Source organism: Pseudomonas sp. EA_15y_Pfl1_P101 (assembly GCF_963970835.1).
GTDB lineage: Bacteria > Pseudomonadota > Gammaproteobacteria > Pseudomonadales > Pseudomonadaceae > Aquipseudomonas > Aquipseudomonas tritici.
In genome coordinates, this window is the sequence record NZ_CAXAPA010000004.1 from 338,456 (window position 1) to 391,462 (window position 53,007).

Sequence of the window (53,007 nt, forward strand, 5' to 3'; positions counted from 1 at the left end):
GAGGTCAAGGACAAGCTCAAGGTCAGCGGCCTGTCGCTCTCCGGCGGCCAGCAGCAACGCCTGTGTATCGCCCGCGCCATCGCCACCGAGCCGGAAGTATTGTTGCTGGATGAGCCGTGCTCGGCGCTTGACCCGATTGCCACTCGCCGGGTCGAGGAGCTGATGGTTGAGTTGAAGAAGGATTACACCATCGCCCTGGTGACGCACAACATGCAGCAGGCGATTCGTGTGGCAGATACCACCGCGTTTTTTTCGGTGGACATCTCCCAGGGCACCCGCACCGGCTATCTGGTGGAAATGGGCCCCACCGCGCAGATTTTCGAGAATCCGCGTGAACAAATGACCGGGGATTACATCAGCGGCAAGTTCAGCTGACCCATGCACCGTTTTTCAGGATTGCCAATGACTGCAACACGTCGTCTTGATTTGCCCGCGATCGAACGCGCACTGCGTAAGGTACAGAGCCGTTTTGCCCAGCTCAGCCAGGACTTTACCGAGCCACGCGACCCGCTGACAGACGAAGTGCTGCAGAATGTGCTTGATGGCTATGCCCTGATTGACGACTATGTGGCGCGGGGTGTCGACCTGTTCGACCTTCAGCAACTGAACCTGATGCTGGAGATCAATGCCACCGTGCTTTGTGGCAAAGACCCGCTACGCCGGCAGGAATACGCACAGCACCTGCTGGCTACCGAAGTGCATTTTTTCAACAATGTCGAGGGCGGCATCAAGGACTTGTATAACTGGTACTGCAAGCACCACAGTGAATCGGTGTGGAAGCGCGCAGCGGGTGTCTACGTGCGAGTCCTCAGCAAGCCGCAATTGTTCATTGAAGGCAATCACCGCAGTGGGTCGCTGATCGTCAGCTACCTGCTGATGCGCGAGGGGTTGCCGCCCTTCGTATTGACACTGGACAACGCCGAGGGCTACTTCAACCCGTCCTCGGTTATACGCAACTCCGCCAAGCATGGCGTCATGGCGCTGTATGAGTTGCCCAAGATCAAGAAAAAGTATGCCGCGTTCCTGGAAGATAAGGCCCCTGATCCAATGGAGTTTTTCCTGAGCGACACACCAGCGCCCGTCCATCAGGGGGGGCATTAATGGGAACGTATCCAGTGCTCGATACAATCAAGCATGTGTTCAAGCGCCAGCGCATCCGTATCTCGTTCGATATCGATGACACGCTGGCTTGCCAGCTTCACCACAGCGCGGCCGAACACAGCCGTTTGCCGGCGTGTGTGCACCGATGGCTGGGCGAGCCGCTGCGCAGCGGAACCCGCGCACTGACCCGGGAACTGCGTCGCCAAGGCTGCAGCGTCTGGGTCTACACCTCATCCGGTCGCACCCCGTCCTACATACGTCGCTGGTTGTTGCTGTATGGCATCCACGTCGACGGCGTGGTCAACAGCGTGCGGCACAACCAGGCTCTCACCGAGCGCGGACTGTTGAATACTCCGTCAAAATTGCCGTCGGCGTTCGACATCGACTTGCATGTCGATGATTCCGAGGGCGTTCAGCTTGAAGGTGTCGATCACGGTTTCCGCGTCGTGGTCGTGGACCCGGAAGACGAGCAATGGGCGCAACGCGTGCTGGATGCCGTCGCACACCTGCAGGCACAACTCGCCCGGCAACAACCGCAGAGGCACAAGCTGCCAGTGCCGGCTTATCGGGGGCTGACGTTAAACGGGTAAGTTGGAACGGCGGTGCATGCCGAGCGTTAAGCAAAGGGGGCGGCTGATTAATCAGTCGCCCCTTTTTTGCTTATTTGGCGCTCAACGCCCCGAGAAACGCGGTATGCCGCAATGCCTGCGAAAACATCGGCAACGTGAAGTTTTCAGCGGCCTTTTGTTGCTCATCGGTGAACGTCGCCGTGCAGTCGGTCAAGGTCACTACGTTGTAGCCCTTCTCATAACCTGATCGAACCGTGCCTTCGACACAGCAATTGGTTAGAAACCCCGCCACCACCAGGTTCTGGATGCCATTGTTGCGTAGCACAAGGTCCAGGCCGGTGGTGGCAAAGCCATCCAGTCCGCGCTTGCCTTCCACGAGAATATCGCCGGGCTCACGCGTCACGGCGTCGGTGATCTCTGCACCCCAACTGCCGGTGCGAAAGGCGCTGCCGTCGGCGACACCCTTGAGAATCCCGTAATCGCGTGTTGTCAGCTCCGGATAGCCCTCGGCGAACTGGATCGGCAGGTGGATGATCTTCACGCCCAGCTTGCGCGCTTGCTGCACGGTGGTTGCAGTGTTGGCAAGCATGTCTGACTGGTGCATCACCTCTTTGACTGCGTCATGGAACACGCCACCAGGGGTGGTGAAATCGTTCTGGAATTCGATCAAGACAAGGGCGGTGGCGTGTGGGTTCATGGTGAGTCTCCAAATAAGGGAGCGGCTGGTGTTCAACGCCAATGACTCACCACACGGTGAGTGGGGGACGTCGACGCATAAGATGATGCGTTGGGAGCGTAGAGCCATCTGAGCATATCTGCGTCCGTCGGAACAGATTTTTGAGTCACGCTGTCTTAGCGAAGTGATCCTTTTAAGCTGCGCTCGGTTAATAAAAAGGGCTGTTGGAGAATACGTGTGAAGTCTTACTGGCTCAGGCAGGACATGATGATGGCGGAAAAATGGACGCTTGGCGACGATCTAACTTCAAGAAGTTCGAACCCAATGACCCTGTAAGACCCGATCTGGCGGGTGAGTATCGAGCATTCACCCGGCTTGTGATTAACCCTGGAAAAATCGGCGATCAGCACATTTTCAGAGTGAAAAAATATTCGGGCGCGATAGTCGTCAGTGAAGAGGTCAAGCACCGGCTGGAGACGGTCGGTGCCGTGGGGATGCTCTTTGAGTCCGTGTCGGGTGACGACATAGGTGGGAATGCCTGAAGCACCTGGCCGCACAAGTGATGGTCTAAAACAGTGCGTGTAGGTAGCTGGAGCAATTCATTATCGAGGAACCTGACGTCACCGTTCGTCCAGGCCTTGGCACTCGCCGTGACCGGCCCACTCTTATGTTGACGCGCGGATGTTCCGAGCCTAGAACGGAGAGCCAGCATGGAAATCGACAGAAACGCCCCCGGGAACATTTCACAGCAGGACGTAACCCGCGGCACAGATAATGAAGCAGGGTACGACCCGAAGCGTGATGGGGACAACATCCCGCTGCCGCCGGACGACGAGGCACCTCTTGAAGAAGATATGTCTGACGTGGATGCTGCCGATTCGGTAGCGAGCGAGCATCCCGACAACTGATCGGCCTCTCAGAACAACAATCCCGACGTTTGCGTCGGGATTGTTGTTTGCACGTTGAGCGCTATGAAACCTCAGTGGAGCAAGGCTTCGACGGCGGCCTCGAATTCGAAGTGTGGATGTACCTGCCAAGTATCCACTAGCCACTGCGGCCAATACGCCAGAGAAGAGCAAATCAGCCAGGCCTTCTCCGGTCTTATCGGGTGTCACACATCTGGAGAGTATTTTCACCCAGGCAGGGGCGTTATTCATCAGCCATTACATCCTTGTTGCTCTGGGAGGCCAGAAGGCTGTGGCGATTGCGAGCCCTGCGTGAGTCCATTCTGCGTTGCTTGCATTTCGTTGCGAGGGCGTGAAGATAGCAGAGTGGGCAACGCATCGAGGCACGAAAATCTCAGTTTTTCCTTCGTTATCCTCATCTAGATCACTGATCTAACGAGCTTTTTCGCCTGTGTCGTGGTGTAAGAAAGCTGCCTTGCGACCTTGCGTCGACGCGACTGGATCTATATATTCCCAACCCTGCAACACGCGCTGCCGCCCGAATGGCGAAACTGGTAGACGCATGGGACTTAAAATCCCCCGCTCGTAAGGGCGTCCCGGTTCGATTCCGGGTTCGGGCACCATGAATATCAAGGGCTTGCATGACATACCTCATGCAAGCCCTTAGTTCTTTTTTCCGCAATCAAAAAATCTTTTCCGCCATTCGTGACCGTTAGTCACCTCGTAGGGGTGACCTTCATGCCCTCTCGCATACGGATGTACCGTTCTGTCATCCCTACGGTGGTGTGCTCAAGTTGGTCTCGAGCTTCTCTGATGTTCCCTGTTGACTCCTCTTTATCCGTGGCCGCTTTTGCTGGCTGACATGTTTCGGTTCGATTGCTTCTAGAGGGGCCGGTGGCTCGTTGAAGAATAGGAGAAGATTTTTCAGTTCGCGCGCGTTGTCCTTCTGGGTGGCATGGGCTTTCGTGGGAACCACCTCATTCATATAAAGCTCGGCCACGTATGCAAAGGTAAGTATGGTTTGTGTCAGAGCTTGTGAAACGCGGCTTTTTTCGAGCTTTGCGTACTCCAAGATGGCTAGGATCTCTCTGGCAAAGATCTCGTCCGGAAAATGATTACCTAGTACATGAAAGTGAGACCTTTTCATAATTCAAAGCCTTATTACGCTCTGGCAATAAGTAAGACGCCTCGCACCGATGGCCCTGCCAACTGATGATCAGGGTACCGGTGTCGGCTTCCACCAGCGCCAGTGCCTTGCCGCCCGGATCAGAGATTGCCAGTTGCTTGCCGGCGCTGTCTTCTAGCGAGGCGCCAAATGGGATCGGCTGGTTCTGCGCGTCGAACAAGGCGAACTGCACGCGGCGTCCGGTCTTGCTGGTGTAGCGCGCCAGCACCACGGCACCGCGGCGTGGCACCACTTGCCGGGTCGCATTGTCGATCTCGACATCGCCGCCCAGATCGCGGGTGTCGAGATTGATCCAGTTCACGCGATAGGGCTGCGCATTGGGCACCACGGCGAAGCCGTTACTGCCGGTCTTGGCCCCGGTGAAACTGCCGATTTTCACTCCTTCCACGCCTTCGACCTGGGCCAGTGCGAACGTCTCGCCCACGGTTTGTCCGAGGTTGATCCCGCCGGCATGGCCGACGATCGAACCTGCCAGGTTCAGGTTCTGCGAGTGGTAACCGCGGCCCTGACTGTAACCGGCACTGATATCCATCATCGAGGTGCGGGTGCTGAGGTTGACCGAACCGGAGCTGCCACCGGTGCTGCTGTTGCCGGCTTGTACCGAGTAATAGGTGTCGCTGTCTTCCGACAGATAGCCGTTGATGCCCATTTGCGTGGTGTCGCTGGATTTCTGCGTGCTGGCCGAGACAAACGCCCGAGGAGCGCGGGGCTTGGAACCCAGCGGGAACGACACCGACAGGTTGACCAGTGTGTCGTTGTTCGCCGGTCCGTAATTGCCGACATCCTTGGTATACGTCGCGCCGAGGTTGTAACTCACATCCCCCCAATAGTTGCTGTAACCGGCCGACAGACTTTGTGAACCTCCGCGCCCCCAGTAACGCTGGTCGCTGGCGTTCACGTAGACGCTGCCATATTCCTGGTTGCGCCCCAGGCTCTGATTGACGGTCAGGTCGGTACGGGTTTTCGAGTTGCCGGTACGTTGCTGGCCATCGCGGCTCAACTCCTCGACGTGCTCGGTGAGGGTGCGATAGCCCTCGGTCGAGTAGCGGTAGGCGGCGAGGGTGAAGTTGGTGTCGGTCCCAGTGAACGTCTTCGCATATAGGGCACGCAAGCTGTTGCCGGTGACCGTTTCGCCGAAGGTGTTGCTCATGGAGTGGGTCAAGTCCAGTGAGATCGCACCGATAGCGGTATTGCGGCCAGCGCCGACGGACAGCGCCTTGAAGTTGTCAGTGGCCTGCACCCCGACAATCCCGGACAAGTTGCTGCTGATGCCATACGCCAGTGTGCTGCTGACAAACTGCGGGGTCTTCTGATCTTCGCTGTTGCTGTTGTACTGGCCGGCCGAGACGCTGTACTTCAACTGGCCCTGGCGGACCATGATCGGCAGGCTGGAAAACGCTTGCACCGTCACTCGGCGCCGACCATCGGCTTCGATAATCGTCACTTCCAAGTCGCCGTTGGAGCCGCTGGGATAGATATCGCTGATCTCGAACGGCCCCGGCGGCACGTTTGCGCTGTAGAGAATGTAGTTGTTCTGGCGAATCTCCACGGTCGCGCTGGACTGCGCAATGCCGCGAATCACTGGCGCATAACCGCGCTCGCTGTCGGCACGCATGCCGTCGTCGGACGCCAGTTTCACGCCGCGGTAGTGCACGCTGTCGAACAGGTCGGCATCGGAGAAAATATCTCCGGCGCTGAACTGGCCTTTCACGGCGGTTACGTCATGTTGCAGGTAACTGCGGTTGCTTTTGAACGTGCTGGGGCGGCCGGTGCTGCTGTTGAAGTTCGATTCGTTGCGCAGGCGCCAGCCACCGAGGTTGATCCCGTTGCGCAAGCCGAGGTTGTTGGACACGGTATTGTCGGCCTGGGTGCTGTTGCGGCTGCTGCTCAACTGATAATTGATGAACGCAGCGGGTACGCCTTCGTCCCACAGCGCCGGGTCGACGTAACCCCGTCGGCCACGCTCCATGGCGCTTTGCGGGACACTGACCATCAGCCGCAGACGCGGCACGTCATAACGGACGGTAGCGTGATCGATCAACGCGGGCAGATCGACGCAGGCGTTCGGGTCATCGCCGAGCAGCTTGCCAGCGGCCTGCAGTTTGCCGATGTCGACACCCAGTTGCTGCACCATCTCCAGGGTCAGACAGGTCTCGACCTTGCCCGTACCGGGATGGCGACGGAAATCGATACCGCGTCGGCCAACCAATGTGTTGTTGCCGTAGAGGTCGACCCGGTAAATGCCGGGCAGCACGCGACTGCTGGCGAGCAGCGATTGCAGGTCGACAGAGGAGGAAGCACCTTGCAGAAACGATGTATTGAATTGTTCTTCGTCATCGGCAAGGCAGGTGCAACTGATAACCAGTGCGACTGAAAATGGCGCCCATCTGTCGCATTTGAGTAAAAACATTCAGGAACCCTATATCACCTCCGATACGAACTAACGGAGCGAAGAGAAATACAGTGAAAGTGTGGCCATGACAGCGGCGCGAAAGTTATGGTGCTTCTTTATTCAAACGGGCTCGAGTATCGGCGCTGCTGGAAAGTTGCGCGCTATAACGGTCTTGTGCGCCGTAGTCATTAATGCTGCTGAATAACAGGCGTGCTGTATTGGTGTTATGAAGTTGTTTTAGGCTGAACTCTTTCTGTTCGCCGGGCGCGATCATCATTGAATCAAAGGGCTGTTCGTTGATTGCGCCGGATTGCAGATTGATATCGGCAATCGACACGTGATACTGGCCGGGATTGTTCACCACCAATAGGCTCTTTCCGGCGCGTTCGGTCAGGCGCCAGGTCAGTTCACTTGGTGCCAGATACGCGTTGTTTTTCAGTGCCGGCGGGCGGAAGAACACCTTGATGCGCTGGCGCACAGCCAGCTGAAAAGTGTTGGCGGATTTCGCAGATTGGGGGATTTCCTGCACGTTGAGCCAGACCACCGACTCGCGGTCGGTCGGCATGCCAGCGCCTTCGTAGATCACACGCAAGATCTGCTGTTCGTCGCCGCTGACGCGCACCAGTGGTGGGGTGACGGCAAACGGTACGGCGGCGGTTTCGCTGGAATCGGTGTCGATCCATGACTGAATCAATACATCTGCACCGCTGTTACGCACGGTGATTCCGGATTCCTTGTGCTGGCCGTCGAAGACCAGGCGGGTACTGCTCAAGGAAATGCCGGCCATGGCCTGATTGGTCACGAGCAGGCCCAAAAGGCCCGCGCAAAGGGACAATGAGTGACGATAAAACATAAGGGCTACCGCGCTGTTGATTGAGGGTGCAGGGCCGGCCGGCCCTGCACCAGGTGTGAGTGTTCGCGCGGGTTATTCGTATTGCAGCGTGAACGGCAGGGTGGCGTCACCGCGACCGGCAACGGCGGTTTTCACGTCGCCAGTGGTAACGTAGGCGGCCGAGAATTTCAGCGTGGTGTTGCTGTCTTGCAGAGTATTTTCGATCTTCGCAGTGGACGGCGAGCTCAGGTCGATCAACGCGCCGTTGGAGTCGAGCAAGGCGATACCGATGTTCTTCGCAGCGCCAAGACCGTCGATCAGCTTCAGCACTTTGGTTCCAGCAACGATGCCCGAACCTGCGCCCTTGGTCGGTTCGAAGATCATTGCAACCTTGGTCCCGGCATTGCAGTTGATCTTCATGTCGAAGTTCTCGACGCTCAGGGTGCCGTTGCCTTTAGGCGCAGTGGCGGTGCCCATGTCCTTGATCGACACTTCGCCCATGTCGACCGAAATGGTTTTGTTTTTGCCGATGCCTTCAACCGAGCAGGCATCGTTGTTGATGTTGCCGGTGAAGTTGATCGTGCCGCTGCCAGCCTTGGTGGGTGTAACCGGATCGGCTGCCAGTGAATGACTGGAAGCGGCGATGAACGAAAGTGCGAGAAGTGCGCGAGTCAGCTTTTTCATGTTGTTTTCCAATGGTTGGGATTCAAGCAACAACACGATATAACGCGAACTTTTTCTGGAGCATCAGACGATTCCTAGAAGTCGTCTTTAACTGGCGAATGATTGCCAGTTAGTTGAACAAGTTGCGTTCTATGCAATAAACCAGCAAGTCCTGATCGCTGCTGACTTCAAGTTTGCGCATGGCCGATATTTTTTGCGTGCTGATGGTCTTGGCGCTTCTGTTCAAATTCCGGGCTATATCATTGACGCCCATTCCCGAAACGAACAAACGCAATATTTCATGTTCCTTGGGTGACAGTCGGGTAAAGCGTTCGTCGAGATCAGCGTTGTCGACGAGCACCGAAGTCGGCGGCGGGCCGTTGCTGCGCACCGGATTACCCCGGGCAATAGACTTTAGCGCTGTTTCGATTTCGTTGTGCAGCTGGTTTTTCTGAATGATCGCCAGCACCCCGAGTTCTTGCAGGCGCGTCAGGATCAGCGGGTTGGAAATCATCGTCAGCACCAGCACGCGGACGCCGGGGTAGTGCCGCGTCAGGTACTCCACCAGTTTCAGGCCGTCGCCGTAGGTCGAGTCGCCGGGCATGTTGAAATCGGTGATGACCAGATCCACCTGGCGGGTTTCGAGTAGGTTGATCAGTTCGCTGGAGCAAACGGCTTCGCCCACCACGCGAAAGCGTCGGTCACGCTCAACCAGCTCACGCACCCCCACAAGAACGATGGGATGGTCATCGGCAATGACAACGTTGAGCGTTTCCATGGGTGATTATCCAGAGTGAAATTATTCAAGGGTATCCAACAGATCGTTCAATCGAGCCAGATTCTGGCGGACTTCCAGGTCCAGGGCGCTGGTCACGGCCATGCCGTGCAAACGGCACTCCAGCTCGACAAAAATTGTGGCCATGGCTTCGATCTGCACTGCACCCAGCGCGCCAGCCATGCTGTGCAGTTGCTGCGCCACGCGATGGGCGTCGGCGCTGTCCAGTGCCGTCAGGGTGGTGTGAATGTCCTGACGCAGGGTGGTGACAAACAGTTCGCGCATTTTCGCCGACAGCTGGATCGGTGCCGTGGCTGCTTCCGGCAAGGCGATTTTGCAGTGTTTTTCCAGATGCGTGCGCAAGGTAGCCAGGTTCAGCGGTTTGACCATCCAGGCGTTCATGCCGACAGCGGCGCAGCGTTGACCTTCTTCGCGCAGGGCATTGGCGGTGACGCCGATGATCGGCAGGGTCTGGTCCAGTTGGCGTAGCGCCGTTGCCAATTGATAGCCGTTCATGATCGGCATATTGACGTCGGTCAGCAGCAGATCGAAGCGCCCCGGTGTCCATTGCGCCAGAGCCTGTTCGCCATTGGCCGCGACGACCACCGAGCAGCCCAGCACCTCCAGTTGCTCCTTGATGATGGCCGAGTTGATCACGTTGTCTTCTGCCACCAGCACGTGCAACTTCAATGGTCGGGGCTTTTCCGCCGCTGCAGGCTGACTGTCGCTGCTAGCGCCGTGTTGTGCCAGATAAACCACCCAGGCGATCGCGCGCACATCGTGGGCGTCGACGTGATGATCGATCCCGCGTAAGTGCGCTGGATTGGGGCCATCCGTGGTGGCGATGATCCTCGGCCCGGACCAGGCGCTGGTGCTGGCCAAAGGTGCGAGCTCGACCAGCAGCGCCGATGACGCTGAGGTATCGGGCGTCAGCGGCCGGCAATCGACGCCGAATCGGTTGAGCCAGGCGATCAGGTGTTGCGCCTGCTCAGCGACCTGCGCACGCACGTAGACAGCGGGGGAGGCGGGGCTGAACGGCGGGCAATCGGCCAGCTCGCCGGGCGCGTGTTCCAGCGCAAGTTGCAGAGTGAAACTGCTGCCGAGTCCCGGTTCGCTGACCACGTTCAACTGGCCTTCCATCAGCTCGCACAGCCATTTGCAAATGGCCAGACCCAGTCCGGCACCCGCCTGCTCGGTGGCGTCGTTGACCTGATAGAAGGGATCGAACAGCTGCTGTTGTTGCGTCTGAGAAATCCCCACACCCGAGTCGCTGACCTGCCACTGCACGCTGGCGCGGCCGTCGACACTTTCCAGCATCCGTACCCGCAGTAACACGCGACCGTTATCGGTGAACTTGATCGCGTTGCTCAGCAGGTTGTTGAGAATCTGCCGAATCCGTATCGGGTCACCGCGCAACCGATCCGGAAGCGTCGCGTCGATGCAGGCATACAGTTGCAGGCCTTTGGAACGGGCGAAGGCGCTGTAGGTGCGCACGCTGTCTTCGGTCAGTTCCAGCGGGCAGAATTCCTGCAGTTCGAGGGTCATCTGCCCGGCTTCGATTTTCGACACATCCAGCACATCGCTGATCAGTTGGAACAACGTCGCGGATGAGCGCTGGATTGTCTGCAGGTAGTTCTCCTGACGCGGGGTGAGCGGGGTCAGACCGAGCAGTTCCAGAGTGCCGAGTACACCATACAGCGGTGTGCGGATTTCATGGCTCATGGTGGCGAGGAAACGACTCTTGGCCTTATTCGCCGAGTCGGCGGCTTCGCGCGCGTCCTCCAGTGCTGCGGCATCTTCGACATGCCGGGTGACGTCATGCAACGCACATAACCAGGCATCCTGGCCCAGGTAGCGAGTGGGCACGAAGGCGACGTGCAGGTGGCGCCCGTGGAGCTCAAGGTCGGCGTGACCGGGGTCGGTGCGTGAGGTGAGCAGGCTCATCAACTGGCCGTTGTCATGCCACTGTCGGGCGCGCTGGTTTTGCAGCAGTACATGGTGATCGCTGCGGCGGATAACGCACAGGCCGGTTGGCGCCGTGTCGATTACTGCGCGGCTGAACGCCTCGCTTTCGGCGATGCTTGCGAGCGCACTTTGTGCGGGCATGATGACCCGCGTCTGGTACCAGCGATTGATCGCCCGGCTGCAACCGAGCAGTGCCAGAACCAGTGCAACCAGACATAGCATAGGCCACAGTGCGTAATCGAGGAAACTGCGCACACTGATAACGTAGATTGCCGTCCAGTGTTGCTCGCCGGGGCTGCTCAGTTTGAACACCAGGCCGTCACGCTTGAAGTTCACCCCTTCATCCAGCAAATCGTCGGGTTTCACGGCGCCGGTCAAGACTACGCCGCGTGGGCTGATCAAGGTGAAGTCGTCGTAGATCGACCATTGCATCAGCCGCTCGATGTTATTGACCTGAGATAGGTTCATCAGCGAGCCCAATACCACCCAGGTATCGGCACCTTCGACGGTCAGCGCGGTGCTGGCCAGATTGATATTCACGTAGGCCAGCAGGGGCGGCGCGCTCTTGTCATCCTCGGCAGAGACATAGGGTTCCCAGCGCACCTGAAGATCCGGCGGCGGCAAGTTCTGCCCGCGCAGACGCTTGTTCAGTTGGGTCATCACGTCGACCAGATGGCCGATCTGCGTCTGTCCGTTACCGCGCAAGCGCCCGGCAGAAGGTACGGCAAGATCAAAATTGTCGGGTCCATTGACCAGTAAGACCTGTGGCGACTGATAATGCGACGCTGACCAGAACGCGCTGTAGTAAGCGGCCAGGTGGGTGCCGAGTGCAAAGATTTTCCGGTATTGGCTGGGGGCTATCCTGTCCGGATTGATCTTCAGGCTGTAAGGCAGCGAAAACGGCAGGCCGCGGCCCTCATAAATGTTCCGCCCTTCATCAGGCAGAGGCTTTTGTGTGTAGGGCGGCAAGAGGGCCGCGGGCAGTCGCTCACCCTTGGCGCTTTCCCGGGCGATATCCTGCAGGAAAACTTCCTGTTCGCGGACATTCTCCATCAGTCGGGTAAAGTGAAACTGCACGGTATCGCGCCGCTCCTCAACCATGCGCTTGACCCCCACGTAACTGATGCCCAGCAACAGCAACAACAGGGCGCCGAGCACCAGCAACGTCTTGTTTAGGCGCGATGAGCTGTTGGCGAGCTTTTCCATGAAAGCATTGGGATGTGGCATCAGTGGACCTGGGCAGTAGAGATAAGCGGGCCTTTGAGCACAGTGACTTCGATAGCAAGTGACAGTTGTCAACACCCGCTTGCGGGTCAGTACGCGTTCGCCGGCCCGTCATGGGTCAGCAACTGCTGGAATTGATCCGAAGACACGGCGTGGGAGATCAGGAAACCCTGAACCTGAGTGCAGTCGATTTTACGCAGCATAGCAAGTTCTTGCGCGGTCTCGACGCCTTCGGCCACCACCGTCAGACCCAACTGCCGTCCTAGGCTGACAATGCTGGTCAGGGCCTGGGCCAGCTCCTCATTGGCGTTGCAGCCTTGCACCAACGTGCGGTCGATCTTCAATTCAGTGAACGGCGCTGACACCAGATTCATGTACGAGCTGTAACCCTTGCCGAAATCATCCTGGGACAGGTCGAACCCCTTGATCCGCAAGCGGCAGGCACCGGCATAGAAGTTGCTGATGTCGTCGGGCACCGAGCACTCCATCAGTTCGAAACAGATCCGTGCCGGCAAGCCTTGATGGGCCAGCACGAACTCGTGGATACGGTCGGGCAAGTCGTGGCTGTTGAGCAGGTGCGTCGGCAGGTTGATCGAGACCGGAATGTCATAGCCCTGCTGGCGCCAACAGGCCTGGGCGGCAAGCGCTTGTTCTAACACTCGCCACAACAGTTGCTCTTCGAAGCCACACGCGGCCAACTCCGGGAGGAATTCGCCTGGCAGCAACGTGCCATGCTCGGGATGAATCCAGCGCACCAGGGCTTCGGCGGCGACGATGCGGCCATTGTTCAGGGCTTTCTTGGGCTGGAACCAGGCTTGCAGTTCACCGTTGTCCAGCGCGTGTAAAATACGCTCGCAGTCGATGCCTTCGCGGGCCTCGACCGGAACCGACTGGCGCAGTGCCTGCAGTTGATTGATCAGGCAGAACAGAGCGGCGGTGGTCACCGGTTTGGAAATCAGCCCGATCACTTTTACCTGCAGATTACTCGCAACCAGACTGGCGCCCATCAACATCCGTCGCGAGGCCGCGCTCATGATCGCCAGTGCGGGGCGCGAACGTTGCGCAGCGAGGCCCTGAATGAACTGCACGCCGTCCATGCCGGGCATTAGCAGGTCGGTGAGTACCAGGTCGAAGTCACGCTGTTTCAGGCAGGCCAGTGCGGCTTCGCCGTCTCGGGCGCCGAGTACCTCAAAATTGCCCAACTCGTTAAACAGATTCTGCAAATATCGGTGCTGGAAAGGGTGGTCTTCGACTATCAAAATGCTATAGGGCTTCATGAGCGACTCTTTCGTGAGGAGCCAGGGCCGCAAACAAGGCTCGCAACGTAAAAGGTTTGACCAGACAGTTATTCATTCCGGCCGCCAGACACAGGGCATCTTCGCCGCGCAGAGCGTTAGCGGTGGCACCGATGATCGGAGTGACGCAACCCGCGCCGCGCAGGGCTGCGGTCAGTTCGTAGCCGTTGAGTCGAGGCATGTTGATGTCGGTGAGGACAATGTCGAACTCACCCTCACGCCAAAGCGACAAGGCCTCTTCGCCATTGCGGGCCAACGCCACCGTGCAACCCAGTTCTTCGAGCTGGTCGCGCAGGATCAGTTGATTGATGACGTTATCCTCGGCCACCAGAATGTGCAGGTGTAATGGACGCAGCATATGGGGTTCGCGTTGTTCGGGGGGAGGGAGAATCTGACCGCCTTGCGCTTGGCGTACGGCGCGCTGGATCGCCACCAGATCGTTCAGATTGACCTTCCAGCCACCTGCGCCGGACTGCGGCTCATGGGCGCCATCGCCACTGGCCAGCACCCGCGGCCCGTCCCATGCCTGGCCGGGACGTTGCTCGAAGGGCGTGGGATACAGCTCAAGCAGCACAGCGCTGGTGTCGGGTTCCGTGCAATCGGGTGCGCCAATCTGCGGACGGGCGCCCCAGCGCCGCAACCACCCGCTGAGACTTTCTGCCAGTTCGCGCACGGGCGAAACCACGTAAATGAGGTCCGGCGCCAATGCCGGCACGACGGCCGGTGAGGTTTTGTTTGAGGGTTGTTCCAGCGGTACGCTCAAGGAAAAACTGCTGCCCAGCCCCGGTTCGCTGACCATGCGCAGGGTGCCGTTCATCAAGTGCGTCAGCCGCTGACAGATGGGTAGACCCAGGCCCGTGCCGGCCACCACGTTGGTGTTGCCTTCAGTCTGGTAGAACGGTTCGAAAATGAACGCCTGATCATCATGAGCGATGCCTTTGCCGGTGTCCGAGATCTGCCATTGCAGGAACACCCGTTCGCCTTCTCGACCAAGCAATTTGACCCGCAGTACCACACGCCCGGAATCGGTGAACTTGACCGCGTTGCTCAGCAGATTGTTGAGGATCTGCCGCACACGGCTAGCATCGCCGATCAACCGTTCCGGCGTTTGCGGGTCTAGGCAGGCGTACAGTTGCAGGCCTTTGCTCTGCGCCGCTGCCGCGTAGCCTTGTACCACTTCCTGTACCAGCGTCGTCGGGCGGAACTCGATCAATTCCAGCGCCAGTTGCCCGGCTTCGATTTTCGACACATCAAGCACGTCGCAAATCAATTGCAGCAGGGTGGCGGATGAACCTTCGATGGCTTGCAGGTAACTTTTCTGCTGGGTATCGAGTTGAGTGCGCGCGAGCAATTCCAGGGTACCCAGCACGCCGTACAACGGTGTGCGGATTTCGTGGCTCATGGTCGCGAGGAACAAGGTCTTTGCCTCATTGGCGGCGTCGGCCGACTGGCGAGCCTGTTCCAGCGCCGCTTCGATTTGCCTGCGTGCGCTGATGTCGCTGAAGGCACAAAGCAACACGTCTTCGCCTTTATAGCGTGTCGGCGCGCAGCTCAGGTATAGGTGACGACCATCGGTGCTCGCGAAGTAATCAGTGAGAGTGGGTTCATGCTCGTCAAACGCCGCGCGAATCCAGCCCGGCCCCAGTTGTTCGCCACGGCAGCCCAACCATTGGCGGGCGAGGGTGTTTTCCAGCACCACCCTAGCGTCGGTGCGGCGCAGCACGCACAGTGCCACCGGGGCGGTCTGGATCACGTCGCGGCTGAACAGCTCACTTTCTACCAACGCTTGGATCCGGTGAATCGCCGGGTTGATAACGCGGTGTTCCAGACGCCGGATCAGCAGGTACACCAGGCTGATGCTCAGCAGGCAGAACAGCAGCGCGCCAAGTATTTGCGGCCACAGTGCTCCCAGTACCGCCAGCAGATCGATGGAGTAAATGAGTTGCCAATCCGACGATTTCAGCTGCTTGCGTAACACCAACTGTTCAGGCAGCCAGCCGTCACCGACAAAACCGAAAAAATCCTTTTGCTGCACCAACGGCAGGTTCTGCCCCGGCGGCGGGTTGTGGCTGTTGCTGAACAGCGGCATGCCCTGCGAATTGAACATGGTGAACTCGCCGGCGCTGTGATCGCTCAAGGCGCTGGATATTTCACGGTCGTCCATTTCCAGACCGAGCCAGCCGGAGTTGATGTCACGCTCGTCCAGACGGATGAATATGTATAACTGCGAGTGCCCGTCGGAGGCGTGGGTCAGCCAGAGTTCCTTCAGGTTGTCGCTGTTGGGGTGCTCGAGGGTCTGCAGATGCTCAAGCGTGGCCCGTCCAAAAGCACTGGTCACCGACGTCGCGTTGTACAGGCGCCACACTTGAGGCTGGGGGCCGCTGCTGACATAGACCAGGTTGAGTTGCCGAGCCTTGAGATTGTCGCGCATGCGTTGGGTCAGCCAGATGCTCCATTGGTGTCCCGGCGCTTGGCCAAGGAGCAGGCGGATTTCTTCTTCGGAGACTGGCAGGTTCATGTTGGCCATACGCGTGGCCGACAGGCTGAGGCTTTCCAGCAGCGCTTCCCGGGTGGTGAAAAAGGTATGCGCTTCGGCGATTGCGCTGCTCATGTAGCTGCGCCGCTGGGACACTTCATTCTTGAAGGTAAAGAGTAGGAAGCTGTACACGCCGCCGAGAATACCTACCAGCAGCACCATAGCAAAAATGCGCAGCAGACGACGCGCGGCATTGGGCGAGGATAGGATCGGGCTGATCTGATGGAGGTAGTTTTTTAATCTCATTCCGGCACTTTAGGGGAGGCCAGATGCTGGAAAAATCAGACGAACCTTATTATTCACATGAAGTAGATTGGTTACAAAAAGTCCAAGAGGGAACCCAGGCCAGATAACTCCCAATCCAAGATCGCTACGGCGGATGCGCTGACTTTGTTGCTCACCATCAGCATGCCATCGGTGCAGTGATAGACGATTTCACCAAATGGCTTTTAAAGAATGGCGTCGGGGATGTTGCATTAAACACAAGCATTACCATGGAAATGTTTGAAGCTAACGCTCAGGCATCTAACGGACGCAATCTTGCGACTGTGCAGTCGAAGTGAGTCACCTCAGTGTTTTGTGGGCCATGTGGTAACGATTACGTGTAGTCATAGGGGGGTATAAACTACAGGCCGCATTAAGCCGCGAACATAGAACGTTTCTGAGTTTTAATGCTTATCCCACACGTTTTTAACTTCAATGTATATCTTCGCTGCCTTCCTATGGTTTTACAGATTGATGGCATGACGCCGAGCAGGGACCATGGTCGGGCGCTGTTGCCCTGTGAAAAGACCATCGTCATGTTTGCACCTCGTGCCTAGGATCTGCATCGCATGAGTCCTATGCGAGGTTTGTCCTGGGGTTAGAACCAATCGGGGCGCTGAATTCTGCAAGTGATGGTTTGAACGGCGTCTTCGACGAAGCGGCCATGACGCGCCGACTGGTGGATGCACAGTGATCGCTGACGGTGTTCACGAAAAATCTTGCGTGCCCAAGTCGAATAATATGCCGTGCGTGAATGTCTGGGCGGCCGTATGGAAGGTGGTCCCGACTGGGGCCTGTCGATCCCTTGGGTGGCCACGACAATCGTTGGGCACCGATGCACTCTCGGCGTGCGCTCCTATTTACCTGAGCCACCCTGACGTCCGTAGGGCGTTTTGCTGAAGCCGTTGGGCCTATTTCAAGACTATCGCCAACTTCCGAAAAGACAACAGCAAGGCCATCCGAGATGTCTGCCGCCAGTTCGTGGTGCTGTGCCAGCAACTAGGACTGTTCGAAGAAAATCTGGTCGCCATTGACGGCAGTAAATTCAAGGCCATCAATAACCGCGGCCGCAATTTCACCAGTGCTAAGCTGAAACGGCGGATGGAAGAAATTGAATCGAGTATCAATCGCTGCCTGACTGCGCTCGACGAAAGCGATCGGGAAGAACCCTCGGTCGCTCAGCCCATGGCTACTCGGCTGCAAGAGCTAATCGACTAGCTCAAAGCTCAGATGAAAAAATTGCAGTTCATTGAAAGTCAGCTCAACGAATCATCGGATAAATCGGCCTCACTGACCGATCCAGACGCCCATTCCATGATGACACGCGGCATTGGAGTCGTCCGTTACAACCAGCGATAGCGCTTCGAACTGCCAAGATAATCCAGTCCCGTGACTGGTGGCCCTTGAGATGAAAATTTGGCCAGCCGTCGCAGGTTCTGCACCGCAGCGGCCAGCGTGAACTCATCCGTCGCGCCACTCATGCGACGTAGCCGCAGGCGATCCAATTTCAGGATGCGCTTGAGATGGGCAAACAACATTTCGACCTTTTTACGTTCGTGACGAGAGCGCTGATATGCCGGCGTTGCGGCAATGAACCGAGCCACATCGCGAGCGGCTTCATGGACGCTGCGAGCGATCTTGCGAATCGAAGTGTTCGGGCAGCACCTGGCTTTCATCGGACATGTCGCGCAGTCGGTCTGTCTGGATCGGAAGATGATGGTGTTGGCTTTAGTGACGTGCGAACGTTCGTTCTTGAAGGCTCGCCATTCGCTGCGCAATGGGTTGCCGGCTGGGCAGCGGTATTCCTCCGCCTCTTCATTCCAGTGGAAATCGTTACTCGAAAAGCTGTCGTTCTTGCGCTCAGTTTTGTCCCACACCGGCACATGCGGCTCGATGCCTTTTTCCTCCACCATCCAGGCCAGCATCGGCGCGGTACCGTAAGCGGTGTCGCCAATGAGGCGTTCCGGCTTGATGTCGAACTGCGCTTCGACCCGATCGATCATCGTCTTGGTGCTCTCGACTTCTGCGGTTCGATGAGCCGGTGTGGGTTCCACATCCATGATCACGCCGTGCTCGGTATCGATCAGATAATTCGTGGAGTAAGCGTAGAAAGCAGGGCCGCCTGGAGCAGCCGTCCAGCGTGCCTGAGGATCCGTCAGCGACAGGCGTTTCGGTAGCGTTTCGGCCAAAGCCTCCTCATCGAGGCCTTCAAGGTACTCACGCACGGCGCGAGTGCTCAGGGCCGGATCGCTCCAGTTGATCTGTTCATCACCCGGTACGCCGCGCTGCCGACTCGCATCCGCCTTGATGATGCTGGCGTCCACGGCAAAGCCTTCACCTTTGACCAAGCCTGCGTCCATGCAACGACGCAGCACTTCATTGAACAACCAGCGAAACAGATCGCTGTCCCGAAAACGGTCGTGTCTATTTTTGGAAAACGTCGAGTGGTTGGGGACTTCATCTTCAAGGCTTAATCGGGAGAACCAGCGATACGCCAGGTTCAAATGGGCCTCTTCGCACAGCCGCCGCTCTGAGCGAATGCCGTAGCAATAGCCCACGATCAGCATGCGGATCATCAGTTCAGGATCAATCGACGGACGCCCGATAGGGCTATAGAAATCGGCGAGGTAATGGCGCAGGTCACTCAGATCGAGACACTGATCAATGCTGCGCAGAAGATGATTGGCTGGGATGTGATCTTCAAGGTTGAACGAGTAAAACAGTCGCTCCTGCCCACTCGATAATTGTCCCATCATGCTCTGTGATCCCCCACCGGCCAATGAAGCAATTTTGCCGCAGGTCAAACAGGGGAGCTACTTTTTCAACAGAATCGGTCGATAGCGGCCTTTGACGGCTGATACACGGAATTCCAGCCTATGTTCGATCGGCCCCCACACCTGCCTCAGGTGTGGGGGCCTTTTCGTTGGGGTACGGGAGCCACCGACGCCTAAACTGGCCTGCCGACCCTGGGTACTGTGGTCTCACGCACAGGCACTTACTTGAACAAAAACTCTCACCATGTCGACACCCAAAGAATGCAGTTACCCGTACCCGATCCCGACCGCCGCAACGCGAGGCGTCACCCCAGTTGAGCACCTGTCGGTCATGGCCGGGTACACCCCGGAGTTCGGCACGCTGAATACTCCGGATTGCTGGGTGGCAGATCATGAGTGAGGATTATGGGCAGGTCTCATTGGCGGCGCTGAACCTGACAGGCGCGACCCGCGCCCAGGCCGACAAGCTGCTGCAGACTATTCTCAGTAGCGCAACGATCCCCGCCACATTGCGCGCGATTGATCGTGCTGAAGGGTTCATTCTGGGCTTGGAGACCGTCGGTGCGCTGAGCGCCGATGCGATTGAGCGGCTGTACCTCGCCTTCTATGATGCAGCGCAGACGCGGCTGACGGAGCTCACATGATCAACGAGTCAATCCATGAAGAGGTGCTGCGCGTCCTGGTGCAGCAAAACGTGGTGCGCGAGTGCCTGGTGGCAAAGATCGATGGCGCATCACATTGGAGTCTGTCGATTCGCCTGGGCGGCAACGGTGCGCGCTGGGTGCCGGTACGCTCTCGACGTTAACGGCTACGCACCTGGGCCAGCCTCACAGCGGTGAGGCGCTTTGCCGACAGCGTGGGGATCAGAGGATTCAGTGTCGGGCTGTAACCGGTAATAGCTTCGAGGCCATTTCTGCAGACCTATATCCGACTGCCTTCGCTTGAAATACGGGATTCCGGCGACCCGAATTCTTTCCGCAATTTGTTTTGTAGTCCTGGTTTCACTACCCTAAAACGAACAGAGAATTTGTTTGAAGCGGAAAAATAACCACAATAAGGCTATGATTTATAAGGAAAAAATAATGGACTTAAAATCCCCCGCTCGTAAGGGCGTCCCGGTTCGATTCCGGGTTCGGGCACCATCTAAAATCAAGGGTTTGCGGGCGAAAGCTGATGCAAACCCTTGTTTGTTTCCGGTCCGCAATTTCAAATGTTGCTCCGCAACTCACTTAGTTGGCGTGACCTTTTTGTCGATCCGTTTGTGGATGTAATACTCGGTCATCACCACGGTGGTGTGCCCAAGTGGGTCCCTCGCTTTTAGCATGTCTTCACTGGATTGTGCTTTGTCGGTACCAGCCTTTGCACGTAAGTCGCGCATCTGAAAGTCTACTTTTCAACACCGGCCGCCTCACGGACCGCATCAAACAGTCCTCGCAACTTGGATGGTGGCAGTTTGGGTTGGGTTGGGTTGGGGTATTGCGGGTGACCGGCATGGAGTCGGATCAAGGAGGTATGTATGCGTGATGACGACTACGAAGCAGGCCTTCAACTTGCAAAGGACGAAGCTGAGGCAGCGGCGAAAGACTTCTACAAGAACTACTGGCCGTTCCAGGCTGATGAGACAGCCGCTCAGTACGGGGAGCTGCAGTTCACGGCGGTTATCATGCTCGCCGAGTTTGAACGATTCGCTCAGCAAGGCAGCATTAAGCCCGCACGGTAACGCTTCTTAAGGTGCGTTGTCCGGCGGTCTTCCCGATAGCGCTGCGCGCCGCTGATGAATCGGCGGTAGCCATTGCAATTGAACACCATCATTTTTGGCCCCTTCGGCTTGGCCAGCTTGATACCTGTGCCGCGCAGGGCGTCTTTGATATTTACGTCGTCACGCTCAACAAGGCGTCGGGCTTGGGCATCGATGTAGGCCTTTGGCCACGGAATGTCGGTGTCGCGGTGATCACAAGCACCGTCCTTGGTGAACACCTCGGCCTGGGCCTTGGTCAGATCAGTGACATATCCAGAACCACCGAAGCCCCAGAACGACAAACCTTCGAAACAGTGGCGCACAGTGATGATCGACTAACACCCAAGCGCCCCGGTTTTGCCGGGGCTTTTGTTTGTGTGGCTTACACGAAGGGCTGACCGCTGAAGCCCCGTGGCAAACGCTGCATACCGGGCAGGTCGGTGAGGCGTTGCGTCCACGTGCTGCGCCAGTCGATCACGGTGCGGGTCTTGGCGTTACGATTGGCGCGGCGGGCAGCATTGCGCTGGGTGCGGCGCGCTTCCTTGTAGGCATCGGTGTTGCGGCAGGTACGGCACTTGACTCGGTTCAGCTCGACGCTGGAAGGGAGGTTGGTGCCGTGATGGCCACAGGCTAAATGACCTGCGACCTTGAAGTGAATGACCATGTAAGCGTCTCCTTCTCGGGGTACGCGCATCGGTAGACTCCCAATGCACGCGGGGAGGGCGGGTGCAGCAAAAATCCCGACACCTAAGGTTTACGACCCCAGTGACGATGCAGCGTTCGGTTTTGGGGCTGGCCTGTTCAACTCTGCGCCCGGACGCTAACCTGCCACGCTACCCATCAATAAAAGGAAGCAATGATGAGCGTCGACACCCTGCCGTACGAAGGCAGCTGCCGTTGTGACCGTGTGCGCTTCAGCGTGAGTGCAGCCCCAGTGATCACCATGGCCTGCCACTGCACCGGTTGCCAGAAGATGTCTTCCAGCGCCTTCTCCCTGAGCGCATTGATTCCGGCCAGCGGTTTTACGATCACCCAGGGCTGCCCGGTGATCGGCGGCCTGCAGGGGGAGGACCGCCACTACTTTTGCCCGCATTGCATGAGCTGGCTGTTCACCCGCCCTCATGGCATCGATGAGTTCGTCAACGTGCGCGCGGCGTTGCTGGACAATGCCAGCAGTTATGTACCCTTCATGGAGACCTGGACCAGCGAGAAATTGCCTTGGGCCTCCACCCCGGCCGTTGAACGCTTTGCGCAGTTGCCAGAGCCCGCGGCGTTCCCGCGCTTGATGCAGGCGTACGCCGAGTTCAGTCGATTAACGCCAGCAAATCCGTAGTGCCCACGTCCAGCCCCGCCTGGCTCAGCAAGGTGGTTGCCTGGCCCCGGTGGTGGGTCTGGTGATTGAAAAAGTGCACCAGCAGGCTAAAGCAGTTTTTATCGGCGGCCACACCGCGCATGTCGCGGTAATGCAGGCGCTGATCAAGGTCGGGCGCCTCTACGGTCTGCGCCCAGTCGAGGATGAGTTGATCCAGCCAGGCTCGGCGGGCGGCCAGTTCTCGGACGTTGGCAAAGGCCAACTGCGTCAAATCAACAGGTGTGGCGACCGCGTTCAGCGGAGCCAGTGCCGCATAGCCAGCAGGATGCAGGGCAAAGCGCTTGAGCCAGACGGTGTCGCCTAATACCAGGTGGTTCAACGTGCCGAGAATCGAGCCGAAAAACGCCTTGCGGTCCATGAGCAACTCCGCGTCCGACAGCGTGCCGGCCGCTTCATAGAGCTTGCGGTTCATCCACTGGTTGTAGCGGGCCATCAACACGACATGCTCAATTCGGTTCACTTGGGTTTTCTCTCAGAGGCACGGTGACGCCATGATAGGCCGTGCCCGCCCGGCGGTCATGGTGTTCCGGCAGGGCCGGGCTATGGTTGTTAGACGCCAACGTTGCGCCCTGGGAGGGCGAGATCATGAACACCAGCGACTTACTGGAACAACTGCTGCGCGCCGGGCAAGGGGCCAGTGCCTCCTCGGGTGGCGGTTTGGGCGGACTGCTCGGCGGCTTATTGAAAGGCACTAGCACCGGCAATGCCTCGGGCGGTGCTGGTCTGGGTGGCTTGTTGGGTGGGCTTGGCGGCCTCTTGGGCGGTGCCGCTGGCGCGCGTCCAGCCCAGGGACGTGCTGGCGGGATGAACTACGCGGCGCTGGCTTCCTTGGGCATGGCGGCGTTCCGGGCCTACCAAGCCTGGCAACGCCAGCAAGGCAGTGCTCCGCAGCAAGCCTTCCAGACGGTCGACCAGCTTGACGGTCCCGCAGCCGAAGCCCACAGCCATGCCGTTTTGCGTGCGTTGATCGCCGCCGCGAAAGCTGATGGCCACATCGATGAAAAAGAGCAGCAACTGATTTCCATTGAACTGGGCCGGCATACCGACGATTCGCAACTGCAAGCGTGGCTCGACGCTGAAGTCGCCAAGCCCCTGGACGCTGCGGATTTCGCCGAGTTCGCCAGCGACCCGGCAGTGGCGGCGGAGGTTTACCTGGCCAGTGTGATGTTGGTGGACGATCAGCAGGACGCCGAACGCAATTACCTGGACGACTTGGCAGGTCAACTGCAAATCGATCCGCAATTGCAGCTGCACTTGGAACAACAGGTCAAGGCCTGATTGGACGCTGACCCCCAGGTTTGCGAGAGTAGGCCCTCGATAAGGCCACCCACACCGATAACACGTTGCTATAACGTCATATCCCTTGCGCGGCCAGAATTGCCAGATAGATCAATACCACACCGCAAGCGCCATAACTGATGCGCTGCCCCAACGGTGATGCGTTCTTGCGCAGCACGTTGACCAGCGCTGCAATCAGAAAGCATGACAACACTGAAGCCAGCATGAACCCGGCGAAAAACATCAAGGTTTGCCCATGGCTGGGCGTGGCGCCGACGATGCCTGACAACGCGCTGCCCAGCGCGCCCCAGTAAACGATATTCTTCGGGTTGGCCAGGGAGATCGCTGCGCCGACCGCCAGCGCATTTTGCCGAGTACTGGCGGGTGCGGCGTCTGATTCAGGCAGCGTCCAGGCATCGATCAGGCTGCGCACACCCAGCCAGGCGAGGTACAACGCACAGACTACCGTTAGTGGCACGCGCACTGCGTCATGCTGGATCAGTAGGGCGATCCCGGTCAGGCCGATCACCGCCCACACCGCGTCGCCCACCAGCGAGCCAAACTGCACCAGAAGGGCCGGCGTGAAGCCATGGAGCAAACCACGGCGCAGGGTCTCCGCCAGCACGGCGCCGGGAGAGAGGCAAAACACGAAACCGAATATCAGTGCGTAGAAAAAGATCGTCAGCATGCCCGCGTCCTTTCAGGAAAGTGCGAAAGCATACGCTGGCACCAGCAGGCGAATCCACATCGCTAAGCGATGCTCACATCAGCGCAATACGGTCGAACTCCGCTTTGATTTCAGCAGGGCTAAGGCAATCAAAAGGCACGGCGAAAAACGCCCTGCAGCGTTTGGCGATAATGTCCAGGGTTGTGTTGAAGGCCGCCTGGATGTCTGCGTCGTTGCCCTTTACATCAGATGGATCTTCCAACCCCCAATGCGCCTTCACTGCCCGCCCGAAATACAGCGGGCACGCTTCACCGGCAGCCTTGTCGCACACGGTGATGACCACGTCTGGCGGGCTACCTTCGAAAGCGTCATTGCCTTTGCTGTACAGCCCTTCAGTGCTGATACCCGCCGCCTGCAGCGTACTGAGGCTGCGCGGCAGGACCTGGCCCTTGGGAAAGCTGCCGGCGCTTATCGCCGCAAAACCTTGCGGCGCCAAATGGTTGAACACAGCTTCGGACAAAATGCTGCGGCAGCTATTGGCGGTACACATGAACAGGACTTTCATTGGGTTATCTCCTTCAAAGGCTCAGGCGAAAGGCGAGGGCGGCGAGCGTGATCAACAACACCGGTAGCGTGAGTACGATCCCGACCTTGAAGTAGTAGCCCCAGGTGATGGTGATGCCCTTGCGCGCCAGGATGTGCAGCCACAGCAAGGTGGCCAGGCTGCCAATCGGGGTGATTTTAGGGCCCAGGTCGCTGCCGATCACGTTGGCGTAGATCATTGCGTCCTTGACCACGCCCACGGCATGGCTGGATTCGATGGACAGCGCCCCGATCAACACCGTCGGCAAGTTGTTCATCGCCGAGGACAGCAGCGCCGTCAGCACTCCCGTGCCCATCGCCGCGCCCCACACGCCGTAAGTGGCGAACGTATCGAGCCAGGTCGCCAGGTAGGTGGTGAGGCCGGCGTTTCGCATGCCGTAGACCACCAGGTACATTCCCAAGGAAAAGATCACGATTTGCCACGGTGCTTCCTTCAGCACTTTGCGCGTGGAGATCGTGTGGCCCTTGGCGGCGATGACCAGTAGGAGCACGGCGCAGACGGCGGAAATCGCGCTGATGGGAATGCCCAGCGGCTCCAGGGCAAAGCAACCGACCAACAGGATGCCCAACACCCACCAGCCGGCGCGGAAGGTGGCGCGGTCGTGGACAGCACTGGCGGGGTCTTCAAGGTCGGCCGGGTCGTAGGTCTGCGGAATGTCGCGGCGAAAGAACCACAGCAGCACCGCCAGCGTCGCCGCGACGCTGACGAAGTTCACCGGCACCATCACCGCGGCGTATTCGTTGAAGCCGATCTTGAAGTAATCCGCCGAGACGATATTCACCAGGTTCGAGACCACCAGTGGCAAGCTGGCCGTGTCGGCGATAAACCCTGCGCCCATGACAAAGGCCAGGGTCGCCGCCGGGGAAAAGCGCAGGGCCAACAGCATCGATATCACGATCGGCGTGAGGATGAGCGCCGCGCCGTCATTGGCAAACAGCGCCGAGACCAATGCGCCGAGCAACACCATATAGGCAAATAAACGCCGGCCGCGCCCACGCCCCCAGCGCGCTACATGCAGGGCGGTCCAGGCAAAGAAACCGGCTTCGTCGAGCAGCAGGCTGATGATGATCAGTGCGACAAAGGTCCCTGTGGCATTCCAGATGATGTGCCACACCACGGGGATATCCGCCAGGCTGACCACGCCAGAGGCCAGGGCCAGAATGGCGCCCAGGGTTGCGCTCCAGCCAACGCCCAGGCCCTTGGGTTGCCAGATGACCAATACGATGGTGAAGATAAAAATCGCAAGTGCGACAAGCATGAATGAACGCTCCGAGGATTCAGCAGCAGGTGTTGGTCCGTTGTGGTCTGTCGCCCATTGTATTCAGACGCTGTGCGTCGTTGTGCAACCAGGGCTGGTTGGCTTGCAGGGTGGTGTGCAGCACGTCAGTCACCCAATCGGGTAATGCCGGGTTGATGCTGTAGTAGATCCATTGGCCTTGGCGACGGTCCAGCAGCAACCCGCCACTGCGCAATTGCGCCAGGTGGCGGGAGATTTTTGGCTGGCTGTCGTCCAAGGCATGGATCAGTTCGCACACGCAAAGTTCGCCTTCACGCAGGATCAATAACGTCAGGCGTGCCCGGGTGGCATCGGCCAGGCATTTGAACAAGGTGGGTGGGGAGAGGGGATCCAGCATGGCCAAGGTCTTTGTATATGGGGTTATGCGAATATACGTATTTTCATATATATCGGTCAAACGCTGTTTCAATTGATATGGATCAAATGCCTTGAAAACCGCCACAAGTGTTTGAAATTAAAATGAAACATGAATGTCCTAAAGTGCCTTCCCATTGCTGATCAAGGAATAACCCGCGTGACCCGTGCCACTCGCAACCTGCGCAAGACCCTGGATTCCGTCGCGGAAAATAACGAAACCGCGGCCTTCGACCTGATGCGTGCCGTCGAAAAGCTCGGCGATGAAGTGTTGCGCCAGCGTTTGCTCAACACCATTCACCGGCTTAACCAGGACGCCCACGAACTGCGCGAAGCGCGCGACTCGGTGGAGCAGGTGTCGGTAAGGCTCGCCTGAGCAAGATCGTTCAAGACAATCCCCTTGTTGCGCTGGCATGCTTGTCGACTGTCTGTCGATGAGCCGTTTCCATGCCCACTGCCTTACCTCATTACGCTTTCGCTCGCGGCGCCATCGCCGTCATTCCCTTGTCCCTGGCCTGCGCGCCGTGGGGACTGCTGGCCGGTTCGATGGCCATTGATGCACAGTTCACCCCGTTGCAAGCCCAAGGTTTGTCCGCCATCGTGTTTGCCGGAGCCGCGCAACTGGTCGCCATCGGTATGGTCAAGAGTGGCGCCAGCCTGATTTCCATCGTGCTGACCACCTTGCTGCTGACGTCCCAGCATTTGCTGTACGGCATGCATGTGCGCCCGATCCTGTCGCCCCTCAAGACCCGCTGGCGCATGAGCCTGGGCTTTTTGTTGACCGACGAATTCTTCGCACTGATCAGCCATTTTGACCGCGAGACGTTCAACCGCTGGTACGCCCTGGGCGTCGGCCTGACGTTCTATATTATCTGGAACCTGTTCACACTGGCCGGTATCGTGCTCGGCAAAAGCATTCCCGGCCTTGATCAACTGGGGCTGGAGTTTTCCATCGCTGCTACGTTTATCGCGTTGATTACGCCGGTGGTGCGTGACATCCCCACGTTGGTTTGCGTGGCCGTATCGTTGCTGTTTTCGGTGTGGTTGAGCTTTCTGCATTGGGAGTCGGCGGTGGTGGTGTCCGGGGTGTTGGGCATGAGCGCGGGGTATGCCTGTAAGCGACTGGGAGTAGGGCAGCGATGATCTACATCATGATTGTGGCCATGGGCCTAGTGGTATTTCTCAACCGATACCTGTTTATCGAGCCGCGCCTGCCGGTGCGCCTCAACCGTGGCGCGCGGGAGTTTCTGGGGTTCGCCGTGCCTGGCATGCTCACGGCGATTTGCGGGCCGATCATTTTCCTGGCCGACCATCAACTCAACTTGAGCCCGGCCAACCCTTACCTGCTGGCGGGGCTCAGCGCGGTGGCGTTGATGTTCTGGACGCGCAATGTGTTGATCACCGTACTGTTGAGCATGGCGTTGTTCTACCTATTGCGCTGGTTGCTTTAACACTCGGACGAAAAAAAGCCCGCGGGAGGGCGGGCAGAAGGGAGGTTTCTAAAAATGAGCGTGGCCAATATAGGCAGCCCAGGCGCCCTTCACAGTGAAACTAAATTCATGCTGCACACAGCAAGGCAGCCCGATAGGGCTGCCCAGGCACATCAGCTTTTTGCGTTGAGCTTGCGCAGTTCTTCATAGGTGGCCGACTGGACGAACCAGAAGCCGGAAATGATGCACCACGTCAAAGTACCGCCCACCAATACCGCCAGGCCCGACAAAAAGCTTGCGCTGAACATCGTCACCAAACCCATCAGCCAGACGAAGGCCAGTGCGATGTAGAGAACGGAGTTGTTGACGCTGATGACGAAATCTTTCATGACGCTTCCTTGTTGAGGGTATCCTGTTGATCTCCTCAGTGAGATCAACCGCGGCATCATAATGCCATGTGTCAGCAGGCGCCACCTTCAAGCACCCAGTCAGTTGGGCGTGCTCTCGCCCTTGACCGTACGCTTGCCCTTGAGCATGCAGCGAATCCACTTATAGGCGCCTGCGTGACGTAATAGTCCTTGGGTGTCGCCTGCTAATGATAGAGTCGCGTTTTTTTCCAACGGAGCAATGGCATGCACAAGGTGGTAATTGGCGCACTGGTACTGGCGGCCCTGGCCGGTTGTGCAGGTTCGAAGATGAAAGAGGCGCGCGCCGGCACGCCCTACAAAACCCTGGCTTCAGACAAGGCCACACTGGTGGTTGCCGAATGCGTGCAGTTCGGCTGGCAGGATGAAAGCGTGTTCGGCGTTGACGCCGGCGGCTTCAAGGAACCCATCGGCGCTAGCGGCTTTACCGTGTACACCACCGCCGGCGACTACTTTGTCGATGTGCAAAGCGCGGGGGCCGGTTCCACCATCAAGTACTACGCGGCAGAAGACAATATGCCGGCCAAGCGGCGTTTGGCCGCACTGGCGACTTGCCTGTAATCCATTGCTTTAGTCGTTTTAGGAAATGCCTGTCACGACGGCTGCGAGGCATTTGGATTATGATTCACCCGCCCGTCCGACACGATGGCTCTTTACCAGTACACGGACGTCGAGGCTTAAACGTCGGGCGAGCACCTTTTTTCCTCAGCGCGGCATGTAGCCAAGGTGCCAGCGCCGGGGAATCTTCAGCCACACCAGCCCCAGCACGCCTGCCAAGACGCCGCTGACCAGCAGCGCCCTCAAGCCCATCTGCTGCTCCAGCACCGCGCCAATCACCGCCCCCACGAACATCCCGGCCCATGGGATCAGTTGTACGCGCCAGCCGCTGCGACGCTCCCCGAGCAGCCAGCGACCCAGCCCGCGACCGAACCGTGAAAGCGCGCCGGTGACGTAAGTCAGGCCTACCGGCAATCCGTTAACCTCTTCCACAGCGGCATTCAGCATACCCATCGCGATGATCGCCGCCAGCAGCGCGGGCAACGTATCGGCGAAGGGCAGCACGGCAGCGCCGCACAACAAGCCGGCAATACACATCAGCAAAGGCAGTGCATGGCGGCGGCTCAGCCGGCTGACCACGACGCCGAAGGCGTTACCAACGATAAAGGTCGCGACCAGCAACAGCAGCCGTCCGGTCAGGCCAAGATCCCCGGCGCTGATCGCCACCGCCAGGCGTGTGGTGTTGCCGCTCATGAACGACACAAAGTCACCGCTGGCCATGAAGCCGATGGCGTCAGTCATGCCCGCCAGCACCGACAGGCTGGCCACCAGCATCAGCCCGACCCGGCCACGCCAGCGCTGTCGATGGGCCAGTGCAGCATTGGCGTTGGGCTTGCGCGGCGAAGGCAACATAGAGCCGGGTTCCTCTGTGAGATTATCCGGCCACTACCGTAGGGCGCTTTTAGGGCGCGCGCAATGACCTCAGACACACTCTAGGCACCAGCCCGTAGGCTGCCAGGTGAAAAAGTGGGTCGGCCTGATCGCTTGCACGAAATCCGCATCATGGGACACCACCATCATCGCCCCCGTAAAACCTTGCAGCGCCTGTTCAAAGGCCATCACCGATTCCACGTCCAAGTGGTTGGTCGGCTCGTCCAGCAATAACAGTTGCGCCGGCACTTCGCGCCACAAGGCAATCGCCATCGCGGCCTTCAAGCGCTCGCCGCCACTGAGTTGCCCGGCGGGTTGGGTCACGCGCAAGGCGTCCAGTTGCAGCAACGCCAGGCGCGTGCGCAATTCGGCTTCGGCCAGTGGCGAGTCGAGCAGGTTGAGCTGCTCGACGATGGAACGCTGGTCGTCCAGCAGCGCAAGAGGCTGGTCGATATAGGCACTCGGCACCTGCACGCTGCAGACGCCATTGACCGCTTGCCATTCACCCGCCAGCACCTTGAGTAACGTGGATTTGCCGCACCCGTTCGGCCCACGCACAGCGACGCGTACCGGGCCGGCAAGGTGCAGGTTGAGGCAGGTCGAGGGCAGCCATGGCGATTGCGCGTCGACCAACGCCAGCACCTTCCGGCCATAGGGCACCGCTGAGGCGGGCAATGCCAACAGCGTTGGCGTTTCATCCAGTACCTTTTCGTAGGCCTGGCGCACCTGGGCATCCAACGCCTGTTTGTGTTGCCCATGCGCGCTGCGCACGCTGCTGAGGATTTCCGTGGCGGCGCCTTTCCAGCGGGCTTTTGTGAAACGGTCGACGTTGGCTGTTTCCGCCTGTTTGCGTGAGTGGGCGGCATTGCGTTGCAGGTTGTCATGGTCCTTTTGCAGGCGCCGCCGTTCGCGGCTGCGCGCCAGGCGTGCGTGTTCCAGTGCGGCGACGGCAGCCTGTTGCCCGGCATCGCGCTGAAGGCGATAAGCATCGTAGTTGCCGCCATACACTCGGACGCCGAGGGATGACAGTTCGATGATGCGCCCCATGGCGTTGAGCAATTGCCGATCATGGCTGACCACCACCAGGCCGCCACGCCAATCAGCGAGCACTCGCAGCAGCCAGGCACGGCCGTCGCTGTCGAGGTGGTTGGTGGGTTCGTCGAGCACCAGCAGGTGTGGCGCGGCCAACAGCGCTCCGATGACCGCGACGCGGGCGAACTGGCCGCCGCTGAGTTGGTCGACAGGGGTATCAACATTAAGCTGAGAGAGACCCGCCGCATCCAAGGCGCTGCGCAAACGCTCGGCGAGGTTCCAGCGGTCGTCGATCAACGCCAGGTCGTCGTCCTGCGCGGCGCCTTGGGCCATGCGTTCGAGGGCTGCCAATGGCGCAGCGGTCCGGGTGAGATGAGCGACTGTTTCGCCCGGCGCCATCACGACATTCTGCGCGACGTAAGCCACATCGGGCGGTCGATTCAGCGTGCCAGAGGAGGGCGACAGCTGCCCGGCGATCAACTTCGCCAGGACACTTTTGCCGCGGCCGTTACGCCCCACAATGCCGGTGGGCGTGTGATCGATGGACAGGTTCAGGTCGTCCAGCAAGGTTTCGCCATTGGCGAACTGAAAACACAGGTGTTGCAGGGAAACGAGGGCGGGCAGCCGGTTGACGTCAGTCATCAGCACCTCCAAAAAAATGTCGGACAGGCCAACAAGCGCGCCAGGCGGCCTGTTGCAGATACATTTTGGAAGGCTTAGTTGTTCACGTCGGCGCTCGTCCCGTGAGTCAGAAGGGATGAAGAGCCTAACCCACCTTGGCCTTTTTCGGCAAATCCGCCGCCAGTTGCTCAAGGAACATCGCCAATGCCGCTTCTTCGGCCTTGAGCCCTTTACGCAGCCGTGGCTTGGGCAGCTTGGAGAGTTCGCCGAGGCTGAAATGATCCAGCACCGCAGGATGGATATAGCACTTGCGGCATACCGCCGGGGTGTTGCCCAACTGCTTGGCGACGTCCTTGACCATTGCCACCACGTGCCGTTTGGCATCGGACTCGGGCTGCCACTCCAATTCCCGCAACACCGCCAGCGCCATGGCGGTGCCCGCCCAGGTGCGGTAATCCTTGGCGGTGAAGTCCGCACCGGTGAGGCTGTGCAAGTATTCATTCACGTCCTGTGAGCTCACGGTGTGCCGCTCGCCGCTTTCGTCCAGGTACTGGAACAAGTTCTGCCCCGGCAATTCCAGGCAGCGCTTGACCACCGTCGCCAAGCGCCGATCTTTAACGCTGATCTGGTGTTCGACGCCGCTCTTGCCGCGAAACTGGAACTTGATCTCGCTGCCTTTCACATCCACATGGCGGGTACGCAGCGTGGTCAGCCCGTAGGATTTATTGTCCCGCGCATATTGAGTATTGCCGACGCGGATTAGCGTAGCGTCCAGCAGCATTACCACGGTGGCCAATACCTTTTCGCGGGTGAAGCCAGGTTCGGCGATTTTTGCTTCCAGCTGTTTGCGCAATTTTGGCAGGGCGATGCCGAACTGCTGCAGCCGAGAGTACTTGTCGCTGTCACGCACCTCACGCCAGCGCGGATGGTAACGGTACTGCTTGCGCCCACGGGTGTCGCGGCCGGTGGCTTGCAGATGGCCGCGCGGGTCAGAACATATCCATACATCGGTGTAGGCCGGCGGTACGGCCAGGGCGTTCAGGCGCTTGATCTCGTCGGGATCGCGGATGCGCTCACCCTTAGAGTCGAAGTACTGGAACTTGCCCCGCAGGGTCTTGCGGCGGATGCCGGGCTGGGTGTCGTCAACATAATGCAGGTCGCGGGGTAGCGCAGAGTCGGACATGGTGCGGGTTCCTTGGCAACAAATCAGGCCGGTATGTCTGATTGACCGCAGCCGTTTGCGGTCGTGCCAAAAGGTTACTTACGCCAACACAGCCACCGCCTTGATCTGCGCCCACAGTGTCTGGCCGGGGTGCAATTGCAACTGGTCGCGGGAGAACCGTGTGATACGCGCCAGCAACGGCGTGCCACCTGCGTCCAGGCGCACCAGCACATGTGCGCTGTTGTCCGCCGGAATTTCCTGGGTCACCGTCACCGGCAGGCGATTGAGGATGCTGCTGTGTTCTTCTGCCTGCAGGCTGAGGCTCACATCACGTGCCTGGACTTTGATGCGCAACGCTTTGCCCACGGCCAGCGGTGCATGGGCCACGCGCATGTGCAGGGCGCTGTCGGGCAGTTGCAGCGTGAGTAACTGATAATGTTCGTCGTAGGTACTGACTGTGCCGTCGATCACCACGCCAGCGTCGTCGCCCCGTGCCAGGGGCAGGTCGAGGCGCGCCAGGGTTTCGCCAATGGGGCCGCTGGCCAGGGCCTTGCCGTCGCTGAGCAAGACGATGTGATCGGCCAGGCGCGCGACTTCATCCTGAGCATGGCTGACATACAGCACCGGGATATCCAACTCGTCGTGCAGACGTTCGAGGTACGGCAGGATTTCACCTTTGCGCTGGCTGTCGAGGGCGGCCAGGGGCTCGTCCATCAACAGCAATTTCGGGCTGGTGAGCAAGGCGCGGGCGATACCGATGCGTTGGCGCTCACCGCCGGAAAGGTGCTGGGGGTTGCGGTCGAGCAGGTGGCCGATCGCCAATAACTCCGTGGCCTGGGCCATGTCCACACGGCGTTGCTGGCGGTGAATGCGCTTGAGGCCGAACTCCAGGTTGGCCCGCACCGACAAATGCGCAAACAGGCTGGCCTCCTGAAACACGTAACCCAATGCACGCTTATGCGGTGGTACAAACACCCCGTTGCGGCTGTCTTGCCAGACCTCATCATTGACCTGGATGAAACCGTCTTCGGCGCGCTCCAGCCCGGCGATACAACGCAGGCAGGTGGTCTTGCCGGAACCGGAATGCCCGTAGAGCGCGGTCACGCCGCGACCTGGCAGGTGAAGGTCTACCTCAAGGGCAAAGCCCGAATACTTGAGTTGCAGGCGCACATCAATCATTGACATCAGCTCCAGCCCATCTTTGTTTTACGGCTGGAGTAGAGCGCCAGCAACACCAGGAAAGCGAACACCACCATGGAGCCGGCCAGCCAATGAGCCTGGGCATATTCCATGGCTTCGACATGGTCGTAGATTTGTACGGAAACCACCCGGGTTTTGTCCGGGATATTCCCGCCGATCATCAATACCACGCCGAATTCGCCGACGGTGTGCGCAAAACCCAGGATGGAGGCGGTGATAAATCCTGGTCGTGCCAAGGGCAGAATCACCGTGAAAAACGTATCCCAAGGATTGGCGCGCAGGGTCGCGGCCACTTCCAGCGGGCGCGTGCCAATGGCGGAGAAGGCGTTCTGCAAGGGCTGCACTACAAACGGCATGGAATAGATCACCGAACCGATGACCAGCCCAGCGAAGCTGAAGGTGAGGGTGCCCAGGCCCAGCCATTGCGTGAACTGGCCAAAGTAACCATTGGGGCCCATGGCCAACAGCAGGTAAAAACCAATCACCGTGGGTGGCAACACCAACGGCAAGGCGACGATGGCGCCGATGGGGCCGCGCCACCAGGAGCGGGTTCGCGATAACCACAGGGCAATGGGAGTGCCGATGATCAGCAGGATCACGGTGGTCAGTGAGGCCAGCTGGACGGTCAGCCAGATAGCGGAAAAATCGGCACTCGAAAGCGGCATTTATTTGGCCAGCTCGTAACCATAGGACTTGATGACGGCAGCGGCTTTAGGCCCCTTGAGGTATTCAACCAGTGCCTTGGCAGCGGCGCTGTCTTTGCCCTTGTTGAGGATGACCGCGTCCTGTTTGATCGGGTCGTGCAGGGAGGCTGGAACGATCCACGCCGAACCGCTGGTGACTTTGCCGTCTTTATAGATCTGCGACAAGGCCACAAAGCCCAGCTCGGCGTTGCCGGTGGACACGAACTGATAGGCCTGAGTGATGTTCTGGCCTTCAACGAGCTTGTCTTTGACCTGCTCGGTCAGCCCTTGCTTGGCCAACACTTGGGTGGCAGCGAGGCCGTAAGGTGCCGCTTTCGGGTTGGCAATCGACAGATGTTTGAACTGGTTTTTCTTCAGCACTTCGCCTTTGGCATCGACATAACCGTCCTTCGCCGACCACAGGGCCAGGGTGCCAACGGCGTAGGTAAAGCGTGACCCCTTGACGGTATCGCCTTCGGTTTCGAGTTTTTGCGGGGTGGTGTCGTCGGCGCTCAGGAACACTTCGAACGGCGCGCCATTCTTGATCTGGGTGTAAAACTGGCCGGTGGCGCCGTAGGCAGCGACCAGTTTGTGGCCGGTGTCTTTTTCGAAGTCGGCGGCAATCGCCTGGATCGGTGCGGTGAAGTTGGCAGCCACGGCCACTTGGACGTCATCGGCATGCGCCGAACCAAAGGCGAGGGCTGCGGCCAGAACGGCCAGGCGTGAGGCGTGAATCTTCATGAAGCAGCTCCTTTGAGGGTGTGCGGCCTGTTATCGATAGAAAGCTTAACCGCTATGTATTGGAATATATAGCGGTTGGCCAGTTCCGGTACAGTGCAAAGTTGCCACGGATGGGGGCTCTACTTGAGCTTGGCCAGGGCCTGCTCCGCCAGTTCGCGTGTCAGCTCATACGTGGTCGTGTCTTTGCCCAGGCGCAGTGCCTGACCGGACCACAGGTTGCTGAAGCCCGCTTCATCCTTGGCCTTGAGCGGCATCAGCGCACCGCCCGAGGTCGGGAACGCCGGAGCGGCCGGGTTGATCGCACCCAGCTCACGCATCACGCGGTTGACGATGCCGCGTGCCGGGCGGCCGGTAAACAGGTTGGTCAGTGCCGTTTCGCTGGCCTGGGCATGACGCAGCGCATGGTGGTGCGAAGCCGTGACGTTGGCTTCTGGGGTAAACAGGTACGCCGTACCGATCTGCACCGCCGAGGCGCCCAGGGCAAATGCTGCAACCATCCCACGTGCATCGCCGATCCCCCCGGCAGCAATCACCGGCACGCGGACGGCGTCGACGACTTGTGGCAACAGCGCGAACAGGCCGATCTGGGTGTTGAGGTCTTCGCTGAGAAACAAGCCGCGATGCCCGCCTGCTTCAATGCCCATGGCAATGATTGCATCGCAGCCATGGTGTTCCAGCCAGATAGCTTCCTCCACCGTGGTGGCCGAGGACAACACCTTGGCGCCGGTGGCTTTTACCCGATCCAGCAGGGACTTTTCCGGCAGGCCAAAGTGAAAACTGACGACCTCGGGGCGGAATGCTTCGACCACCTGGCAGGCGGCGTCATTGAAGGGGGCACGGTTGGACACCGGTGTTGGCGCATCAAAGTCGGCCCCCAATTCGCGGTAGTAGGGTTCCAATAATTCTTTCCAGCGTCGATCGCGTGCGACGTCAGGTTCCGGGGGTTGATGGCAGAAGAAATTGACGTTGACAGGGCGCGGGCTGGCCTGGCGGATGGCGGTCAGCGCTTCGCGCAGTTGCTCGATACTCAGTGCGGCGGCCGGCAATGAACCTAGCGCGCCCGCATTATTGGCGGCGATCACCATGGCAGTGGTAGTGCCTACCGCCATTGGGGCCTGGATGATCGGCACTTCGATGCCCAGCAGGTCGAGAAGGCGGGTGTCTGGCCAGGTGCTCATGGGATGCGTCTCCAGCGTTAGTGAGGCTTCACGCTGTTTTAACAGGGCCCTTGGCACCCGGCCAGTCTGTTTTATTCACTGGACGAACGTGCAGTTTCGTGATGTGCCATCAGTCGATGGCGTGGCCCACGACGGCGTGAATTCGCTCGGCGATATGTGCCGCATGGGTTTCCAGGGCGAAGTGGCCAGTGTCGAGCAGTTCCACCACGGCGTGGGGGTTGTCGGCCTTGTAGGCGTGTGCGCCTGGCGGGATGAAGAACGGGTCGTTCTGGCCCCAGATCACCAGCGTTGGCACTTGCGTCGCCTTGAAAAAGGCCTGGAACGCCGGGTACAGCGTCAGGTTGTTACGGTAGTCGAGGAACAGGTCCAGCTGGATCTCGTCATTGCCGGGGCGCTGCATGAGCAGGACATCCAGCATGTAGGCTTCCGGCGCCACGCGCTCGGGTTGGTTCACACCGTGCAGGTACTGGTAGCGCGTGCCTTCCAGGCTAATCACCGCGTTGCGGATGACTTCGCGGTTGGCATGGCTCGGTTCGGCCCAGTAGGCGCGGATCGGTGCCCAGGCGTCGCCCAGGCCCTCCAAGTACGCATTCCCGTTTTGCGAAACCAGCGCGCTGACCCGTTCCGGGTGCGCCACCGCCAGGCGCAGACCCACCGGTGCGCCGTAATCGAACACATACAGCGCGTAACGGCTCAGGGCCAGCGCATCGACAAAATGCCCAACCGTGATTGCCAGGTTATCGAAGCTGTAGTGGTAATCGCGCTCGGCCGGCACCTCGGTGAAGCCGAAGCCCGGTAAATCCGGCGCGATGACCCGAAAGCGCGTGGCGAGCAGGGGGATCAGGTCGCGGTACATGTGGGACGAGCTGGGGAAACCGTGCAACAGCAACATCACCGGAGCCGACGGTGCGCCGGCCTCACGGTAGAACATGCGTACGCCATCGACATCGATGTGGCGGTAGTGAACAACGGGGTCTGGAGTGGTCATGATGAGACACCTATGTAACTTGATTGGGTTGATATACGGGTTACCGTTTTCAAAAGCTGCGCTTAAAAATGTAACCTGTCAAATTGTTTATTATGGTTAGCTAATCGTTCGTGGTAACTACCAGGATGAATTAATAGCGGTTACGATAGGGTCGCGCCCAAGAGGATTGAACATGACCACCCATGCACCCCTGGAACCCTATGTCCTTGCCGATCACCCGGTACTGGACATGCTCAACACCCGCGCCAACGTCGACGGCGAGCCCTTCGAGTTCTGGCAGGCTGACGCCGATGTTGCGCGCTGGTTGGTACGCTTGGGCTGGGTCGAGGAGGGTGCGACGCCTGCGTTCGAGGATGGGGCGTTACTGGCAACGGCGAAGACGCTGCGGGAAGTGATCCGGGCCTTGCTGGAGGCACGCAAGGCGTGCGAGCAGGCTGATCCGGCTGCCCTCAATGGCTTTTTGCGCAAGGCCGTCAGCCATCCACAATTGTCCTGGCCGGCCCCGGGTGAATTGCACCTGGTGCGTCAGCGCAAACTGCAAACGCCGGAGCAGTTTCTTTCGCCGATCGCCGAAGCTGCCGCTACCTTGCTCGTGGAGGCAGATTTCAACCTGATCCGCACCTGCGAACACCCTGAATGCGTGCTGTGGTTCTACGATCGCACCAAGGCGCATAAGCGTCGGTGGTGCAGCATGGCGTTGTGTGGCAATCGCCATAAGGTTGCCGAGTTCCGCAAGCGCAAGCAGGGTTAGACATTGCTCTCACGCTCCAGCAGCTGCTGCTTGCGCTCCACGCCCCAGCGATAGCCCGAGAGGTCGCCATTGCTGCGCACTACGCGGTGACAAGGGATTGCCACCGCGAGGCTGTTAGCGCCACAGGCCTGGGCCACCGCGCGGAACGACTTAGGCGCACCGATCCGCGCTGCAATCTGCGCGTAGCTGGCCGTGCTCCCCGGTGGAATATCGCGCAAGGCTTGCCACACCCGCTCCTGAAACGCGGTACCACGCAGATCCAGCGGCAAGTCCAGGCCAAGCGCGGGCGCTTCGATAAACCCCACGACCTGGGCGACCAACTGTTCGAAGTGCGGGTCGGCGCCCACCAGCTCGGCGTTGGGAAATTGATCCTGCAGATCACGCGCCAATCGATCCGGGTCATCTCCGAGCAAAATCGCACACACACCACGGGCACTTTGCGCCACCAGAATTGCACCCAGCGAGCATTGCCCGATGGCAAACAGGATCGCAGTGTTAGTGCCGCCGGCTTTGTAGTCGCTGGGCTTCATGCCAAGCAGCTGGTCGGCCGACTCATAAAAGCGGCTATTGGAGTTGAAGCCTGCGTCATACAGCGCATCTGTCACCGAGTGCGGGCCCTTGAGGCCATCGCGTACTTTGCGTGAACGATGGGCGCTGGCGTAGCCCTTGGGGGTCAGGCCGGTGACGGCTTTGAACACCCGGTGAAAATGGAAGGGGCTCAGTTTGGCTTGCGTGGCCAGCGTGTTCAGGCTGGGCGGGGTGTCGGCCTGTTCGATATGCCGGCAGGCGTCGGCCACCAGTTGTGCATGGTGTGCTGCCAGTTGGGTCTGGTCGCCGGCAGCGCGTTTGCTGGCGCGATAGCCCGCGGCTTCGGCCTGTGCCGCTGTGTCGAAGAACTCGATATTTTCCGGGCGTGGCAAGCGTGAAGCGCTGCTCGGGCGACAGTACACGCCGGTGGTCTTCACTCCATAGACGAACAGCGTATCGGCTTTGGGGTCACGGGCCAGAATGGCTGCCCAGCGGGGGTCGTGTTCGGTGGTCATGGTTGGCACTCTTGACGGGGCCAGGCCAGATTAGTCGCGCCGCGAGCACCTGGCACTCTGAAGCTTGCGGTCAAATCAGCCGGCAGTGCGAAAGGTGAGGTTGATGCGTTGCGCGCCCATGACCGAGTGCACGCTTTCCTTGATCGGCATCACCCCATGAAAGCGCAAGCGGTCCACGCCGCCCCACACCACCACATCGCCATGGAACAGCGAGACTTTCTGGGGCTTGTCACTGCGCTCGTGCCCGCCAAACAGAAAAATCGCCGGCAACCCAAGAGAGACCGACACCACCGGTTCGCTGTAGCGGCGCTCATCCTTGTCTTGGTGCAGGGCCATTTTCGCGCCGGGTACATAACGGTTGATCAGGCAGGCGTCGGGCGCAAAGTTGAGAAAACCGGCTTCTGCCGCTGCCAACACGGCCAATTGGCGCAAGGCGTCCGGCATCTGCGGCCATGGCTGCAGGTTGCGCGGGTCCAATGGCGAGTAGCGATAGCCCGAGGCATCAGTGGTCCAGCCCAGATCGCCGCAACTGCTCAATGCAGCCGACAGGGTAAAACCACCAGGTGTCACCATGTGTCGAAACGGTGATTGAGCCAGGACCCGGCGCAGTTCCGGCAGAAGACGCTCAACCCAAGGCAGGGCATAGCCTCTTAGCACGTAGGACTGTTCGCCAATCTGCTCGCGCCCTGCGGGTTGCTGCAAGGCGTCATCGGCGAACAGATCGGTCGTGGGGCCAGGCATCGGCTTACAGTGCCTTGCTCACGTTGATGTCGGTGATTTCATCACTGGCATCGTGAATTTTCGCCAGGGCTTGCTTGGCTTCTTCCACGCTGTTGGTGTGCAGTTGAGCGAACTCGAAGCGGCGTTCGCCGTTGAGCTTGTATTTGATTACGTACTTGGTGGTAGCGGTCACGGCTATTTCCTGTCGAGTGTTCAGCTCAGTTTGGTGCTGGTACGGCGCACAATGCGAATCTTGTGGGACAGCGCGGGTTTGCGGGTCACGCTGATTGCGCGGCGCGTGACTACGTCCAGGGTGATGTTCCAGAACCCGGTGCTCGGTGCGGTGATTTTGGCCGGGAACGTGTCGAAGGCGCCGCCGTGATAGGTGTGGCGACCGCCGTTCTTAAAGCTGCGAAAATTCGCGTCGCTCATCAGACGAATATTACAAGTCTGCGAGCATTCGATGACGACAATGTCTCCCTCGTTGAGGTGCTCGCGCTGGTGGATGAATTTCATGAGGGTGTCTCCAGAAGGGCTTTTTCTGAAAAATCAGAACGATACGTAGGTTAAGATGGAGTTTATCAGCCCCAGCGCGTTTATTATCGGGTCGTCTTCAACGACGTCGACAATTTAAAACAGTTATTTACCGAGTTATCAGGGATAAATCCTACTTGGGCGGGAGAAATTTACCATCCCCGCTGTCGTAGGGTCTTTATCGGAGGTTTTAGTATGAAGTGGAGTGTGTTGGTTCTGGCCCTGGCGATTGGTGGGTGTGCTTCGGTTGCAGATATCAAGCAGACCCCTCCGACCTTGGCGGTCATTTCCGGGAAGAAACCGCAGGAATATGCCGCGTGTGTGGTGAAGAAGCTGTCGGCGACCCGCCGGCCGTCGCAGATCGAGCCGCGTAAGGAAGGAGGAATGGAAGTCATTGTGCCGCAGAAGTTTTCGGCCGACCCTTCGGCAATCTTCGAGATTGATGAACGTTCCAGCGGTAGCAGCATCAAGCTCTACGAGAGCATGTCCAATGTGCCGATCCGTCCGGGTGATGTGAAGAAGGCCGGCGAGGATTGCATTTCCGGCTGACCTGGCCCGTTTCACCGCATAACTTTCCATCCGATGAAAAAGCCTGGCCCCCAAGTGTGATGCTGATTTTTTACCGCGCGTTGACGGGCTAGGGCCGTGGGGAGAAAACCTGGGTCAAGTTGCCCACCAATGACGGTGTCAATTTCTACGGTCAGATCGTAGGGGCGTGCTGATAGGGCAGGGCATACGTTAAACTGTCTGCCGATCAATGCAAAAATGCCGCGCAAACCCTCGGTTTGTGCGGCATTTGTCTTTTTGGGGAAGTCTTTCATGAAGCGTGAACACGTCAGTGCTCGCCAGGCCGAAGGCCAGATATCGGCCACTCACATCATCCAGAACCCTGCTGCCCTGGGGGAGTGGATCGTATTTTTCAAGAAAAGCGGCGGCCGCAGTTTTTTCCTGGTGGACGATCAAGATGAAGTCGAATCCTTTGCGCGCCTGGATGATCTGGTGGAGACCATTCGCGGCCTGGGTATCAAGTTTGCTGACATTCAGATGTAGGCGTAATGCCTACTTGCAGACCACCACCACGCTGCGGCTTTTGTAGTTGCCAACGTCCTGGCCCAGGGTTTTGTCACTTTCCTTGAGAGAGGGTGTGCCTTCGGTGCCGACGATACGGTAGCCGGTGCCCGCACAGGAGGCGTCAGCTTTTTCGTAGCAACTGGCCCAGGAATTGGCCTCGCCCGAGCAGTCGATGGTCAGGCCTTGCTCACCGTTTTTGAGGTAGACGTCAGAGGTGGTGGTGCACCCGGCGAGCGCCAGTACCGCTATCAGTGCCAGAAACTTGTTCATATGGGTTCATCGTCGAGGGTGTTGGAGGGGGCGCAGACACAGTCGTGGGCGTTGGCGCAAGTTTATAGCTAAATGCCACCTTATGCGCAGTCGCAGAAATAATATCTGTGACTGCGTAGTCCATAAAGTGACGCAAGAGGTCTTCGGTTTCAGCCTTGTGCGTGGGTTATGGCACCCCCATTACGAGCACACCGCTTCCCGTTATGGGCCCTGCCGCGGGTAGGGTTCCAGCGCGCGAGACGAGAGAAAAGATCACGTCATCGCCCCCCACGCTGTTGGTGAGTTGGGTCAGGAATGAACCGTTGACCGGAACCGCTGACCCCGCCCGGATCAGGGCCGTGCCGACGTCAGGATTGGTCATCGTCAAAAGCCGTGTGTCGAACGACGACGGGATACCTTTGTAGGTAATGGTGATCGGCGTGGTGATGCCGCCGGTCGGGCATGAGTAATTGAGCCTGCGGTTGCTGTTGATGGGCGTCGTCAGTGGGTTAGTGCCTATTTCCCTTTGATTTACGTTGCCGAAATTTATCTCGATTGGATTGTTATTGTTGATCGTGCACGTAGAGGGTGAGACTGAGAAGTTATTGGCGGCCGTGTACGTGAGCATGAGCCCCGTCCGCTGTGTGTTGTAATTGTTTGTCTGGTTTAGACGCAACACACCAAGGACGTCCCCTATCCGAACGTCGATAGGGTTTGTTGGGTTATTGCGTATCAAAATATAGGGCGTTACATCCACGGGTACACCCACAGCGTTGTTGCGCATGGTCGAAATCCGAATGCCATCCGGAACAGGGGTGTTTCGGAAAACCCCGTTTATACGCAAACCTGTGCCTTGGCTGACGAATTTTGGGCCGGGCGTCCAGGCGGGGCCGGCTTGTATGGACGTCGCCCAATAGTCTTCCCACCAAGTCGGGGTGCTGGGGTAGGGCGTGAATCTGCACTCCAGCCTCACGCCATCCAGGATGATGCGGGTTGCGTCAGAACCGAGTTGGACCGTTACGGGAACCTGGAGGTTTAGCGTCCCGCCATTGTCTACTTGCTGCCATGGGCCGTTATTCACACGGCATTGAGCTGCCTTCACATTCATCGCAGCAGCCATCAGGACGAAAAGCGCCATGGCGCCATAGAGTCGTTTCATTTTGATCTCTCGCTGCTCCTCTATCCAGGCACCGCCCGACGAACTTTCGGTCCGTGCGCTAAAGCCGCCCAGGAAATAGAGTTGAGGTTTATCTGAGGCGGTTATGGATAGTCCAGCGTAAAAGTCGAGGTCACCGTGAACCTGCCGTGCCCGATGGTTTGATCCCTGATCGCTTCCGGCTCACCCTGCACATAGGCCTTGAGCTCAATCACATTGCTGCCATCGCTCAACACCTGTTCGTCGCTGGCTGTATTCAGGGGTAACGGTTTGTTGTTCGGCGTCTCTATACCAAGCCCAATGCCTGAGGCCCCGCTGGCAACATCGAGCGCGAACAATCCAGGTAGCGCCGCGTTCTCCCTACCGCCAAGCGTGATGGTGACCGTGTTGCCAACCGTGGTGTCACAGTCCTCCAGGTGAACCTTGAAACCCTTACCCTGTGTGCGCGTATTGATGTAGAGGTGCTTGCTGGTCACGTCCCAGAGTTCCAGGGTGATTGCCTCGTCACCCGGGCGGATCGTGCAAGCCTCTTCAACCAGGTTGCCTTTGAAACTCAGGTTGTCCGCCGCATGCCCCGCGGGCACCAGGCTGAAGCTCAGCAGCAACGCCACGCCGGCATATGGCCGTCCTTTAGGGTTCATCGCATGTTGCATAAGCTCAGCTCCTACTCGTATTCGGCCAATAACGTGGCCACCGCGGTAAAACTCGCGGGGGTCAGCACGGCACCGGGCTGCTTGACGGGGACGACTTCCAAGGTCGGTGGGGACGACAGGGTTATGTCCATTGGCGTGTTGAGTAGGAACGGCACGTTATTCTGAAAAACCCGAATACCCAGGTCAGGTACGTTGGTCTGCACCGCCGAGCCATCAAACGCTGTTGCTGTAGCGTTGACGCTCAGTTTCAGCTCCCAGGGGAGTGTGTCGGTGCCGCAGTTGATGGTGTAACCAACACCCCTGCGGTACTGCACGCCGTCGATTCGCCTGATCCCGACATCGCCAAAGTCGACCTCTATCGTGTTGCCTGCATCAATCGTGCAGGGTGGCGGTTCGTTCAATGTTCCGCTGAACGTCAGGTTGGTCGATGCACCCGTGCACAGGCCTATGGAGCACAACGCGAGCAATGCTCGCTGCGGCCAACATGTCATTGATCTTTCCTCTTCATTGATAATCGACCACCAAGGTGGCGGCCGCATCAAAGGCGCCTCCCGTGAGCTCGCTGCCAGCCCGCTTGACGGGCACCGCCTGCACCACCGGAAAGTTCGGATAGGTAAAGTTCACCGCTGTATTGAGTGGCCAGTCGGCACCATTTACGAACAGCTTTACCCCAAGATCCGTTTTGCGAGTCATCAGCACGCGATGGTCAAACGCAGCCGCCGTGCCTTTCAGTTCGAGTGTCAACGCATTGCTGAACGGGGAGTTGCAGGTAACGGTATAAGGCACCCCTCGACGATAATTAATCCCGTCGACCCTGGATGTCAGAAGGTCGTTTCCGAACGGCACATCAAGCGTACTGCCGCCGTTAATGACGCAGGGTGGAGGCGCAATGATGACCGCGCGGATCGCCAGGCTGGTCTCGGCCTGTACGCCCTGGTTGGCAACCCACAGCAGGCTGCCACTGATAAAAATGGCCCGCAGGCCGGTAGGCTTAACCATTATCACGCCCTTACTCATAGTTGAGCCTGAAATCCACCACGGCCCGAAATGCCCCGCTTGTCAACGGTGCAGAGGTGCGTGTGGGCTGAACAGTCCACGTCTGGGTATTACCGCCCAGTGGCAAAAACAAAGGTTCGCCCCTCGATCCCAACTGAACATCCCGCCCCAGGGCATCGGTCAAGCGCAAACCCATGCCAGTGATGCCTTGCACCTTGACCAGCCGTGGGTCATCGGCATCGGCGGGCGCATAGAACGCGACCGACAGCACCGGTTGAAAGGCGCTCCACGTCAGGTTTCCCGTACGTTCGCTGCGGATGCTGCCGGCGGTGCGTTGGCAATCGGTAAAACGCAACTGGAATGCCACGGGCCTGGCTTGATCGCCGGGGCGTTGCAGTTGACTGGTCGATACGGCGCCCAGGTCGATGGTTTGATGGAGGGAGGTCATTTCCAGCACGCAGGGGATTTCGTGCAGGCTCCCGGAAATGTTCAGCATCCCATTCATGCCCTCGACATCCTCGGCGTGTGCGCCTTCCACAGAGGCCAATAGCAGTCCGCTCAGGACCTTCACGGTGTGCGACTTCATGGCTTTCTCCCACGGCATGCGCTACTCACCTGATGTCGATGCTTGCGAGTTCACCTTGCAGGTGCCGCCGCTGCAGGTGAAGGCTATCAACGGACGCCCACCGTAATCGTTCACGTAGGCCAAATAGGGGGCAGAGCCGAGCGCCTTGGCGGTTGGCCCCAGGGTCAGCGTGCCTTTGGGCGGGACCATCAAAGGCTCAAAGCCCGACGCGGTCTTGCCGTCCTTGGTGCTGCGTGCATCCACCAGGGTCACGTAGTAAGGCGTGGGGTTACTCACCCGGTAGTGCTCGCCGTCGCGCGTCAGGGTCAGTTTTTCCTGCCAGGGTGTGGACAGGTCTTGCTGGCTTGGCGCAATGGCTTGCGGTCGGTAGAACAATTTAATCCGGGTTTGCAGCGCAATTTGCAGGGTGTTGGACTTATCGCTGCGCGGCGGAATTTCCCTCAAGTTGAAGTAGTAGACGGTCTCTCGATCCTGTGGCAAAGACTTGGCCGCCGGTAATGCCTGAACTTTCACCTGGCTTTGTTTGCCGGGCTCCACGCGTTGAACCGGCGGTAGCACGATCAAGGGCGTGGTGATTTTCTCGCCGGCTTCATCCTCGATCCAGCCTTGCGCCAAATACGGTAACTGGGTGTTGTTGTTGGTGATGTTCACGCTGGTGGCATCCTTGCCACCATCAAAAATCACTCGGGTGCGGTCCAGCCCGATGGCGGCGTAGGCGCTCTGGCTCAAGCCGAGAGCCAGCATCACGCAGGTTTGTGTGAAGCGCGTGTTGAGCATCATGAAGGGGTGTTCTCCGTATCGTTACGCTGGCCGGTCAGTGCATCTGGCTCGGGCAGGGGTTGATCAATGGCTACCGTCCGGCAGCCCAATTGCAGGGCATCGGTCAAGCTGTCAGCGGGCAGGACGACGGGAAGCGTGAGGATGCAACGCTCGGAACCGCCCCAGCTGACAGTCATCTCTGCGCCAGGCTGTATGCCGCTCAGATAGACATTGCCGCCGTCATTCACGATGCCTGTGTCCTGCTGTTTCAGGTTTTTCACTGTCGCGCCGAAGGGTGGCGAACTGCCGTCTGGCAGGCGCAGGACAGCCATGGCCTTTTCGCCGGAAATCACCGACAGGGAGCGATAGCCGATGGCGCCTTCGGTGAGCGTCAGTTGCGTGACTGATTGAGTGGCTTCGACAGTGCGCGGCAAATTCTCCAGATCCACACTGGCTGCCATGCGTTGATAGCTGCCGATATCGGAAATGACCGCTTTGCCAAAGGCGTTGCTGCGGGTCGGTGTGCCGTAACCCCGCACAGGTACGTCGGGCACCCCGCCGGTATCGACCATCAGGCGGGTGCCGCCCGTGCTATTGGTCCGATGCAGTGCGCCACCGTAAGGCGTGAGCGTGCCGCCGCCGCGCGCAGACACACTGAGCGTGGTGTAACTGCCTTCTTGCGTGCTGGCAGCGATATCGATGTCTGACTGGTCACCGATATGGCTCAGATAACCGCTGGCAGCGTTGTTGCTGGCACTGAGTTGGTAGCTGTTACGCTCATCCAGCCGATCGCTGTAGCGCGTAGCAAAGCGGTTATCGCCTGCGGCCCTGTTAGCGTCCATCGACAATGTGCCAGTACGCCCCAAGGGCAGGCTGACCGTCAGCGCCACGCCGTTATCTTTATAGTTGTATTCCAGGGTGCGGTGAATATTCAGGGACATGTTTATGTTCTTGACGGTGCCGACATTAAAATAACGTGACACTGATAAGTTCCAGCGCTGAGTGGGCGGCCGCTCCCAATAGGTTTGTTTGTTGTAACTGGCATACACGGTGGCGCCTAAATCACGAAACTGCTTGTTGATGGTCGCCGTATAAAGTGCCTTGCTGCCGCCGATAGGTTTCCAGTCTTGCGTGTAGCCATCGTACCGATAGCGCCCCGCAAGCTCGCCGTTCTTTCCATAATGGCGCGCGTCCAGGTATTCACTCATGCTCAAGTAGTTCTTCTCAGAGAACCGGTAGCCGGCAAAGGTGATCTGGCTGTCGTACTGTTCAAAGTTCTTGGAGTATTGAAGACGGTAGGACTTGCCCGACAGTGTCTCATTCCACACATTTGCGCGGGCCTGGGTAACATCCAGCGAGAGTGCGCCAAATGCCAACAGATCACGGCCTATCCCAACAGACAAGGCGCGGTAGTTGTTATCCGTTATGCCGCCGCCAAACAGCGACCAGCCATTGCTGACACCCCACGAGAACTCGCCCGTACCGAACAAGTCGCCATCGCCGCCGTATTGAAGATTGGAGGGCCGCCCAGTGGCCATTTTGTAGCGAACGTGACCCGGGCGCGTCAGATAGGGCACGCCTGCTGTATCGATCTGGAAGGTATGGGCCGAACCATCCTGCTCTTCCACCCGTACATCCAGCCTGCCGGACACGGCGTCGTTAAGGTCCTGAATCCGAAAAGGGCCTGCGGCGACCAGCGTTTCATACAGCACACGTCCTTGCTGGCTGATGATGACTCTGGCGTTGGTTTTGGCGACGCCGACCACTTCTGGCGCATACCCACGCAAGTTGGGTGGCAGTTGGCTTTCATCCGAGTTGAGGGCAGCACCGGTAAAGCGAAAGCTGTCGAACAGGTCCGAATACAGGTAGTTCTCTCCCACCACCAGACGTGCTTTCAGTGCAGGGAGTGCGCGATAGGCATAGTAACGACTCCACTCCAGCCTCGAGCGCCTGGCTGACACTTCGCGGTCCTGGTCCACACGGCCCTGCCAATCGGCGCGCAAGCGCCAAGCCCCGGCATTGGCCCCCAGTGTTCCGTTACCACTGATGTCATTGCGAGCACTGCCTTTCTTCTGGTGACTCGATTGCGCTGTCATGTTGTAGTCAAGCAACAGGCCGGGCACCCCTTCATCCCAGCGAGAGGGTGGGTCCCAATTGATAGCGCTGTACTCAAGGTAGGCTTGGGGAAGGTTGATGTTCAGCGTGGCGGTGGCCAGGTCTGCGCTGACCTCCATACCTGGCAGGCTCTGAATATCCAGGCACGCTCCGCCTTTCCACCACGTCAGTTCGGCGGCGCCGGATTCCTTCAGGCCTAACTGGTCCACAAGATCGGCAGATAAACAGGCTTCGCTCCCTTTGGGGTCGTCGTCGGGAGGGTAGAATGCTACCGATTGCTCGGACAGAGACTGGTTGTTTATGTGCACAACCATTGAATAGGTGCCGGGCAGAATAAAACCGCTGCGGGCAAACTGAGACAAGTCAATATTGGTGCGGTCATTGAGGTCTAGCACATCAGTATTAAACTCAACGTCCCCGGCACCTAATGCAGTTCCCGCCACGGATATCAACCCGCCAAACAGGCTTGGGCGGAGGGTATTTTTGATCTTCGACGCATTCAGCATGAAAGCAACCCATCAATGTTCAAAAGTAGTCCAACGTGAATCGCACCGCGGCACTGTGAGCCCCTGGCACAAGTTGCAACCCGTTGCCGACCAGGCGAACCGTGTAATGAAGGGTCATGTCACCTTCAGTCAGCGGTACCAGCGCCATGGGCTCACCCGGAATACTTTCCTGGCCCGCCGCATCCCAAATATGAAAAGCGACCCCTTGTGAAAAACCTGAGGCGGCAAAAGAGCGGCCCTCTCGGTCACGAGCCCCGTCAAACGTCACCCGCAGATGTTCCCAATCAGGCAGGCTGACGCCAGGGCGCAGTGGGTCCGGCCGACTCAGCGAACAATTGACCAGGCGCAACTGGAACGGGTGTGGATCTCCGATCGTATTGCGCAAAATCCGCCCGATTGGCTCGGCGGGCATCTCAATGGACTGGTCGGCGCTGGCCAGCTCCAACCCGCATGCTGAGTCAACGACTTCACCGCCCAGCGTGACCACGCCATCGCCTTGCGCAGGCGTCTGCGAGAGCGCGTAAGGGCTGATGAGCATTGCCAATGAAGAGGTAAATGCGAGGTTTATGAGTGTTTTCACCGTTATCTCCCGTCAGCTTCCCCCGCCACCTGAATGACGGGGGAGAAACTTACTGGTAAGCCAAGGTGAAGTTGGTGACCGCGCTGAAATCACCCGGAATGATGGGGTCCGTAGCCGCGCCTTGTACGTAGGCACCGAACTGGAGTGTGTTGTCACCGGCGACAATCGCCTGCGGGGTCGTCGCCACACCCAGCTCAATGGGTTGGCTGCCGTGTGTCATCATGATGCCTATGCCGCCCGCGCCGCCGATGGTGCCGATCGCACCTGGAACCACAGAAGATGGCGCAGCCGTGAAGGTAGTGGTCACCGTATTGTCGGTAAGGCCGGTGAGATCGCAGCCTTCAAGTTCGATCAATACAGAACGCGGCTCGGATTTTCCTCCCGTTTGCAATTGATGCTTTGCAATGGCGCCCAGGTGAACTGTCTGATCCACGGACTCAGGCTTGATGGAGCAGGCCCCCGAGTGAACCGAACCCAGGAACGTGACCGTTCCATCCGCTGCTTGAACCGCGGACATCGAACCCACCAGCAAGCCGATAGACAGCAACGCAGTTTTCATTTCAACTTTCATCAGCAAAGACCCATCTGTTAACAACGTCATATAGGAAACCTGCAGGCAGACGTGGATTGAACCGTCGCTTCTTTTATATAAAGAACGTGCAGGGAACTCAGCTCGTTGCGCACCCAGTTGCAACCAGGGAAATAACTTAATTTTCCAACTAATTGTATTGCTTCTCTGGAGCACGCTTGAACTCAGGCAATTGTCAGGCTTGTAGTGAAGAAAGTAAGTCGTCTAAGTCGCCTGGTTGCGTAGCCTGGACATGTCGAAATATGTAAGAGGGATATGGCAATTTGCCAAAAAACGCTAATTGTCTGTAAGAAATAAACTACATTTGATTTGGTGGGCGTTTCCAGTTGTTGTAATGACTGTAAGAATAGGGCTACATTTTTCCGAAATACAGCAGTGTCCCGTATCGCCCTGTAACGGCGTGACCGAAATTAAAGTTGGCGCCAAGAGTGGCGCCCACAAAAAAGCCCCGTACAACGGGGCTTCATGCGCAGCGCAGCGGAACTTACTTGCCCTTCGGCCGTTTGCTCGACGCGTGACCCGCTTCATCTACAAATACTTCGGCTACCGCAATCGCTTGGCTTTCGGTGGCGAAGGCCCCGGCGACGCTGTCGCCGTGGAAATTGATCAGGTGCCAACCGTCCGCTCGCTGCGTGATCAGGTAGCCGTTTACGCCTTTTGGTTCTGACATCTATCAATCTCGTGGTGTGGTTCAAGGGCATAATGATAGCGCCAAATGTCGCAGGGCCGGGCAAGTTATTCTAGGTCAGTGTTCTGATCGCAAAAGCATGCTAAAAAGGATGCAGCCCATAGAAGCTCTGAGGTGCAAGCGTTTTTTGCTGTGTCGGTGGAGGCGCTCTTCACAACACCAGTGGAACTTACGCTGACATTTTTTCTCTATGATGAAATCGCAACGCCAGCAGGACCCATTGTAAGGTGCCTGCGGCCTCATTAGACTGCGCCGAATTCCGTACGCACAGCCCTCTGTAAGGACCCATATGATCAAGAAATGCTTGTTCCCAGCAGCCGGTTACGGCACTCGCTTCTTGCCAGCGACCAAGGCCATGCCCAAAGAGATGCTGCCGGTGGTGAACAAGCCACTGATTCAGTACGGCGTCGAAGAGGCACTGGATGCCGGTCTGAACGAAATCTCCATTGTGACCGGCCGTGGTAAGCGCGCGCTGGAAGACCACTTTGACATCAGCTACGAGCTGGAAAACCAGATCAAAGGCACCGACAAAGAGAAATACCTGGTCGGCATTCGCAAACTGCTGGATGAGTGCTCGTTCTCCTACACCCGTCAGACTCAGATGAAAGGCCTCGGCCACGCCATCCTGACCGGCCGCCCACTGATCGGTGACGAACCTTTCGCTGTGGTACTGGCGGATGACCTGTGTGTGAACCTCGACGGCGACGGCGTGCTGACCCAGATGGTCAAGCTGTACCAGAAATACCGCTGCACCATTGTTGCGGTCATGGAAGTCGATCCATCGCAAACCAACAAATACGGCGTGATTGCCGGTGACGATATTGGCGACGGCCTGATCCGCGTTCGTGACATGGTCGAGAAGCCAGCCCCTGAAGATGCGCCGTCCAACCTGGCGATCATCGGTCGTTACATCCTGACGCCGGACATCTTCAAACTGATCGAAGAAACCGAGCCAGGCAAAGGCGGCGAGATCCAGATCACTGACGCCCTGATGAAGCAAGCCAAAGATGGTTGCGTGATTGCCTACAAGTTCAAAGGCCAGCGTTTTGACTGCGGTGGTGCTGAAGGCTACATCGAAGCCACCAACTTCTGCTTCGAGCACTTCTACAAGACCGGCAAGGCTTACTGATCTACGTTAGCCCGCCTGTTGTAAGAGAGAAAGCCACCTTCGGGTGGCTTTTTCGTTTTTCAGCCCCATCTAAGTCGGTATGCTGATGTTCTGCCGAGGAGAGTGAAATGGCCTACGATTTTGACCTGTATGTAATTGGCGCCGGTTCCGGCGGTGTTCGCGCAGCGCGGTTTGCCGCTGGTTTTGGTGCCAAGGTGGCCGTGGCGGAAAGCCGCTACCTGGGTGGTACCTGCGTCAACGTCGGCTGCGTGCCGAAAAAACTGTTGGTGTACGGGGCACATTTTGCCGAAGATTTCGAGCAGGCCAGCGGGTTTGGCTGGTCCTTGGGGGAGGCGAACTTTGATTGGGCGACCCTGATCGCCAATAAAGACCGTGAGATCAACCGTCTGAATGACATCTACCGAAACCTGCTGGTCAACAGCGGCGTGACCCTGCATGAGGGGCATGCACGCTTGGTTGATCCGCATCAGGTGGAAATCAACGGTGAGCGCTTTACCGCCAAACATATTCTGATCGCCACCGGTGGCTGGCCGCAGATTCCTGAGATTCCAGGGCATGAGCACGCGATTGGCTCCAATGAGGCGTTCTTCCTCAAGGCGTTGCCCAAGCGCGTGCTGGTGGTTGGCGGCGGTTATATCGCGGTTGAATTCGCCGGGATTTTCCACGGACTGGGCGCCCAGACCTCGTTACTGTATCGCGGTGACCTGTTCCTGCGCGGCTTCGACGGTTCGGTGCGCACGCACCTGAAGGAAGAGTTGACCAAGCGCGGCCTGGACCTGCAATTCAATGCCGACATCGCGCGCATCGACAAACAGCCGGATGGCAGCCTCAAAGCCACGTTGAAGGACGGTCGCGTGCTGGAGGCTGATTGCGTGTTTTACGCCACGGGTCGCCGTCCGATGCTGGACAATCTGGGGCTGGAGAACACAGGAGTCAAACTCGACAAGCGCGGTTTCGTTGAAGTGGATGATCTGTACCAGACCGCCGAAGCCTCGATCCTGGCCATCGGCGACGTGATCGGGCGCGTGCAACTGACACCGGTTGCCCTCGCCGAAGGCATGGCCGTGGCGCGCCGTCTGTTCAAGCCTGAGCAATATCGCTTGGTTGATTACGCGATGATCCCGACCGCGGTATTCAGCCTGCCAAATATCGGCACGGTCGGCCTGAGCGAAGAAGAAGCGAAAGAGAAGGGCCATAAGGTGCAGGTCTTCGAAAGCCGTTTCCGGCCGATGAAGTTGACCCTGACCGAATGTCAGGAAAAGACCCTGATGAAGTTAGTGGTCGACGCCGACACCGACAAGGTACTGGGTTGTCACATGGTCGGCCCGGATGCTGGCGAGATCGTCCAGGGGCTTGCGATTGCGCTCAAGGCGGGCGCGACCAAGCAACATTTCGATGAGACCATCGGCGTGCATCCCACGGCGGCGGAAGAGTTCGTCACCATGCGCACGCCTGTGGCGAGCTGATCAAGCGTCGGGTGTTGCCTCTGGCGCCGCTGCAATGGCGGCGGCCAGGCGCAACGCCTCA

General features: G+C 58.6%; 63 protein-coding genes, 1 tRNA gene and 2 pseudogenes (2 of these 66 only partly in view). 23 read left to right on the plus strand and 43 right to left on the minus strand.

Annotation, left to right across the window (positions count from 1 at the left end; translation table 11 throughout):
* The 3 genes in view from pstB to AACY36_RS08490 are tightly spaced (at most 27 nt apart) and all read left to right on the plus strand, a layout consistent with a single transcriptional unit that may run on beyond the window.
* A protein-coding gene (gene pstB, locus AACY36_RS08480) for a phosphate ABC transporter ATP-binding protein PstB (protein WP_339416337.1) crosses the window boundary here: on the plus strand, positions 1 to 375 show its final stretch. 387 nt of this gene lie to the left of the window's left edge; the window shows 375 of its 762 coding nt (coding positions 388–762); its start codon lies off the left edge, out of view; the stop codon is at positions 373 to 375.
* A gap of 27 nt (positions 376 to 402) precedes the next feature.
* Positions 403 to 1,101, plus strand: coding sequence for a hypothetical protein (locus AACY36_RS08485; protein WP_339416190.1), 699 nt, complete (start codon positions 403 to 405; stop codon positions 1,099 to 1,101).
* Positions 1,101 to 1,691 (plus strand): hypothetical protein, encoded by a 591-nt coding sequence (locus tag AACY36_RS08490; protein ID WP_339416191.1) that lies wholly within the window; start codon positions 1,101 to 1,103, stop codon positions 1,689 to 1,691. The genes AACY36_RS08485 and AACY36_RS08490 overlap by 1 nt, the downstream gene beginning before the upstream one ends.
* Positions 1,692 to 1,761: 70 nt before the next feature.
* Here AACY36_RS08490 and AACY36_RS08495 read toward each other — a convergent pair whose 3' ends face one another.
* Positions 1,762 to 2,367, minus strand: coding sequence for a cysteine hydrolase (locus AACY36_RS08495; RefSeq protein WP_339436386.1), 606 nt, complete (start codon positions 2,365 to 2,367; stop codon positions 1,762 to 1,764).
* Positions 2,368 to 2,627: 260 nt separating this feature from the next.
* Between AACY36_RS08495 and AACY36_RS08500 the strand changes: the two genes are divergently transcribed.
* The 3 genes from AACY36_RS08500 (at position 2,628) to AACY36_RS08510 (ending at position 3,874) form a co-directional block, all read left to right on the plus strand.
* On the plus strand, positions 2,628 to 2,888 hold the full coding sequence (locus AACY36_RS08500; RefSeq protein ID WP_339416194.1) for an imm11 family protein: 261 nt from the start codon (positions 2,628 to 2,630) through the stop codon (positions 2,886 to 2,888).
* A 168-nt stretch (positions 2,889 to 3,056) separates the two neighbouring features.
* Entirely contained in the window at positions 3,057 to 3,254 is a 198-nt protein-coding gene (locus AACY36_RS08505; protein ID WP_339416196.1) for a hypothetical protein, read from the plus strand.
* 533 nt (positions 3,255 to 3,787) lie between these two features.
* Positions 3,788 to 3,874: transfer RNA gene (locus AACY36_RS08510), tRNA-Leu, on the plus strand.
* 492 nt (positions 3,875 to 4,366) lie between these two features.
* On the opposite strand, the gene AACY36_RS08515 is transcribed toward AACY36_RS08510, so the two are convergent.
* From AACY36_RS08515 to AACY36_RS08545, 7 genes are all read right to left on the minus strand, one after another.
* Entirely contained in the window at positions 4,367 to 6,847 is a 2,481-nt protein-coding gene (locus AACY36_RS08515; protein WP_339496963.1) for a fimbria/pilus outer membrane usher protein, read from the minus strand.
* An 85-nt stretch (positions 6,848 to 6,932) separates the two neighbouring features.
* Positions 6,933 to 7,682, minus strand: coding sequence for a fimbrial biogenesis chaperone (locus AACY36_RS08520; protein WP_339427539.1), 750 nt, complete (start codon positions 7,680 to 7,682; stop codon positions 6,933 to 6,935).
* A gap of 72 nt (positions 7,683 to 7,754) precedes the next feature.
* Positions 7,755 to 8,345, minus strand: coding sequence for a fimbrial protein (locus AACY36_RS08525; RefSeq protein WP_339427538.1), 591 nt, complete (start codon positions 8,343 to 8,345; stop codon positions 7,755 to 7,757).
* A 109-nt stretch (positions 8,346 to 8,454) separates the two neighbouring features.
* Positions 8,455 to 9,102, minus strand: a complete 648-nt coding sequence (locus tag AACY36_RS08530; protein WP_339456050.1) for a response regulator — start codon at positions 9,100 to 9,102, stop codon at positions 8,455 to 8,457.
* 21 nt (positions 9,103 to 9,123) lie between these two features.
* A complete protein-coding gene (locus AACY36_RS08535) occupies positions 9,124 to 12,291 on the minus strand; it encodes a hybrid sensor histidine kinase/response regulator (RefSeq protein WP_339496965.1) in 3,168 nt (1,055 codons plus the stop codon).
* Positions 12,292 to 12,377: 86 nt separating this feature from the next.
* The gene (locus tag AACY36_RS08540) at positions 12,378 to 13,565 is read right to left on the minus strand and encodes an EAL domain-containing response regulator (RefSeq protein ID WP_339427535.1); all 1,188 of its coding nucleotides are present in this window, start codon (positions 13,563 to 13,565) and stop codon (positions 12,378 to 12,380) included.
* Entirely contained in the window at positions 13,552 to 16,365 is a 2,814-nt protein-coding gene (locus AACY36_RS08545) for an ATP-binding protein (RefSeq protein WP_339427534.1), read from the minus strand. Before AACY36_RS08545 ends, AACY36_RS08540 begins: the two co-directional genes overlap by 14 nt.
* 66 nt (positions 16,366 to 16,431) lie before the next feature.
* On the opposite strand from AACY36_RS08545, the pseudogene AACY36_RS08550 reads away from it, so the two are divergent.
* Positions 16,432 to 16,668, plus strand: a pseudogene (locus tag AACY36_RS08550) (hypothetical protein); the annotation flags it as partial.
* A gap of 630 nt (positions 16,669 to 17,298) precedes the next feature.
* Positions 17,299 to 17,733: pseudogene (locus tag AACY36_RS08555) on the plus strand (IS5/IS1182 family transposase); the annotation flags it as partial.
* Here AACY36_RS08555 and AACY36_RS08560 read toward each other — a convergent pair.
* Positions 17,727 to 19,139 carry an IS1182 family transposase gene (locus AACY36_RS08560; RefSeq protein WP_339427611.1) on the minus strand — a complete coding sequence of 471 codons (1,413 nt, stop codon included), beginning with the start codon at positions 19,137 to 19,139 and terminating at the stop codon, positions 17,727 to 17,729. The pseudogene AACY36_RS08555 and the gene AACY36_RS08560 sit on opposite strands and share 7 nt — an antisense overlap.
* Positions 19,140 to 19,401: 262 nt before the next feature.
* On the opposite strand from AACY36_RS08560, the gene AACY36_RS08565 reads away from it, so the two are divergent.
* From AACY36_RS08565 to AACY36_RS08575, 3 genes are read left to right on the plus strand one after another with little or no spacing between them, the layout of a single operon-like run.
* Positions 19,402 to 19,557 carry a hypothetical protein gene (locus AACY36_RS08565; RefSeq protein WP_339427533.1) on the plus strand — a complete coding sequence of 52 codons (156 nt, stop codon included), beginning with the start codon at positions 19,402 to 19,404 and terminating at the stop codon, positions 19,555 to 19,557.
* Positions 19,550 to 19,801 (plus strand): hypothetical protein, encoded by a 252-nt coding sequence (locus AACY36_RS08570; RefSeq protein WP_339427532.1) that lies wholly within the window; start codon positions 19,550 to 19,552, stop codon positions 19,799 to 19,801. Before AACY36_RS08565 ends, AACY36_RS08570 begins: the two co-directional genes overlap by 8 nt.
* Positions 19,798 to 19,962 carry a hypothetical protein gene (locus AACY36_RS08575; RefSeq protein WP_370468003.1) on the plus strand — a complete coding sequence of 55 codons (165 nt, stop codon included), beginning with the start codon at positions 19,798 to 19,800 and terminating at the stop codon, positions 19,960 to 19,962. The genes AACY36_RS08570 and AACY36_RS08575 overlap by 4 nt, the downstream gene beginning before the upstream one ends.
* 420 nt (positions 19,963 to 20,382) lie before the next feature.
* Here AACY36_RS08575 and AACY36_RS08580 read toward each other — a convergent pair whose 3' ends face one another.
* Entirely contained in the window at positions 20,383 to 20,535 is a 153-nt protein-coding gene (locus AACY36_RS08580) for a hypothetical protein (protein ID WP_370468004.1), read from the minus strand.
* A 138-nt stretch (positions 20,536 to 20,673) separates the two neighbouring features.
* On the opposite strand from AACY36_RS08580, the gene AACY36_RS08585 reads away from it, so the two are divergent.
* Positions 20,674 to 20,877 (plus strand): hypothetical protein, encoded by a 204-nt coding sequence (locus tag AACY36_RS08585; protein ID WP_339496967.1) that lies wholly within the window; start codon positions 20,674 to 20,676, stop codon positions 20,875 to 20,877.
* Here AACY36_RS08585 and AACY36_RS08590 read toward each other — a convergent pair.
* Both AACY36_RS08590 and AACY36_RS08595 read right to left on the minus strand, forming a co-directional pair.
* On the minus strand, positions 20,847 to 21,218 hold the full coding sequence (locus AACY36_RS08590; RefSeq protein ID WP_339416198.1) for a hypothetical protein: 372 nt from the start codon (positions 21,216 to 21,218) through the stop codon (positions 20,847 to 20,849). The genes AACY36_RS08585 and AACY36_RS08590 overlap by 31 nt on opposite strands.
* 59 nt (positions 21,219 to 21,277) lie before the next feature.
* Positions 21,278 to 21,559 carry a hypothetical protein gene (locus tag AACY36_RS08595; protein WP_339439040.1) on the minus strand — a complete coding sequence of 94 codons (282 nt, stop codon included), beginning with the start codon at positions 21,557 to 21,559 and terminating at the stop codon, positions 21,278 to 21,280.
* A 195-nt stretch (positions 21,560 to 21,754) separates the two neighbouring features.
* Between AACY36_RS08595 and AACY36_RS08600 the strand changes: the two genes are divergently transcribed.
* The gene (locus tag AACY36_RS08600; protein ID WP_339416200.1) at positions 21,755 to 22,228 is read left to right on the plus strand and encodes a GFA family protein; all 474 of its coding nucleotides are present in this window, start codon (positions 21,755 to 21,757) and stop codon (positions 22,226 to 22,228) included.
* Here the strand turns inward: AACY36_RS08600 and AACY36_RS08605 are convergent.
* Positions 22,200 to 22,727: a DinB family protein gene (locus AACY36_RS08605; RefSeq protein WP_339416202.1), complete on the minus strand. Its 528-nt coding sequence runs from the start codon at positions 22,725 to 22,727 to the stop codon at positions 22,200 to 22,202. The two genes, AACY36_RS08600 and AACY36_RS08605, sit on opposite strands and share 29 nt — an antisense overlap.
* 125 nt (positions 22,728 to 22,852) lie before the next feature.
* On the opposite strand from AACY36_RS08605, the gene AACY36_RS08610 reads away from it, so the two are divergent.
* Complete coding sequence (locus AACY36_RS08610) at positions 22,853 to 23,545, plus strand: tellurite resistance TerB family protein (protein WP_339416204.1); 693 nt, start codon at positions 22,853 to 22,855, stop codon at positions 23,543 to 23,545.
* Between the two features lie 76 nt (positions 23,546 to 23,621).
* Here AACY36_RS08610 and AACY36_RS08615 read toward each other — a convergent pair whose 3' ends face one another.
* The 4 genes from AACY36_RS08615 to AACY36_RS08630 all read right to left on the minus strand — a co-directional run bounded on the left by AACY36_RS08615 (position 23,622) and on the right by AACY36_RS08630 (position 26,450).
* Positions 23,622 to 24,233: a LysE family transporter gene (locus AACY36_RS08615; protein WP_339427530.1), complete on the minus strand. Its 612-nt coding sequence runs from the start codon at positions 24,231 to 24,233 to the stop codon at positions 23,622 to 23,624.
* A 73-nt stretch (positions 24,234 to 24,306) separates the two neighbouring features.
* On the minus strand, positions 24,307 to 24,777 hold the full coding sequence (locus tag AACY36_RS08620; protein ID WP_339496968.1) for an arsenate reductase ArsC: 471 nt from the start codon (positions 24,775 to 24,777) through the stop codon (positions 24,307 to 24,309).
* Between the two features lie 13 nt (positions 24,778 to 24,790).
* Positions 24,791 to 26,074 (minus strand): arsenic transporter, encoded by a 1,284-nt coding sequence (locus AACY36_RS08625; protein WP_339427528.1) that lies wholly within the window; start codon positions 26,072 to 26,074, stop codon positions 24,791 to 24,793.
* 19 nt (positions 26,075 to 26,093) lie between these two features.
* A complete protein-coding gene (locus AACY36_RS08630; RefSeq protein WP_339494011.1) occupies positions 26,094 to 26,450 on the minus strand; it encodes a metalloregulator ArsR/SmtB family transcription factor in 357 nt (118 codons plus the stop codon).
* Positions 26,451 to 26,627: 177 nt separating this feature from the next.
* Here AACY36_RS08630 and AACY36_RS08635 point away from each other — a divergent pair, with 177 nt between their 5' ends.
* The 3 genes from AACY36_RS08635 (at position 26,628) to AACY36_RS08645 (ending at position 27,918) form a co-directional block, all read left to right on the plus strand.
* Positions 26,628 to 26,843, plus strand: a complete 216-nt coding sequence (locus AACY36_RS08635) for a hypothetical protein (RefSeq protein ID WP_025856028.1) — start codon at positions 26,628 to 26,630, stop codon at positions 26,841 to 26,843.
* Between the two features lie 71 nt (positions 26,844 to 26,914).
* Positions 26,915 to 27,610: an AzlC family ABC transporter permease gene (locus AACY36_RS08640; protein ID WP_339416215.1), complete on the plus strand. Its 696-nt coding sequence runs from the start codon at positions 26,915 to 26,917 to the stop codon at positions 27,608 to 27,610.
* Entirely contained in the window at positions 27,607 to 27,918 is a 312-nt protein-coding gene (locus tag AACY36_RS08645) for an AzlD domain-containing protein (protein ID WP_339416217.1), read from the plus strand. The genes AACY36_RS08640 and AACY36_RS08645 overlap by 4 nt, the downstream gene beginning before the upstream one ends.
* A 152-nt stretch (positions 27,919 to 28,070) precedes the next feature.
* Here the strand turns inward: AACY36_RS08645 and AACY36_RS08650 are convergent, their stop codons facing one another.
* Positions 28,071 to 28,286, minus strand: a complete 216-nt coding sequence (locus AACY36_RS08650; RefSeq protein WP_065873020.1) for a hypothetical protein — start codon at positions 28,284 to 28,286, stop codon at positions 28,071 to 28,073.
* A 243-nt stretch (positions 28,287 to 28,529) separates the two neighbouring features.
* Here AACY36_RS08650 and AACY36_RS08655 point away from each other — a divergent pair, with 243 nt between their 5' ends.
* Complete coding sequence (locus AACY36_RS08655; RefSeq protein WP_339416221.1) at positions 28,530 to 28,883, plus strand: hypothetical protein; 354 nt, start codon at positions 28,530 to 28,532, stop codon at positions 28,881 to 28,883.
* Positions 28,884 to 29,027: 144 nt separating this feature from the next.
* Here the strand turns inward: AACY36_RS08655 and AACY36_RS08660 are convergent, their stop codons facing one another.
* From AACY36_RS08660 to AACY36_RS08695, 8 genes are all read right to left on the minus strand, one after another.
* Positions 29,028 to 29,732: a YoaK family protein gene (locus AACY36_RS08660; protein ID WP_339416223.1), complete on the minus strand. Its 705-nt coding sequence runs from the start codon at positions 29,730 to 29,732 to the stop codon at positions 29,028 to 29,030.
* A gap of 69 nt (positions 29,733 to 29,801) precedes the next feature.
* The gene (locus tag AACY36_RS08665; protein WP_339496969.1) at positions 29,802 to 31,424 is read right to left on the minus strand and encodes an ABC-F family ATP-binding cassette domain-containing protein; all 1,623 of its coding nucleotides are present in this window, start codon (positions 31,422 to 31,424) and stop codon (positions 29,802 to 29,804) included.
* 124 nt (positions 31,425 to 31,548) lie between these two features.
* Complete coding sequence (locus AACY36_RS08670) at positions 31,549 to 32,586, minus strand: DNA topoisomerase IB (RefSeq protein WP_339496971.1); 1,038 nt, start codon at positions 32,584 to 32,586, stop codon at positions 31,549 to 31,551.
* Between the two features lie 78 nt (positions 32,587 to 32,664).
* Positions 32,665 to 33,744: a molybdenum ABC transporter ATP-binding protein gene (gene modC / locus AACY36_RS08675; protein WP_339496998.1), complete on the minus strand. Its 1,080-nt coding sequence runs from the start codon at positions 33,742 to 33,744 to the stop codon at positions 32,665 to 32,667.
* 5 nt (positions 33,745 to 33,749) lie between these two features.
* Positions 33,750 to 34,430, minus strand: a complete 681-nt coding sequence (gene modB / locus AACY36_RS08680; RefSeq protein ID WP_339416226.1) for a molybdate ABC transporter permease subunit — start codon at positions 34,428 to 34,430, stop codon at positions 33,750 to 33,752.
* The gene (gene modA, locus AACY36_RS08685; protein ID WP_339427524.1) at positions 34,431 to 35,189 is read right to left on the minus strand and encodes a molybdate ABC transporter substrate-binding protein; all 759 of its coding nucleotides are present in this window, start codon (positions 35,187 to 35,189) and stop codon (positions 34,431 to 34,433) included. It lies immediately after the preceding gene.
* Positions 35,190 to 35,308: 119 nt separating this feature from the next.
* Positions 35,309 to 36,367, minus strand: a complete 1,059-nt coding sequence (locus tag AACY36_RS08690; protein WP_339494001.1) for an NAD(P)H-dependent flavin oxidoreductase — start codon at positions 36,365 to 36,367, stop codon at positions 35,309 to 35,311.
* A gap of 109 nt (positions 36,368 to 36,476) precedes the next feature.
* Complete coding sequence (locus AACY36_RS08695) at positions 36,477 to 37,355, minus strand: alpha/beta fold hydrolase (RefSeq protein ID WP_339496973.1); 879 nt, start codon at positions 37,353 to 37,355, stop codon at positions 36,477 to 36,479.
* A gap of 172 nt (positions 37,356 to 37,527) precedes the next feature.
* Between AACY36_RS08695 and AACY36_RS08700 the strand changes: the two genes are divergently transcribed.
* Positions 37,528 to 38,106: a CGNR zinc finger domain-containing protein gene (locus AACY36_RS08700; protein WP_339496974.1), complete on the plus strand. Its 579-nt coding sequence runs from the start codon at positions 37,528 to 37,530 to the stop codon at positions 38,104 to 38,106.
* Here the strand turns inward: AACY36_RS08700 and ada are convergent.
* The 4 genes from ada to AACY36_RS08720 all read right to left on the minus strand — a co-directional run bounded on the left by ada (position 38,103) and on the right by AACY36_RS08720 (position 40,385).
* A complete protein-coding gene (gene ada / locus AACY36_RS08705; RefSeq protein WP_339496976.1) occupies positions 38,103 to 39,149 on the minus strand; it encodes a bifunctional DNA-binding transcriptional regulator/O6-methylguanine-DNA methyltransferase Ada in 1,047 nt (348 codons plus the stop codon). The genes AACY36_RS08700 and ada overlap by 4 nt on opposite strands.
* A gap of 75 nt (positions 39,150 to 39,224) precedes the next feature.
* A complete protein-coding gene (gene alkB / locus AACY36_RS08710; protein ID WP_339416232.1) occupies positions 39,225 to 39,890 on the minus strand; it encodes a DNA oxidative demethylase AlkB in 666 nt (221 codons plus the stop codon).
* A 4-nt stretch (positions 39,891 to 39,894) separates the two neighbouring features.
* Positions 39,895 to 40,062 carry a hypothetical protein gene (locus AACY36_RS08715; protein WP_098467678.1) on the minus strand — a complete coding sequence of 56 codons (168 nt, stop codon included), beginning with the start codon at positions 40,060 to 40,062 and terminating at the stop codon, positions 39,895 to 39,897.
* 20 nt (positions 40,063 to 40,082) lie between these two features.
* The gene (locus AACY36_RS08720; RefSeq protein ID WP_027606593.1) at positions 40,083 to 40,385 is read right to left on the minus strand and encodes a DUF1883 domain-containing protein; all 303 of its coding nucleotides are present in this window, start codon (positions 40,383 to 40,385) and stop codon (positions 40,083 to 40,085) included.
* Between the two features lie 213 nt (positions 40,386 to 40,598).
* Between AACY36_RS08720 and AACY36_RS08725 the strand changes: the two genes are divergently transcribed.
* Entirely contained in the window at positions 40,599 to 40,952 is a 354-nt protein-coding gene (locus AACY36_RS08725) for a hypothetical protein (RefSeq protein WP_339427519.1), read from the plus strand.
* Between the two features lie 11 nt (positions 40,953 to 40,963).
* On the opposite strand, the gene AACY36_RS08730 is transcribed toward AACY36_RS08725, so the two are convergent.
* Positions 40,964 to 41,224: a hypothetical protein gene (locus AACY36_RS08730; protein ID WP_339416237.1), complete on the minus strand. Its 261-nt coding sequence runs from the start codon at positions 41,222 to 41,224 to the stop codon at positions 40,964 to 40,966.
* Between AACY36_RS08730 and AACY36_RS08735 the strand changes: the two genes are divergently transcribed.
* A complete protein-coding gene (locus AACY36_RS08735; RefSeq protein ID WP_339416238.1) occupies positions 41,223 to 41,453 on the plus strand; it encodes a hypothetical protein in 231 nt (76 codons plus the stop codon). The two genes, AACY36_RS08730 and AACY36_RS08735, sit on opposite strands and share 2 nt — an antisense overlap.
* Positions 41,454 to 41,462: 9 nt before the next feature.
* On the opposite strand, the gene AACY36_RS08740 is transcribed toward AACY36_RS08735, so the two are convergent.
* The 11 genes from AACY36_RS08740 to AACY36_RS08790 all read right to left on the minus strand — a co-directional run bounded on the left by AACY36_RS08740 (position 41,463) and on the right by AACY36_RS08790 (position 50,333).
* Positions 41,463 to 41,744 carry a hypothetical protein gene (locus AACY36_RS08740; protein WP_049713257.1) on the minus strand — a complete coding sequence of 94 codons (282 nt, stop codon included), beginning with the start codon at positions 41,742 to 41,744 and terminating at the stop codon, positions 41,463 to 41,465.
* 166 nt (positions 41,745 to 41,910) lie between these two features.
* The gene (locus AACY36_RS08745) at positions 41,911 to 42,882 is read right to left on the minus strand and encodes a fimbrial protein (protein WP_339416239.1); all 972 of its coding nucleotides are present in this window, start codon (positions 42,880 to 42,882) and stop codon (positions 41,911 to 41,913) included.
* A gap of 101 nt (positions 42,883 to 42,983) precedes the next feature.
* Complete coding sequence (locus tag AACY36_RS08750; protein WP_339416240.1) at positions 42,984 to 43,532, minus strand: fimbrial protein; 549 nt, start codon at positions 43,530 to 43,532, stop codon at positions 42,984 to 42,986.
* Positions 43,533 to 43,543: 11 nt separating this feature from the next.
* Complete coding sequence (locus AACY36_RS08755; RefSeq protein WP_339496978.1) at positions 43,544 to 44,023, minus strand: fimbrial protein; 480 nt, start codon at positions 44,021 to 44,023, stop codon at positions 43,544 to 43,546.
* 13 nt (positions 44,024 to 44,036) lie between these two features.
* On the minus strand, positions 44,037 to 44,531 hold the full coding sequence (locus tag AACY36_RS08760) for a fimbrial protein (RefSeq protein WP_339416241.1): 495 nt from the start codon (positions 44,529 to 44,531) through the stop codon (positions 44,037 to 44,039).
* 10 nt (positions 44,532 to 44,541) lie between these two features.
* Positions 44,542 to 45,114, minus strand: coding sequence for a fimbrial protein (locus AACY36_RS08765; RefSeq protein WP_339416243.1), 573 nt, complete (start codon positions 45,112 to 45,114; stop codon positions 44,542 to 44,544).
* 21 nt (positions 45,115 to 45,135) lie between these two features.
* On the minus strand, positions 45,136 to 45,894 hold the full coding sequence (locus tag AACY36_RS08770) for a fimbria/pilus periplasmic chaperone (RefSeq protein WP_339427516.1): 759 nt from the start codon (positions 45,892 to 45,894) through the stop codon (positions 45,136 to 45,138).
* Complete coding sequence (locus tag AACY36_RS08775) at positions 45,891 to 48,494, minus strand: outer membrane usher protein (RefSeq protein ID WP_339436372.1); 2,604 nt, start codon at positions 48,492 to 48,494, stop codon at positions 45,891 to 45,893. The genes AACY36_RS08770 and AACY36_RS08775 overlap by 4 nt, the downstream gene beginning before the upstream one ends.
* Positions 48,495 to 48,513: 19 nt before the next feature.
* Positions 48,514 to 49,074, minus strand: coding sequence for a fimbrial protein (locus AACY36_RS08780; RefSeq protein ID WP_339416247.1), 561 nt, complete (start codon positions 49,072 to 49,074; stop codon positions 48,514 to 48,516).
* A 49-nt stretch (positions 49,075 to 49,123) separates the two neighbouring features.
* Positions 49,124 to 49,633 carry a fimbrial protein gene (locus tag AACY36_RS08785; protein WP_339427609.1) on the minus strand — a complete coding sequence of 170 codons (510 nt, stop codon included), beginning with the start codon at positions 49,631 to 49,633 and terminating at the stop codon, positions 49,124 to 49,126.
* Between the two features lie 514 nt (positions 49,634 to 50,147).
* Positions 50,148 to 50,333 carry a hypothetical protein gene (locus tag AACY36_RS08790; protein WP_049713265.1) on the minus strand — a complete coding sequence of 62 codons (186 nt, stop codon included), beginning with the start codon at positions 50,331 to 50,333 and terminating at the stop codon, positions 50,148 to 50,150.
* A 307-nt stretch (positions 50,334 to 50,640) separates the two neighbouring features.
* On the opposite strand from AACY36_RS08790, the gene galU reads away from it, so the two are divergent.
* Both galU and gorA read left to right on the plus strand, forming a co-directional pair.
* Positions 50,641 to 51,480: a UTP--glucose-1-phosphate uridylyltransferase GalU gene (galU, locus tag AACY36_RS08795; RefSeq protein WP_046068218.1), complete on the plus strand. Its 840-nt coding sequence runs from the start codon at positions 50,641 to 50,643 to the stop codon at positions 51,478 to 51,480.
* A gap of 107 nt (positions 51,481 to 51,587) precedes the next feature.
* Complete coding sequence (gene gorA / locus AACY36_RS08800; protein WP_339416248.1) at positions 51,588 to 52,946, plus strand: glutathione-disulfide reductase; 1,359 nt, start codon at positions 51,588 to 51,590, stop codon at positions 52,944 to 52,946.
* Here gorA and AACY36_RS08805 read toward each other — a convergent pair whose 3' ends face one another.
* Positions 52,947 to 53,007, minus strand: partial view of a DNA-binding protein gene (locus AACY36_RS08805; protein ID WP_339416249.1) — the 3' portion only. Its footprint extends 947 nt past the window's final position; the window shows 61 of its 1,008 coding nt (coding positions 948–1,008); its start codon lies off the right edge, out of view; the stop codon is at positions 52,947 to 52,949.

What these genes read in the sequence shown, in the direction of transcription:
- AACY36_RS08485 (WP_339416190.1), top strand. Translation starts at nt 403, where the DNA reads ATGACTGCAACACGTCGTCTTGATTTGCCCGCGATCGAACGCGCACTG.
- AACY36_RS08490 (WP_339416191.1), top strand. Translation starts at nt 1,101, where the DNA reads ATGGGAACGTATCCAGTGCTCGATACAATCAAGCATGTGTTCAAGCGC.
- AACY36_RS08495 (WP_339436386.1), bottom strand. Translation starts at nt 2,367, where the DNA reads ATGAACCCACACGCCACCGCCCTTGTCTTGATCGAATTCCAGAACGAT.
- AACY36_RS08500 (WP_339416194.1), top strand. Translation starts at nt 2,628, where the DNA reads ATGGACGCTTGGCGACGATCTAACTTCAAGAAGTTCGAACCCAATGAC.
- AACY36_RS08505 (WP_339416196.1), top strand. Translation starts at nt 3,057, where the DNA reads ATGGAAATCGACAGAAACGCCCCCGGGAACATTTCACAGCAGGACGTA.
- AACY36_RS08515 (WP_339496963.1), bottom strand. Translation starts at nt 6,847, where the DNA reads ATGTTTTTACTCAAATGCGACAGATGGGCGCCATTTTCAGTCGCACTG.
- AACY36_RS08520 (WP_339427539.1), bottom strand. Translation starts at nt 7,682, where the DNA reads ATGTTTTATCGTCACTCATTGTCCCTTTGCGCGGGCCTTTTGGGCCTG.
- AACY36_RS08525 (WP_339427538.1), bottom strand. Translation starts at nt 8,345, where the DNA reads ATGAAAAAGCTGACTCGCGCACTTCTCGCACTTTCGTTCATCGCCGCT.
- AACY36_RS08530 (WP_339456050.1), bottom strand. Translation starts at nt 9,102, where the DNA reads ATGGAAACGCTCAACGTTGTCATTGCCGATGACCATCCCATCGTTCTT.
- AACY36_RS08535 (WP_339496965.1), bottom strand. Translation starts at nt 12,291, where the DNA reads ATGCCACATCCCAATGCTTTCATGGAAAAGCTCGCCAACAGCTCATCG.
- AACY36_RS08540 (WP_339427535.1), bottom strand. Translation starts at nt 13,565, where the DNA reads ATGAAGCCCTATAGCATTTTGATAGTCGAAGACCACCCTTTCCAGCAC.
- AACY36_RS08545 (WP_339427534.1), bottom strand. Translation starts at nt 16,365, where the DNA reads ATGAGATTAAAAAACTACCTCCATCAGATCAGCCCGATCCTATCCTCG.
- AACY36_RS08560 (WP_339427611.1), bottom strand. Translation starts at nt 19,139, where the DNA reads ATGATGGGACAATTATCGAGTGGGCAGGAGCGACTGTTTTACTCGTTC.
- AACY36_RS08565 (WP_339427533.1), top strand. Translation starts at nt 19,402, where the DNA reads ATGTCGACACCCAAAGAATGCAGTTACCCGTACCCGATCCCGACCGCC.
- AACY36_RS08570 (WP_339427532.1), top strand. Translation starts at nt 19,550, where the DNA reads ATGAGTGAGGATTATGGGCAGGTCTCATTGGCGGCGCTGAACCTGACA.
- AACY36_RS08575 (WP_370468003.1), top strand. Translation starts at nt 19,798, where the DNA reads ATGATCAACGAGTCAATCCATGAAGAGGTGCTGCGCGTCCTGGTGCAG.
- AACY36_RS08580 (WP_370468004.1), bottom strand. Translation starts at nt 20,535, where the DNA reads ATGCGCGACTTACGTGCAAAGGCTGGTACCGACAAAGCACAATCCAGT.
- AACY36_RS08585 (WP_339496967.1), top strand. Translation starts at nt 20,674, where the DNA reads ATGCGTGATGACGACTACGAAGCAGGCCTTCAACTTGCAAAGGACGAA.
- AACY36_RS08595 (WP_339439040.1), bottom strand. Translation starts at nt 21,559, where the DNA reads ATGGTCATTCACTTCAAGGTCGCAGGTCATTTAGCCTGTGGCCATCAC.
- AACY36_RS08600 (WP_339416200.1), top strand. Translation starts at nt 21,755, where the DNA reads ATGAGCGTCGACACCCTGCCGTACGAAGGCAGCTGCCGTTGTGACCGT.
- AACY36_RS08610 (WP_339416204.1), top strand. Translation starts at nt 22,853, where the DNA reads ATGAACACCAGCGACTTACTGGAACAACTGCTGCGCGCCGGGCAAGGG.
- AACY36_RS08615 (WP_339427530.1), bottom strand. Translation starts at nt 24,233, where the DNA reads ATGCTGACGATCTTTTTCTACGCACTGATATTCGGTTTCGTGTTTTGC.
- AACY36_RS08620 (WP_339496968.1), bottom strand. Translation starts at nt 24,777, where the DNA reads ATGAAAGTCCTGTTCATGTGTACCGCCAATAGCTGCCGCAGCATTTTG.
- AACY36_RS08625 (WP_339427528.1), bottom strand. Translation starts at nt 26,074, where the DNA reads ATGCTTGTCGCACTTGCGATTTTTATCTTCACCATCGTATTGGTCATC.
- AACY36_RS08630 (WP_339494011.1), bottom strand. Translation starts at nt 26,450, where the DNA reads ATGCTGGATCCCCTCTCCCCACCCACCTTGTTCAAATGCCTGGCCGAT.
- AACY36_RS08640 (WP_339416215.1), top strand. Translation starts at nt 26,915, where the DNA reads ATGCCCACTGCCTTACCTCATTACGCTTTCGCTCGCGGCGCCATCGCC.
- AACY36_RS08645 (WP_339416217.1), top strand. Translation starts at nt 27,607, where the DNA reads ATGATCTACATCATGATTGTGGCCATGGGCCTAGTGGTATTTCTCAAC.
- AACY36_RS08650 (WP_065873020.1), bottom strand. Translation starts at nt 28,286, where the DNA reads ATGAAAGATTTCGTCATCAGCGTCAACAACTCCGTTCTCTACATCGCA.
- AACY36_RS08655 (WP_339416221.1), top strand. Translation starts at nt 28,530, where the DNA reads ATGCACAAGGTGGTAATTGGCGCACTGGTACTGGCGGCCCTGGCCGGT.
- AACY36_RS08660 (WP_339416223.1), bottom strand. Translation starts at nt 29,732, where the DNA reads ATGTTGCCTTCGCCGCGCAAGCCCAACGCCAATGCTGCACTGGCCCAT.
- AACY36_RS08665 (WP_339496969.1), bottom strand. Translation starts at nt 31,424, where the DNA reads ATGACTGACGTCAACCGGCTGCCCGCCCTCGTTTCCCTGCAACACCTG.
- AACY36_RS08670 (WP_339496971.1), bottom strand. Translation starts at nt 32,586, where the DNA reads ATGTCCGACTCTGCGCTACCCCGCGACCTGCATTATGTTGACGACACC.
- modC (WP_339496998.1), bottom strand. Translation starts at nt 33,744, where the DNA reads ATGATTGATGTGCGCCTGCAACTCAAGTATTCGGGCTTTGCCCTTGAG.
- modB (WP_339416226.1), bottom strand. Translation starts at nt 34,430, where the DNA reads ATGCCGCTTTCGAGTGCCGATTTTTCCGCTATCTGGCTGACCGTCCAG.
- modA (WP_339427524.1), bottom strand. Translation starts at nt 35,189, where the DNA reads ATGAAGATTCACGCCTCACGCCTGGCCGTTCTGGCCGCAGCCCTCGCC.
- AACY36_RS08690 (WP_339494001.1), bottom strand. Translation starts at nt 36,367, where the DNA reads ATGAGCACCTGGCCAGACACCCGCCTTCTCGACCTGCTGGGCATCGAA.
- AACY36_RS08695 (WP_339496973.1), bottom strand. Translation starts at nt 37,355, where the DNA reads ATGACCACTCCAGACCCCGTTGTTCACTACCGCCACATCGATGTCGAT.
- AACY36_RS08700 (WP_339496974.1), top strand. Translation starts at nt 37,528, where the DNA reads ATGACCACCCATGCACCCCTGGAACCCTATGTCCTTGCCGATCACCCG.
- ada (WP_339496976.1), bottom strand. Translation starts at nt 39,149, where the DNA reads ATGACCACCGAACACGACCCCCGCTGGGCAGCCATTCTGGCCCGTGAC.
- alkB (WP_339416232.1), bottom strand. Translation starts at nt 39,890, where the DNA reads ATGCCTGGCCCCACGACCGATCTGTTCGCCGATGACGCCTTGCAGCAA.
- AACY36_RS08720 (WP_027606593.1), bottom strand. Translation starts at nt 40,385, where the DNA reads ATGAAATTCATCCACCAGCGCGAGCACCTCAACGAGGGAGACATTGTC.
- AACY36_RS08725 (WP_339427519.1), top strand. Translation starts at nt 40,599, where the DNA reads ATGAAGTGGAGTGTGTTGGTTCTGGCCCTGGCGATTGGTGGGTGTGCT.
- AACY36_RS08735 (WP_339416238.1), top strand. Translation starts at nt 41,223, where the DNA reads ATGAAGCGTGAACACGTCAGTGCTCGCCAGGCCGAAGGCCAGATATCG.
- AACY36_RS08730 (WP_339416237.1), bottom strand. Translation starts at nt 41,224, where the DNA reads ATGAAAGACTTCCCCAAAAAGACAAATGCCGCACAAACCGAGGGTTTG.
- AACY36_RS08740 (WP_049713257.1), bottom strand. Translation starts at nt 41,744, where the DNA reads ATGAACAAGTTTCTGGCACTGATAGCGGTACTGGCGCTCGCCGGGTGC.
- AACY36_RS08745 (WP_339416239.1), bottom strand. Translation starts at nt 42,882, where the DNA reads ATGAAACGACTCTATGGCGCCATGGCGCTTTTCGTCCTGATGGCTGCT.
- AACY36_RS08750 (WP_339416240.1), bottom strand. Translation starts at nt 43,532, where the DNA reads ATGCAACATGCGATGAACCCTAAAGGACGGCCATATGCCGGCGTGGCG.
- AACY36_RS08755 (WP_339496978.1), bottom strand. Translation starts at nt 44,023, where the DNA reads ATGACATGTTGGCCGCAGCGAGCATTGCTCGCGTTGTGCTCCATAGGC.
- AACY36_RS08760 (WP_339416241.1), bottom strand. Translation starts at nt 44,531, where the DNA reads ATGGTTAAGCCTACCGGCCTGCGGGCCATTTTTATCAGTGGCAGCCTG.
- AACY36_RS08765 (WP_339416243.1), bottom strand. Translation starts at nt 45,114, where the DNA reads ATGAAGTCGCACACCGTGAAGGTCCTGAGCGGACTGCTATTGGCCTCT.
- AACY36_RS08770 (WP_339427516.1), bottom strand. Translation starts at nt 45,894, where the DNA reads ATGATGCTCAACACGCGCTTCACACAAACCTGCGTGATGCTGGCTCTC.
- AACY36_RS08775 (WP_339436372.1), bottom strand. Translation starts at nt 48,494, where the DNA reads ATGCTGAATGCGTCGAAGATCAAAAATACCCTCCGCCCAAGCCTGTTT.
- AACY36_RS08785 (WP_339427609.1), bottom strand. Translation starts at nt 49,633, where the DNA reads ATGAAAACTGCGTTGCTGTCTATCGGCTTGCTGGTGGGTTCGATGTCC.
- AACY36_RS08790 (WP_049713265.1), bottom strand. Translation starts at nt 50,333, where the DNA reads ATGTCAGAACCAAAAGGCGTAAACGGCTACCTGATCACGCAGCGAGCG.
- galU (WP_046068218.1), top strand. Translation starts at nt 50,641, where the DNA reads ATGATCAAGAAATGCTTGTTCCCAGCAGCCGGTTACGGCACTCGCTTC.
- gorA (WP_339416248.1), top strand. Translation starts at nt 51,588, where the DNA reads ATGGCCTACGATTTTGACCTGTATGTAATTGGCGCCGGTTCCGGCGGT.